General features: G+C 58.7%; 35 protein-coding genes and 3 tRNA genes (1 of these 38 running past the window's edge). 33 read left to right on the top strand and 5 right to left on the bottom strand.

The window, feature by feature from the left end; genetic code table 11:
- The 7 genes from dnaK to PMI27_RS03015 form a co-directional block, all read left to right on the top strand.
- Window positions 1–149, top strand: partial view of a molecular chaperone DnaK gene (gene dnaK / locus PMI27_RS03045; RefSeq protein WP_008149038.1) — the 3' end only. The gene continues 1,768 nt to the left of window position 1, outside the view; only the last 149 of its 1,917 coding nucleotides appear in the window; its start codon lies beyond the left edge, outside the window; its stop codon occupies window positions 147–149.
- A 297-nt stretch (window positions 150–446) separates the two neighbouring features.
- Entirely contained in the window at window positions 447–1,571 is a 1,125-nt protein-coding gene (gene dnaJ, locus PMI27_RS03040; protein ID WP_008149037.1) for a molecular chaperone DnaJ, read from the top strand.
- 9 nt (window positions 1,572–1,580) lie between these two features.
- Window positions 1,581–2,387, top strand: a complete 807-nt coding sequence (gene dapB, locus PMI27_RS03035) for a 4-hydroxy-tetrahydrodipicolinate reductase (protein ID WP_008149036.1) — start codon at window positions 1,581–1,583, stop codon at window positions 2,385–2,387.
- Between the two features lie 259 nt (window positions 2,388–2,646).
- A complete protein-coding gene (carA, locus tag PMI27_RS03030; RefSeq protein WP_008149035.1) occupies window positions 2,647–3,783 on the top strand; it encodes a glutamine-hydrolyzing carbamoyl-phosphate synthase small subunit in 1,137 nt (378 codons plus the stop codon).
- Window positions 3,784–3,901: 118 nt separating this feature from the next.
- Entirely contained in the window at window positions 3,902–7,123 is a 3,222-nt protein-coding gene (gene carB, locus PMI27_RS03025; RefSeq protein WP_008149034.1) for a carbamoyl-phosphate synthase large subunit, read from the top strand.
- Window positions 7,120–7,596: a transcription elongation factor GreA gene (gene greA, locus PMI27_RS03020; protein WP_007933522.1), complete on the top strand. Its 477-nt coding sequence runs from the start codon at window positions 7,120–7,122 to the stop codon at window positions 7,594–7,596. The genes carB and greA overlap by 4 nt, the downstream gene beginning before the upstream one ends.
- Before the next feature lie 28 nt (window positions 7,597–7,624).
- Window positions 7,625–8,029 (top strand): hypothetical protein, encoded by a 405-nt coding sequence (locus tag PMI27_RS03015; RefSeq protein ID WP_008149032.1) that lies wholly within the window; start codon window positions 7,625–7,627, stop codon window positions 8,027–8,029.
- A 9-nt stretch (window positions 8,030–8,038) separates the two neighbouring features.
- Here PMI27_RS03015 and PMI27_RS03010 read toward each other — a convergent pair whose 3' ends face one another.
- A complete protein-coding gene (locus PMI27_RS03010) occupies window positions 8,039–8,347 on the bottom strand; it encodes a YhbY family RNA-binding protein (protein ID WP_008005472.1) in 309 nt (102 codons plus the stop codon).
- 105 nt (window positions 8,348–8,452) lie between these two features.
- Between PMI27_RS03010 and rlmE the strand changes: the two genes are divergently transcribed.
- The 16 genes from rlmE to PMI27_RS0229910 all read left to right on the top strand — a co-directional run bounded on the left by rlmE (window position 8,453) and on the right by PMI27_RS0229910 (window position 23,962).
- Complete coding sequence (gene rlmE, locus PMI27_RS03005; RefSeq protein WP_008149029.1) at window positions 8,453–9,082, top strand: 23S rRNA (uridine(2552)-2'-O)-methyltransferase RlmE; 630 nt, start codon at window positions 8,453–8,455, stop codon at window positions 9,080–9,082.
- A 203-nt stretch (window positions 9,083–9,285) separates the two neighbouring features.
- On the top strand, window positions 9,286–11,196 hold the full coding sequence (gene ftsH, locus PMI27_RS03000) for an ATP-dependent zinc metalloprotease FtsH (RefSeq protein ID WP_033053619.1): 1,911 nt from the start codon (window positions 9,286–9,288) through the stop codon (window positions 11,194–11,196).
- An 8-nt stretch (window positions 11,197–11,204) separates the two neighbouring features.
- Window positions 11,205–12,056, top strand: a complete 852-nt coding sequence (gene folP, locus PMI27_RS02995) for a dihydropteroate synthase (protein WP_008149024.1) — start codon at window positions 11,205–11,207, stop codon at window positions 12,054–12,056.
- A gap of 16 nt (window positions 12,057–12,072) precedes the next feature.
- Window positions 12,073–13,410: a phosphoglucosamine mutase gene (glmM, locus tag PMI27_RS02990; protein ID WP_008149023.1), complete on the top strand. Its 1,338-nt coding sequence runs from the start codon at window positions 12,073–12,075 to the stop codon at window positions 13,408–13,410.
- A gap of 66 nt (window positions 13,411–13,476) precedes the next feature.
- Entirely contained in the window at window positions 13,477–14,232 is a 756-nt protein-coding gene (gene tpiA, locus PMI27_RS02985) for a triose-phosphate isomerase (protein ID WP_008149021.1), read from the top strand.
- 4 nt (window positions 14,233–14,236) lie between these two features.
- Window positions 14,237–14,620, top strand: a complete 384-nt coding sequence (secG, locus tag PMI27_RS0229895) for a preprotein translocase subunit SecG (RefSeq protein ID WP_017336473.1) — start codon at window positions 14,237–14,239, stop codon at window positions 14,618–14,620.
- A 22-nt stretch (window positions 14,621–14,642) separates the two neighbouring features.
- Window positions 14,643–14,728 (top strand) — tRNA-Leu (locus tag PMI27_RS0229900).
- Window positions 14,729–14,824: 96 nt separating this feature from the next.
- Window positions 14,825–14,901, top strand: a tRNA-Met gene (locus PMI27_RS0229905).
- A 138-nt stretch (window positions 14,902–15,039) separates the two neighbouring features.
- Window positions 15,040–15,498, top strand: a complete 459-nt coding sequence (gene rimP / locus PMI27_RS02980; protein ID WP_010463487.1) for a ribosome maturation factor RimP — start codon at window positions 15,040–15,042, stop codon at window positions 15,496–15,498.
- A gap of 47 nt (window positions 15,499–15,545) precedes the next feature.
- Window positions 15,546–17,027, top strand: a complete 1,482-nt coding sequence (nusA, locus tag PMI27_RS02975; protein ID WP_008024459.1) for a transcription termination factor NusA — start codon at window positions 15,546–15,548, stop codon at window positions 17,025–17,027.
- Between the two features lie 27 nt (window positions 17,028–17,054).
- Complete coding sequence (gene infB / locus PMI27_RS02970) at window positions 17,055–19,583, top strand: translation initiation factor IF-2 (protein ID WP_008149017.1); 2,529 nt, start codon at window positions 17,055–17,057, stop codon at window positions 19,581–19,583.
- Between the two features lie 159 nt (window positions 19,584–19,742).
- The gene (rbfA, locus tag PMI27_RS02965) at window positions 19,743–20,144 is read left to right on the top strand and encodes a 30S ribosome-binding factor RbfA (protein ID WP_008149016.1); all 402 of its coding nucleotides are present in this window, start codon (window positions 19,743–19,745) and stop codon (window positions 20,142–20,144) included.
- A gap of 3 nt (window positions 20,145–20,147) precedes the next feature.
- Window positions 20,148–21,065 (top strand): tRNA pseudouridine(55) synthase TruB, encoded by a 918-nt coding sequence (gene truB, locus PMI27_RS02960; RefSeq protein WP_008149014.1) that lies wholly within the window; start codon window positions 20,148–20,150, stop codon window positions 21,063–21,065.
- A gap of 117 nt (window positions 21,066–21,182) precedes the next feature.
- Window positions 21,183–21,452, top strand: a complete 270-nt coding sequence (gene rpsO, locus PMI27_RS02955; RefSeq protein ID WP_003177875.1) for a 30S ribosomal protein S15 — start codon at window positions 21,183–21,185, stop codon at window positions 21,450–21,452.
- A gap of 197 nt (window positions 21,453–21,649) precedes the next feature.
- Window positions 21,650–23,755, top strand: coding sequence for a polyribonucleotide nucleotidyltransferase (gene pnp, locus PMI27_RS02950; protein WP_008149011.1), 2,106 nt, complete (start codon window positions 21,650–21,652; stop codon window positions 23,753–23,755).
- 131 nt (window positions 23,756–23,886) lie between these two features.
- Window positions 23,887–23,962: transfer RNA gene (locus PMI27_RS0229910), tRNA-Thr, on the top strand.
- 8 nt (window positions 23,963–23,970) lie between these two features.
- On the opposite strand, the gene PMI27_RS02945 is transcribed toward PMI27_RS0229910, so the two are convergent.
- On the bottom strand, window positions 23,971–24,762 hold the full coding sequence (locus tag PMI27_RS02945; protein WP_008149009.1) for a hypothetical protein: 792 nt from the start codon (window positions 24,760–24,762) through the stop codon (window positions 23,971–23,973).
- Window positions 24,763–25,078: 316 nt separating this feature from the next.
- Between PMI27_RS02945 and PMI27_RS02940 the strand changes: the two genes are divergently transcribed.
- Window positions 25,079–25,384 (top strand): DUF6388 family protein, encoded by a 306-nt coding sequence (locus PMI27_RS02940; RefSeq protein WP_008149007.1) that lies wholly within the window; start codon window positions 25,079–25,081, stop codon window positions 25,382–25,384.
- A gap of 50 nt (window positions 25,385–25,434) precedes the next feature.
- On the opposite strand, the gene nadC is transcribed toward PMI27_RS02940, so the two are convergent.
- Entirely contained in the window at window positions 25,435–26,283 is an 849-nt protein-coding gene (nadC, locus tag PMI27_RS02935; RefSeq protein WP_008149005.1) for a carboxylating nicotinate-nucleotide diphosphorylase, read from the bottom strand.
- 283 nt (window positions 26,284–26,566) lie between these two features.
- Between nadC and PMI27_RS02930 the strand changes: the two genes are divergently transcribed.
- From PMI27_RS02930 to PMI27_RS02910, 5 genes are all read left to right on the top strand, one after another.
- Window positions 26,567–28,777, top strand: coding sequence for a DUF1631 domain-containing protein (locus tag PMI27_RS02930; protein WP_008149003.1), 2,211 nt, complete (start codon window positions 26,567–26,569; stop codon window positions 28,775–28,777).
- Between the two features lie 64 nt (window positions 28,778–28,841).
- A complete protein-coding gene (gene ampD / locus PMI27_RS02925) occupies window positions 28,842–29,402 on the top strand; it encodes a 1,6-anhydro-N-acetylmuramyl-L-alanine amidase AmpD (RefSeq protein WP_008149001.1) in 561 nt (186 codons plus the stop codon).
- Window positions 29,399–30,235, top strand: coding sequence for a regulatory signaling modulator protein AmpE (gene ampE, locus PMI27_RS02920; RefSeq protein WP_008149000.1), 837 nt, complete (start codon window positions 29,399–29,401; stop codon window positions 30,233–30,235). The genes ampD and ampE overlap by 4 nt, the downstream gene beginning before the upstream one ends.
- Window positions 30,236–30,530: 295 nt before the next feature.
- Complete coding sequence (locus PMI27_RS02915; RefSeq protein WP_008148998.1) at window positions 30,531–32,561, top strand: methyl-accepting chemotaxis protein; 2,031 nt, start codon at window positions 30,531–30,533, stop codon at window positions 32,559–32,561.
- 265 nt (window positions 32,562–32,826) lie between these two features.
- The gene (locus PMI27_RS02910; RefSeq protein ID WP_008148995.1) at window positions 32,827–33,216 is read left to right on the top strand and encodes a hypothetical protein; all 390 of its coding nucleotides are present in this window, start codon (window positions 32,827–32,829) and stop codon (window positions 33,214–33,216) included.
- On the opposite strand, the gene PMI27_RS02905 is transcribed toward PMI27_RS02910, so the two are convergent.
- Complete coding sequence (locus PMI27_RS02905; RefSeq protein WP_008148993.1) at window positions 33,217–33,993, bottom strand: TatD family hydrolase; 777 nt, start codon at window positions 33,991–33,993, stop codon at window positions 33,217–33,219.
- 3 nt (window positions 33,994–33,996) lie between these two features.
- Complete coding sequence (gene cra / locus PMI27_RS02900; RefSeq protein WP_008148991.1) at window positions 33,997–34,992, bottom strand: catabolite repressor/activator; 996 nt, start codon at window positions 34,990–34,992, stop codon at window positions 33,997–33,999.
- A gap of 288 nt (window positions 34,993–35,280) precedes the next feature.
- Between cra and ptsP the strand changes: the two genes are divergently transcribed.
- The 4 genes from ptsP (at window position 35,281) to PMI27_RS02880 (ending at window position 42,561) form a co-directional block, all read left to right on the top strand.
- On the top strand, window positions 35,281–38,142 hold the full coding sequence (gene ptsP, locus PMI27_RS02895) for a phosphoenolpyruvate--protein phosphotransferase (protein ID WP_008148989.1): 2,862 nt from the start codon (window positions 35,281–35,283) through the stop codon (window positions 38,140–38,142).
- Complete coding sequence (gene pfkB, locus PMI27_RS02890) at window positions 38,142–39,083, top strand: 1-phosphofructokinase (RefSeq protein ID WP_008148987.1); 942 nt, start codon at window positions 38,142–38,144, stop codon at window positions 39,081–39,083. Before ptsP ends, pfkB begins: the two co-directional genes overlap by 1 nt.
- 11 nt (window positions 39,084–39,094) lie before the next feature.
- The gene (locus PMI27_RS02885; RefSeq protein ID WP_008148985.1) at window positions 39,095–40,834 is read left to right on the top strand and encodes a PTS fructose-like transporter subunit IIB; all 1,740 of its coding nucleotides are present in this window, start codon (window positions 39,095–39,097) and stop codon (window positions 40,832–40,834) included.
- Window positions 40,835–41,019: 185 nt separating this feature from the next.
- Complete coding sequence (locus PMI27_RS02880) at window positions 41,020–42,561, top strand: alkaline phosphatase D family protein (protein WP_008148983.1); 1,542 nt, start codon at window positions 41,020–41,022, stop codon at window positions 42,559–42,561.
- Window positions 42,562–42,575: the final 14 nt, after the last annotated feature.

Genomic DNA, 42,575 nt, shown 5'->3' on the forward strand with positions numbered 1-42,575 from the left:
AGCTGTCGAAAGTCTCCGCTCCAGTAGCGCAGAAGATGTACGCCGAGCAGGCTCAGCCTGCTGAAGGTGCTGCACCGCAAGGCGAATCGGCTGAGAAGGCTGACGACGTCGTCGACGCTGAGTTCGAAGAAGTCAAAGACCACAAGTAAGTTGTTGGTCGGCCGGTTGACTGCCTTTAGGCAGTGACTGGTAGGATGTCGCCGCGCGGGGGCTTGCTCCCGCGTTGGCGTGTCTGGAGTTAGCGAATTTTTACAGCATGCGACAACGTTCGGGTGCTGGCGGTATGGCCGAAGATGCTCCTGCTTTTCGAGCTGAAAGTACCGCAATGAATTAAAGACCAGGATCGTTGAATTGACGTGAGTTGGGTCCGGGCCTGTATTGGGGCTCAACGAGTTTGGCAAGGCTCAGGAGAGGTTTGCCGAACGTCCTTAAGAGTGCAAAGACTTATGGCAAAGCGTGACTATTACGAAGTGTTGGGTGTTGAGCGTGGCTCAAGCGAAGCAGACCTGAAAAAGGCCTACCGTCGCCTGGCGATGAAGCACCACCCGGACCGTAATCCCGATGACAAAGCGTCGGAAGATATGTTCAAGGAGGCCAACGAGGCCTACGAAGTCCTGTCCGATTCCAGTAAGCGCGCGGCGTACGACCAGTACGGTCATGCCGGTGTCGACCCAAGCATGGGCGGCGGCGGTGCCGGGTTTGGCGGTCAGAACTTCTCCGACATCTTTGGTGATGTCTTCAGTGACTTCTTCGGCGGCGGTCGCGGCGGTTCTCGTGGCGGTGCTCAGCGCGGCAGTGACCTGCGTTACACCCTGGAACTGAATCTGGAAGAAGCGGTGCGCGGTACAACCGTGAATATCCGTGTTCCGACATTGGTCAACTGCAAGCCGTGCGACGGTTCGGGTGCCAAGAAAGGCTCCTCGCCGATCACTTGCCCGACGTGTGGCGGTATCGGTCAAGTTCGTATGCAGCAGGGCTTTTTCTCGGTGCAGCAGACATGCCCGCGCTGCCATGGCCAGGGCAAGATCATTTCCGATCCGTGCGACTCGTGCGACGGCCAGGGTCGTGTCGAAGAGTACAAAACCCTCTCGGTGAAAGTGCCGGCCGGCGTTGATACCGGTGATCGAATTCGTCTGTCCGGCGAAGGCGAGGCGGGGGCTCAGGGTGGTCCGACTGGCGACCTGTACGTGGTGATCAACGTGCGTGAGCACGCGATCTTCCAGCGCGACGGCAAGCACCTGTTCTGCGAAGTGCCAATCAGCTTTGTCGATGCTGCGCTGGGTGGCGAGCTGGAGATTCCGACCCTTGATGGTCGAGTCAAACTGAAAATCCCTGAAGGAACTCAGACCGGCAAGCAGTTCCGTGTTCGCGGCAAGGGCGTTGCGCCAGTACGTGGCGGCGGTGCCGGTGACTTGATGTGTCGTGTGGCGGTCGAAACCCCGGTCAATCTGGGTCGTCGTCAGCGCGAACTGCTGGAAGAGTTCCGTAGCTCGCTGGCGGACGACAACAGCCATTCGCCTAAAACCACGGGTTGGTTCGAAGGCGTGAAGCGCTTCTTCGGCGATTTGTAAGGAGTCGGCATGCGACGTATAGCTGTGATGGGCGCTGCCGGGCGCATGGGCAAGATTCTGGTCGAGGCGGTGCAGCAGCGCGCACCGCTGACCGGTCTGACGGCAGCCATCGTACGCCCCGGCAGTACGCTGATTGGCGTGGACGCTGGTGAGCTGGCCTCGCTGGGACGTATCGGCGTTCCACTGTCCGGCAATCTGGACGCGGTGGCTGATGAGTTCGACGTGCTGATCGACTTCACGCTCCCGGAAGTCATGCTGAAAAACCTGGCGTTCTGCCGTAAAGCGGGCAAGGCCATGGTGATCGGCACGACAGGGCTGGACGTCGCGCAGAAGCAGTTGCTGGCCGAGGCTGGCAAGGATATTCCGATCGTGTTCGCAGCCAATTTCAGTGTCGGTGTAAACCTGTCGCTGAAGCTGCTCGACATGGCTGCTCGTGTGCTGGGTGATGACGCGGATATCGAGATCATCGAGGCTCATCATCGGCACAAGATCGATGCGCCTTCAGGTACGGCTCTGCGCATGGGTGAAGTCATCGCAAGCGCCCTTGATCGTGATCTGCAGAAGGTTGCGGTGTATGGTCGTGAAGGCCATACCGGTGCTCGCGAGCGTGAAACGATCGGCTTTGCCACTGTTCGCGGTGGTGATGTGGTTGGCGATCATACGGTGCTGTTCGCCTGTGAGGGTGAGCGACTGGAGATCACGCATAAAGCGTCCAGTCGCATGACCTTCGCCAAGGGCGCGGTACGTGCCGCGTTGTGGCTGGACGGTCGAGAGCCGGGTCTTTACGACATGCAAGACGTACTCGATCTGCGTTAAGATGCGCCCGAAATCGGGTTCAAACAGTGTGTTTGAGCCCGGTTTTACTCCGCCAAGCGACGTCCTGTCGCATTCCCCGGCCTTTAAGGCTCATTGGCGGTAGACCAAAAATGCCTTTTTCTGTAAGCTACAGCTTTAGTGTGTCCACTAAAAGCGCGCAGAATTATTCGGTGAAGAAGCGGGGTGACGTGTCCATACGTCACTCCGCTTTTTTACAACCTGCGATCGCCCTTTCAGGCTTTATTTACGGGAGGTCTTCTTGACTAAGCCAGCCATACTCGCCCTTGCTGATGGCAGCATTTTTCGTGGCGAAGCCATTGGAGCCGACGGTCAAACCGTTGGTGAGGTGGTGTTCAACACCGCAATGACCGGCTATCAGGAAATCCTTACCGATCCTTCCTACGCCCAACAGATTGTTACCCTGACTTACCCGCACATCGGCAACACCGGCACCACGCCGGAAGACGCCGAGTCCAGCCAAGTCTGGTCCGCTGGCCTGGTCATTCGTGACCTGCCACTGGTTGCGAGCAACTGGCGTAACACGATGTCTCTGTCCGACTACCTGAAAGCCAACAACGTTGTGGCAATCGCCGGTATCGACACTCGCCGCCTGACACGCATCCTGCGTGAAAAAGGCGCGCAGAACGGCTGCATCATGGCCGGTGACAACATTTCCGAAGAAGCCGCCATCGCCGCCGCCCAGGGTTTCCCTGGCCTCAAAGGCATGGACCTGGCGAAAGTCGTCAGCACCAAAGAGAAGTACGAGTGGCGCTCGACTGTCTGGGATTTGAAAACCGACAGCCACGCGACTATCGAAGCCTCCGAGCTGCCGTACCACGTGGTTGCCTACGACTACGGCGTCAAGCTGAACATCCTGCGCATGCTGGTCGAGCGCGGTTGCCGCGTGACGGTAGTGCCGGCGCAGACGCCAGCGGCTGAAGCGCTGGCATTGAAGCCGGACGGCGTGTTCCTGTCCAACGGCCCTGGTGACCCGGAGCCTTGCGACTACGCAATCCAGGCGATCAAAGATGTGCTGGAAACCGACATTCCGGTCTTCGGTATCTGCCTTGGTCACCAACTGCTGGCCCTGGCCTCCGGCGCCAAGACCCTGAAAATGGGTCACGGTCACCACGGTGCCAACCACCCGGTCCAGGATCTGGACACCGGTGTGGTGATGATCACCAGCCAGAACCACGGTTTTGCGGTAGACGAAGCAACCTTGCCAGCCAACGTCCGGGCGATTCACAAATCGCTGTTCGACGGCACCCTGCAAGGTATCGAGCTTACCGACAAGAGTGCCTTCAGCTTCCAGGGTCACCCTGAAGCCAGCCCTGGCCCGAACGACGTAGCACCACTGTTTGATCGCTTCATCAATGAAATGGCCAAGCGACGCTAATCGCTCGCCGTGATGTAGCAAAGCTTGAGGGCGGTCCCGACACCGGTGGCCCCCTCAAGACTTCAAAGATTGAACAAGACGGCTTGCCGACTGACCTGCGGATTTGAGTGACAAACCCATGCCAAAACGTACAGACATTAAAAGCATCCTGATTCTCGGCGCTGGCCCGATCGTGATCGGCCAGGCCTGCGAATTCGACTACTCCGGCGCCCAGGCCTGTAAAGCCCTGCGCGAGGAGGGTTACCGCGTCATCCTGGTGAACTCCAACCCAGCGACCATCATGACCGACCCGGACATGGCCGACGCCACGTACATCGAACCGATCAAGTGGCAGACCGTTGCCAAGATCATCGAGAAAGAACGTCCGGACGCGCTGCTGCCAACCATGGGTGGCCAGACCGCTCTGAACTGCGCACTGGACCTGGAGCGCGAAGGCGTTCTGGAGAAGTTCGGCGTAGAGATGATCGGCGCCAACGCTGACACCATCGACAAGGCTGAAGACCGTTCGCGCTTCGACAAGGCGATGAAATCCATCGGCCTGGACTGCCCGCGTTCGGGTATCGCCCACAGCATGGAAGAGGCCAACGCGGTCCTCGAAAAGCTCGGCTTCCCGTGCATCATCCGTCCGTCCTTCACCATGGGCGGCACCGGTGGCGGTATCGCTTACAACCGTGAAGAGTTCGAAGAAATCTGCGCCCGCGGTCTCGACCTGTCGCCGACAAAAGAGCTGCTGATCGACGAATCCCTGATCGGCTGGAAAGAATATGAGATGGAGGTTGTCCGCGATAAGAAGGACAACTGCATCATCGTCTGCTCGATCGAAAACTTTGACCCGATGGGCGTGCACACCGGTGACTCGATCACCGTTGCTCCGGCACAAACCCTGACGGACAAGGAATACCAGATCATGCGTAACGCCTCGTTGGCGGTACTGCGTGAGATCGGCGTGGAAACCGGCGGCTCCAACGTTCAGTTCGGCATCTGTCCGGACACCGGCCGTATGGTCGTGATCGAGATGAACCCGCGTGTATCCCGCTCTTCGGCACTGGCCTCGAAAGCCACAGGTTTCCCGATTGCGCGTATCGCCGCCAAGCTGGCGATCGGCTACACCCTGGACGAGCTGCAGAACGAAATCACCGGCGGCGCTACTCCGGCATCCTTCGAGCCGTCCATCGACTACGTCGTGACCAAGCTGCCACGTTTCGCCTTCGAAAAATTCCCGAAAGCCGACGCACGCCTGACCACTCAAATGAAGTCGGTCGGTGAAGTCATGGCCATCGGCCGGACCTTCCAGGAATCCCTGCAGAAAGCCCTGCGCGGTCTGGAAGTGGGCGTTTGCGGTCTTGACGAGAAGCTCGACCTGAGCAACCCGGAAAGCATGAGCGTGCTCAAGCGCGAACTGACCGTGCCGGGTGCCGAGCGTATCTGGTACGTGGCTGACGCCTTCCGCGCCGGCCTGTCGGTCGAAGACATCTTCGGCATGAACATGATCGATCCGTGGTTCCTGGTGCAGATCGAAGATCTGATCAAGGAAGAAGAGAAGGTCAAGACCCTGGGTCTGGCCAGCATCGACCGCGACTTGATGTTCCGCCTCAAGCGCAAAGGCTTCTCCGACATGCGTCTGGCCAAGCTGCTGGGCGTGACCGAGAAGGCTCTGCGTCGCCACCGTCACAAGCTTGAGATCTTCCCGGTCTACAAGCGCGTTGATACCTGCGCGGCCGAGTTCGCCACCGACACCGCTTACCTCTACTCGACGTACGAGGAAGAGTGTGAAGCCGCACCGACGGGCCGCGACAAGATCATGATCCTCGGCGGCGGTCCTAACCGCATCGGCCAAGGCATCGAGTTCGACTACTGCTGCGTACACGCGGCACTGGCCCTGCGCGCCGACGGTTACGAGACCATCATGGTCAACTGCAACCCGGAAACCGTTTCCACCGATTACGACACCTCTGATCGCCTGTACTTCGAACCAGTGACCCTGGAAGACGTGCTGGAAATCTGCCGCGTCGAGAAGCCAAAAGGCGTGATCGTCCAGTACGGCGGCCAAACCCCGCTGAAACTGGCTCGTGCCCTGGAAGAAGCCGGCGTGCCGATCATCGGCACCAGCCCTGACGCAATCGACCGTGCCGAAGACCGTGAGCGCTTCCAGCAAATGGTTGAGCGCCTGAATCTGCGTCAGCCGCCAAACGCCACCGTGCGCAGCGAAGACGAAGCGATTCGTGCCGCCGCCAAGATCGGTTACCCGCTGGTGGTGCGTCCGTCCTACGTACTGGGCGGTCGTGCGATGGAAATCGTCTACGAAGAAGAAGAGCTCAAGCGCTACCTGCGCGATGCGGTGAAAGTGTCCAACGACAGCCCGGTGCTGCTCGACCACTTCCTCAACTGCGCCATCGAAATGGACGTGGATGCGGTCTGCGACGGCACCGACGTGGTGATCGGTGCGATCATGCAGCACATCGAGCAGGCTGGCGTTCACTCCGGTGACTCCGCGTGCTCCCTGCCGCCGTACTCGCTGCCTGCACACATCCAGGACGAGATGCGCGAACAGGTCAAGAAAATGGCCCTGGAACTGGGCGTTGTCGGCCTGATGAACGTTCAGTTGGCGCTGCAAGGCGAAGACATCTACGTCATCGAAGTCAACCCGCGCGCTTCCCGTACCGTACCGTTCGTGTCCAAGTGCATCGGTGTTTCCCTGGCGATGATCGCGGCTCGCGTGATGGCCGGTAAAACCCTGAAGGAAATCGGCTTCACCAAGGAAATCATTCCGAACTTCTACAGCGTGAAAGAGGCGGTGTTCCCATTCGCCAAATTCCCTGGCGTGGACCCGATCCTGGGCCCAGAGATGAAGTCCACCGGTGAAGTGATGGGCGTGGGCGACACCTTCGGCGAAGCATTTGCCAAGGCTCAGATGGGCGCCAGCGAAGTGCTGCCGACCGGTGGTACTGCGTTCATCAGCGTGCGTGACGACGACAAGCCACTGGTTGCAGGCGTGGCCCGTGATCTGATCAACTTGGGTTTCGAAGTGGTCGCCACTGCCGGTACTGCCAAGCTGATCGAGGCCGCAGGCCTGAAAGTGCGTCGTGTGAACAAGGTGACCGAAGGTCGTCCGCACGTGGTCGACATGATCAAGAACGACGAAGTCACTCTGATCATCAACACCACCGAAGGCCGTCAGTCGATCGCTGACTCCTATTCCATTCGTCGTAATGCCTTGCAGCACAAGATTTACTGCACCACAACTATTGCTGCTGGCGAAGCTATCTGCGAAGCGCTGAAGTTCGGTCCCGAGAAGACCGTGCGCCGCTTGCAGGATCTACACGCAGGATTGAAGGCATGATCAAGTACCCAATGACCGTCAAGGGCGCGAAGGCCCTGGAAGAAGAACACACTCACCTGACCAAGGTCGTCCGCCCGAAGCTCAGCCAGGACATCGGCACGGCTCGCGAGTTGGGTGACCTGAAGGAAAACGCCGAATACCACGCTGCTCGTGAGCAGCAAGGTATGGTTGAGGCGCGGATTCGTGACATTGAAGGCCGGATTCAGAATCAGGTCATCATTGATGTCACGACCATTCCTCACACCGGTAAAGTGATTTTCGGTACCACCGTTGAAATCGCCAATGTCGAGACTGACGAGCGCGTCACTTACCACATCGTGGGTGAGGATGAGGCTGACTTCAAACTCGGCAAGATTTCGGTCGGCTCGCCACTGGCTCGCGCCTTGATAGCCAAGGAAGAGGGCGATGTGGTTGCCGTGAAAACGCCTGGCGGCGTTATCGAGTACGAGATTGTCGAAGTACGCCACATCTAAACGCAGGCGCCCGCTACATGCGGGCGCCATGCTTTGGCAGCTGACTCAGATGTTGTGGGTCGGCGGCCTGTGGCTGTTGCACATTGGTCTGCTGCCGGTGCTGGGCAAAATTGGCCTGGCACCGCTGCTGATCGACGAAATTGCGGGCATGCTTGATGCGCTGATGGTGGGGTTCGCCGCAGCGTGTGTGATTTTTCAGGCTTTGGTGCTGGTTCAGGCCGAGGGCCTTGCCAGTCTATGGCGCGATATTCGCGGGCAACTGCTGATGATGGCGCTGTATGCGTGTGCGATGTATGTCGCGGTGCGTATCGGCTGGCCGGATGCCGTGCGTTGGCAGGTGTTCAGCTATCTTGTTCTGGGGTTTTCCGGGCTGGTGCTGGTGTTGCAACCGGTGCCTGGGTGGAGTGGCAGGGTGCGCGAAGCACACCCTTGACCCTTGTCATCACTTGAAGCGATGAACGTTCGACAGCTGCTTGTTGACGCTGAAGTTCTTGCGGTAAATCAGTGCCATCTTGCCGATGACCTGAACCAGGTCCGCTTTGCCGACCTTGCACAGTTCTGCAATGTTCGCCAGGCGCGACTCGCGATCGAGGATGTTGAGCTTGATTTTAATCAGCTCGTGATCCGCCAAAGCGCGTTCAAGTTCGGCTAACACACCTTCAGTCAAACCGTTGTCAGCCACAGTCAAAACTGGTTTCAGATGGTGGCCAATGGATTTGTACTGTTTCTTCTGCTCTTGAGTGAGCGGCATAATCTGACCCCTGCGTCTGATCTTGTAAAAAGCGGCGGCCAGTTTACCCGAGCGAGTACGGGACCGCCCAGTTAATCACGACCCGTTTTATTTTCGAGGTGGCCCGTGGCCCGTTCCAAGACAAGCCTTAAGTGGCTGCAAAGACATGTTAATGATCCCTATGTGAAGCAGGCGCAGAAGGATGGTTACCGCTCGCGTGCGAGTTACAAGCTTCTGGAGGTCCAGGAGAAATACAAACTGATCCGTCCAGGTATGAGCGTTGTCGACCTGGGAGCGGCGCCCGGCGGCTGGTCGCAGGTCACCAGTCGGCTGATCGGTGGTCAGGGGCGCCTGATCGCCTCGGACATCCTGGAAATGGACAGCATTCCGGACGTGACTTTCATCCAGGGTGACTTCACCCAGGACGAAGTGCTCGCTCAGATCCTTGAAGCCGTGGGTAATTCGCAGGTGGACCTTGTGATTTCCGATATGGCCCCCAATATGAGTGGTACGCCTGAGGTGGACATGCCAAAAGCCATGTTTCTATGTGAGCTGGCTCTTGATCTGGCGGCTCGGATACTCAAGCCGGGTGGTAATTTCGTGATCAAGGTGTTTCAGGGCGAAGGGTTTGATGCTTACGTGAAGGACGCTCGTCAGAAATTCGACAAGGTCCAGATGATCAAGCCGGACTCTTCCCGTGGCAGTTCCCGCGAGCAATACATGCTGGCTTGGGGCTGCCGCGGTCGTAGTGAGTAAATCGAGGTTTTTTTTGCGGGTCGATAGGATTTTCGTATTTCGTCCCGTGAGCATTAGCGAATATTGTGTAGAAAGTGTTTCACAAAGGGTTACAGACGGCGCCTGCCAGAGTCGTAGGTAATGTAGTAAGTTAGGCCGGTGAATATCATGCGAAGCGCGCGCCATTAGCGGAGCTTGCTTCAGAGGGTAGTTAATTGAACGATATGGCAAAGAATCTGATCCTGTGGTTGATCATCGCGGCTGTCCTGGTGACAGTGATGAACAACTTCTCCAGTCCTAATGAGCCGCAGACCCTCAACTATTCCGACTTCATCCAGCAGGTCAAGGATGGCAAGGTCGAGCGCGTAGCAGTTGACGGCTACGTGATTACCGGCAAACGCAACGATGGCGACAGCTTCAAGACCATTCGTCCGGCAATCCAGGACAACGGTCTGATCGGCGACCTCGTGGACAACCATGTCGTAGTCGAAGGCAAACAGCCTGAACAGCAAAGCATCTGGACTCAGCTCCTGGTCGCAAGCTTCCCGATCCTGGTGATCATCGCCGTATTCATGTTCTTCATGCGGCAGATGCAGGGCGGCGCCGGTGGAAAGGGCGGGCCAATGAGCTTCGGCAAGAGCAAGGCGCGCCTGCTCTCCGAAGATCAGGTGAAAACCACCTTGGGTGACGTTGCCGGTTGCGACGAAGCCAAGGAAGAGGTTGGTGAGCTGGTCGAGTTCCTGCGTGATCCGGGCAAATTCCAGCGTCTGGGCGGTCGCATTCCTCGCGGCGTGCTGATGGTGGGGCCTCCTGGTACCGGTAAAACCTTGCTGGCCAAGGCGATTGCTGGCGAAGCCAAAGTACCGTTCTTCACCATTTCCGGTTCCGACTTCGTCGAAATGTTCGTCGGTGTCGGTGCCAGCCGTGTTCGCGACATGTTTGAACAGGCCAAGAAACACGCTCCATGCATCATCTTCATCGATGAAATCGACGCCGTCGGTCGCCACCGTGGCGCCGGCATGGGTGGCGGTCACGACGAGCGCGAGCAGACTCTCAACCAGTTGCTGGTAGAGATGGACGGCTTTGAAATGAATGACGGCATTATCGTCATCGCTGCAACCAACCGTCCGGACGTACTGGACCCTGCGTTGCTGCGTCCGGGCCGTTTCGACCGTCAGGTTGTCGTCGGTCTGCCGGATATCCGTGGTCGCGAGCAGATTCTCAAGGTTCACATGCGCAAAGTGCCAATGGGTGATGATGTCGCTCCGGCCGTGATCGCTCGTGGTACCCCTGGTTTCTCCGGTGCTGACCTGGCTAACCTGGTGAACGAAGCGTCGTTGTTCGCCGCTCGTGCCGGCAAGCGCATCGTCGAAATGAAAGAGTTCGAATTGGCCAAAGACAAGATCATGATGGGTGCCGAGCGCAAATCCATGGTCATGTCCGAGAAAGAGAAGCAGAACACCGCTTATCACGAAGCAGGTCACGCAATTGTTGGTCGTGTCGTGCCTGAACATGATCCGGTCTACAAGGTGTCTATCATTCCGCGCGGCCGTGCGCTGGGTGTGACCATGTTCCTGCCGGAAGAAGATCGCTACAGCCTGTCCAAGCGTGCGTTGATCAGCCAGATTTGCTCGTTGTACGGCGGCCGTATTGCTGAAGAAATGACCTTGGGCTTCGACGGCGTCACCACCGGTGCGTCAAACGACATCATGCGTGCCAGCCAGATTGCACGGAACATGGTAACCAAGTGGGGCTTGTCGGAAAAACTCGGCCCGTTGATGTACGCAGAAGAAGAGGGTGAAGTGTTCCTCGGTCGCGGCGGTGGTGGTCAGGGTGCAAGCTTCTCCGGTGAGACAGCCAAGTTGATCGACTCCGAAGTGCGCAGCATCATTGATCAGTGCTACGGCACGGCCAAGCAGATCCTCACCGATAACCGTGACAAGCTCGACGCCATGGCTGATGCCTTGATGAAGTACGAAACGATCGACGCTGATCAGATCGACGACATCATGGCGGGTCGTACGCCTCGTGAACCTCGCGACTGGTCAGGCGGCACCGGTACCTCCGGAACGCCTCCGGTGGCACAGGATCCGCGTCCGGAAACACCGATCGGCGGTCCGGCTGCTGACGTTTAAGGTTTGAAATGACTTCTGTTCAGTCCTCGACCCGGTTGCCTTGCGGCAATCGGGTTCTTGATTTAGCCCTGACGCACGTCATGGGTATTCTCAATGTCACTCCCGATTCCTTCTCTGATGGCGGCCAATATAGCCAGCTTGATGCGGCCTTGCGCCACGCCGAAGCTATGGTGGCGGCCGGCGCGACGTTGATTGATGTCGGTGGCGAGTCGACCCGGCCGGGTGCCAGGGTGGTCTCACCGCTGGAAGAGCTTGAGCGCGTAGCTCCGGTCGTCGAGCGAATACACCGCGAGCTGGATGTCATTATCTCGGTCGACACTTCCACCCCAGCTGTCATGCGCGAAGCCGCACGACTTGGCGCGGGGTTGATCAATGACGTGCGCTCGCTGCGGCGCGATGGCGCTCTGGATGCCGCCGCAGCCACTGGTCTGCCGGTCTGTCTGATGCATATGCTCGGTGAGCCGGGCGACATGCAGGATAATCCGCAGTATCAGGACGTCACGAAAGAGGTGGGCGAGTTCCTCGCCGAGCGCATGGCTCAGTGTGCGTCGGTAGGCATTACAGCGGACCGGATCATCCTTGATCCGGGCTTTGGCTTCGCAAAAACCTTGCAGCACAATCTAAGCTTGTTCAAACATATGGAAGCCTTGCATGCCTTGGGGCGGCCCCTGTTGGTCGGGGTTTCGCGAAAGAGCATGATCGGTCAGGCTTTGAATCGCCCGGTTGGCGAGCGTCTGTATGGCGGTCTGGCGCTTGCAGCGCTGGCTTCGGTCAAGGGGGCGCGTATATTGCGCGTCCATGATGTGGCCGAAACCGTCGATGTGGTGCGGATGATCGCTGCAGTGGAATCAGCCGAATAAGAATGATGGAGTACTTATGACTAAGAAATACTTTGGTACCGACGGCATTCGTGGTCGGGTTGGCGAATACCCGATTACTCCTGACTTCATGCTCAAGCTTGGTTGGGCTGCTGGTATGGCGTTCCGCAAAATGGGTGCCTGCAAGGTATTGGTGGGCAAGGACACGCGGATCTCCGGATATATGTTCGAATCTGCGCTCGAGGCCGGACTTACTTCGGCAGGTGCCGATGTCATGCTCCTGGGCCCGATGCCGACACCGGCCATCGCCTACCTGACGCGTACCTTCCAGGCTGAAGCGGGCATCGTGATCAGTGCCTCGCACAACCCTCACGATGACAATGGCATCAAGTTTTTCTCCGGGAAGGGCACCAAGCTTCCTGATGAAGTCGAGCATATGATCGAAGAGTTGCTCGACACCCCGATGACCGTGGTTGAGTCGAGCAAGATCGGCAAGGTATCGCGCATCAACGATGCTTCAGGCCGTTATATCGAATTCTGCAAAAGCAGCGTCCCGACCGGTACCAGCTTCGCGGGCCTGAAGATCGTGATCGACTGCGCCCACGGAGCGACCTACAAGGTGGCGCCTAGTGTATTCCGTGAGCTGGGGGCCGATGTCGTTGTACTTTCTGCTCATCCTAACGGCCTGAACATCAATGAAAATTGCGGTTCGACCCATATGGAGCCACTGCAAGCTGCTGTATTGGCTGAGCATGCTGATTTGGGTATCGCCTTTGACGGTGATGGTGACCGGGTTCAGATGGTTGACCATACCGGTGCTGTCGTCGACGGTGATGAGTTGCTGTTCATCATTGCTCGCGACCTGCATGTGCAGGGCAAGTTGCAGGGCGGCGTGGTCGGTACGCTGATGAGTAACCTGGGGTTGGAATTGGCCCTGGCGGATCTGGCAATTCCTTTTGTGCGGGCCAATGTTGGCGACCGGTATGTAATCTCCGAGTTGCTGGAGCGCAATTGGCAGGTGGGTGGTGAAAATTCGGGGCACATTGTCTGCTTCGACCACACCACCACCGGTGACGCGATCATTGCTGCATTGCAGGTGTTGATGGCGTTGAAGACCCGCTCCGAGGGGCTGGCGCAATCGCGTCAGGCACTGCGCAAGTGCCCTCAGGTGCTGATCAATGTGCGTTTCGGCGGCGGTGTGAGCCCCCTCGATCATCCTGCGGTCAAAGAGGCCAGCGAGCGCGTTACCCAGGCCATGGCTGGTCGTGGGCGTGTGCTGTTGCGCAAGTCCGGGACGGAGCCGCTGGTGCGGGTCATGGTCGAAGGCGAGGACGAAACACAGGTTCGCGGCTACGCGGAAGAGCTGGCAAAACTGGTTACTGAAGTTTCTGCCTGATTTCGGCTTGCCAGCCATGATTGTGTTGGGTAACATCTGCGCCCACTTTGACCGACGAGGTACAGCATGCGTCGCCCTATGGTAGCTGGTAACTGGAAGATGCACGGTACCCGCGCCAGCGTCGCTGAGCTGATCAATGGCCTTCGTCATCTGGCCTTGCCGAGCGATGTTGATGTAGCGGTATTCCCGCCTTGCTTGCATATCAATCAAGTGATTGATGGCCTGGAAGGAAAGTCGATTTCGGTCGGCGCGCAGAATTCTGCGGTGGAATCCATGCAAGGTGCATTGACCGGTGAGATTTCGCCGAGTCAGTTGGTGGATGCAGGTTGTTCCCTGGTGCTTGTCGGGCACTCCGAGCGCCGCCAGATAATGGGCGAGCAGGACGGAGTGCTGATTCGCAAGTTCGCAGCGGCACAGGCATGCGGCTTGATTCCGGTGTTGTGCGTAGGGGAAACCCTTGAAGAGCGCGAAGCTGGAAAAACTCTTGAGGTTGTCGGGCGTCAGCTAGGCAGTATCATAGAGGAGCTCGGTGTTGGTGCTTTTGCAAAGGCAGTAATCGCTTACGAGCCGGTCTGGGCCATTGGTACCGGGCTGACTGCTTCGCCGCAACAGGCGCAGGATGTGCATGCAGCCATTCGCGCTCAGTTGGCGGCAGAGAATTCTGAGGTCGCACAAGGTGTGCGGCTTCTATACGGCGGCAGCGTGAAGGCGGCCAATGCGGTCGAACTGTTCGGCATGCCGGATATCGATGGGGGGCTCATTGGTGGGGCTTCCCTGAATGCAGATGAGTTCGGTGCGATTTGTCGCGCCGCGGGAAACTGAAAAAATGCTGGAAACAGTCGTAGTCGTTTTTCATCTGCTGGGTGCGTTGGGCGTAGTTGCTCTGGTATTGCTGCAGCAGGGTAAAGGTGCGGATGCTGGCGCGTCTTTCGGAGCAGGTGCTTCAAATACTGTGTTCGGAAGCCAAGGTTCCTCTACCTTTCTTAGTAAGTTTACTGCTATACTTGCCGCCGGTTTCTTCATAACCAGCTTAGGGTTAGGTTACTTTGCTAAAGAGAAGGCTCATCAGCTGACTCAAGTAGGTTTGCCAAACCCGGCAGTGTTGGAAGTTCCAAAGCAACAACCGGCTTCTGATGATGTACCGGTGCTTCAAGAGCAAAAGTCGGCTACTCCAGCGACTGACGTGCCTCCAGCTCAAGAGCAAAAGTAAGAAGGGTTTCAAACGTAGTATTGCCGAGGTGGTGGAATTGGTAGACACGCAACCTTGAGGTGGTTGTGCCCATAGGGTGTAGGGGTTCGAGTCCCCTTCTCGGTACCAATTATCAGGAGAGCCCGCTGTTGCGGGCTTTCTTGTAGGTGGAAGGTTACATTGACCCTGTCAGGGATCGGTCGTATACTTCCGCCCCAGCTTTGTCGCGGGGTGGAGCAGTCTGGTAGCTCGTCGGGCTCATAACCCGAAGGTCGTCGGTTCAAATCCGGCCCCCGCAACCAGTTTAAGGAGCCCCTTTTAAGGGGCTTTTTGTTAGCTGGACACTTTCAACGCCGCTGTTCGACGGCGTTTCAAGGATGGGCGTTTCGCCCATTTTTTTATTTTGCACAGCATGCACATACATGCACGAGGGGGTTCAGGTGTCGAGCAAGCTAGAAGAGTTGCAGGCCTTGCTGGCCCCGGTGGTCGTGGCCCTAGGCTATGAATGCTGGGGTATTGAGTTTTCGGCTCAAGGTCGCCACTCAATGTTGCGCGTTTATATCGATAAAGAGGGCGGCGTGCTGGTGGACGATTGTGCCATTGTCAGCCGTCAGATCAGTGGTGTTCTGGATGTTGAAGATCCAATCGCCGTTGAATACACCCTTGAAGTTTCCTCGCCTGGCATGGAACGCCCGCTGTTCACTATTGAGCAGTTTGCAAAATTTGCCGGTGAACAAGTGAAGATCAAGCTGCGCTCGCCTTTTGAAGGCCGACGCAACTTTCAGGGCCTTCTGCGCGGTGTAGAAGAGCAGGACGTCGTGGTGCAGGTAGAAGACCATGAGTTCCTGTTGCCGATCGATATGATCGACAAGGCCAACATTATTCCCAGTTTTGACTGAGACGCGGATCCCGCGGATCCAATGGCTTGCGAAAGGCGAGGCGTACGATGAGCAAAGAAGTACTGCTGGTTGTTGAGTCGGTATCCAATGAAAAGGGCGTACCGGCAAACGTAATTTTTGAAGCGCTGGAGCTGGCTCTGGCCACTGCTACCAAAAAACGTTTCGAGGACGAAGTCGATCTGCGTGTGGAAATCAATCGCCACACCGGTGCTTACGAGACATTCCGTCGCTGGACGGTCGTCGAAGAAGCAGACCTGGACGATCCGGCCATCGAAACCTGGCCGAGCAAGGTTGCAGAAACGCATCCTGGTGCCCAGGTTGGTGATGTAGTCGAAGAAAAGATCGAGTCCATTGAGTTCGGCCGCATCGCTGCACAGACTGCCAAGCAAGTCATCGTGCAGAAAGTTCGCGAAGCCGAGCGCGCTCAAGTCGTTGATGCCTATCGCGAGCGCCTGGGGGAAATCATCTCCGGCACCGTGAAGAAAGTAACCCGCGACAACGTGATCGTCGACCTGGGCAACAACGCCGAAGCGTTGCTGGCTCGTGAAGACATCATTTCTCGCGAAACCTTCCGGGTTGGCGTGCGTTTGCGTGCGCTGCTCAAGGAAATCCGCACCGAGAACCGCGGCCCGCAGCTGATCCTGTCGCGTACTGCGCCGGAAATGCTGATCGAGTTGTTCCGCATCGAAGTGCCGGAAATCGCTGAAGGCCTGATCGAAGTAATGGCTGCGTCCCGTGATCCGGGTTCGCGCGCCAAGATCGCGGTCCGCTCCAAGGACAAACGCATCGACCCGCAAGGCGCTTGCATCGGTATGCGCGGTTCGCGCGTCCAGGCAGTGTCGGGTGAGTTGGGCGGTGAGCGTGTGGACATCGTCCTGTGGGACGACAACCCGGCTCAGTTTGTGATCAATGCAATGTCGCCGGCTGAAGTGGCGGCAATTATCGTTGACGAAGATGCCCATGCAATGGACATCGCCGTTGGCGCAGACAATCTGGCTCAGGCCATTGGTCGGGGTGGTCAGAACGTGCGTCTGGCTAGCCAGTTGACTGGCTGGACCCTGAACGTGATGACCGAATCGGACATCCAGGCTAAGCAGCAAGCAGAAACCGGCGACATCCTGCGCAACTTCATCGACGAGCTGGAAGTCGACGAAGACCTGGCACAGGTGCTGGTAGATGAAGGCTTTACCAGCCTGGAAGAGATTGCCTACGTACCGTTGGAAGAAATGCTCAACATCGACGGCTTTGACGAAGAAACCGTCAACGAGCTTCGCGCTCGCGCCAAGGATCGTTTGTTGACCAAAGCCATCGCTACTGAGGAAAAGCTGGCAGACGCCCATCCGGCCGAAGACCTGCTCTCGCTTGAGGGTATGGACAAGGATTTGGCGATGGAACTGGCGGTGCGCGGCGTAATTACCCGCGAAGACCTGGCCGAGCAGTCTATTGACGACCTGCTCGACATCGACGGCATTGACGATGATCGTGCCGGCAAGTTGATCATGGCCGCCCGAGCCCACTGGTTCGAGTAATTAGGCGCGGCCTGAGGAGAGAAGTGCATGACGCAAGTCACGGTGAAACAACTGGCCGATGAGGTCAAAACACCGGTAGAGCGCCTGTTGCAGCAGATGCGTGAGGCAGGTCTGCCGCACACCGCCGCCGAAGAACATGTGACTGACAGTGAGAAGCAATCTTTGCTGACTCACTTGAAAAGCAGCCACAAGGCGAAAGTGGAAGAACCACGCAAGATCACACTGCAGCGTAAAACCACCAGCACCCTGCGTGTTGCTGGCAGCAAAAGCATCAGTGTTGAAGTACGTAAAAAGAAAGTTTTCGTACAGCGCAGCCCGGAAGAAATCGAAGCCGAGCGCAAACGCGAACTGGAAGAACGTCGCGCAGTAGAAAATGCTGCACGTCAGAAGGCTGAAGAAGAAGCCAAGCGTCGCGCCGAAGAAGAAGCGCGTCGCCAGCCTGCTGCTGCACAATCCGCTACTAACGACGCCGTTGCAGCACCTGCTGCAGTTGCCGAGCCAGTACGTGAAAGCGCGCCAGTTGTGGCTGCTGCACCAGCGCCGTCTGCCGATGTTCGCAACAAGCAGAACGAACAGCGTCGTCCGGACAAACCACGTGCCGACGATAACAGTCGTCGTGGCAGTGGCGATGGTGAGCGCAAAAACGCTCCGCATCGTGCTTCGGTCAAAGAGAAAGCGCCTGCTCCACGCGTTGCCCCACGTACTACCGACGAAGAAAGCGATGGCTTCCGTCGTGGTGGTCGCGGCAAGGCCAAGCTGAAGAAACGCAACGCTCACGGTTTCCAGAGCCCAACCGGCCCTGTAGTGCGCGAAGTGAAGATCGGCGAGACCATCACTGTTGGCGATCTCGCCCAGCAGATGTCGGTCAAGGCTGCTGAAATCATCAAGTTCATGTTCAAACTGGGTACTCCAGCGACCATCAACCAGGTACTGGATCAGGAAACTGCCCAACTGGTTGCTGAAGAGTTGGGCCACAAAGTGACCCTGGTCAGCGACACCGCCCTGGAAGATTCCCTGGCCGAGTCCCTGAAGTTTGAAGGTGAAGCGTTCTCCCGTGCACCAGTTGTGACCGTAATGGGCCACGTTGACCACGGTAAGACCTCGCTGCTCGACTATATCCGTCGTGCCAAGGTAGCTGCTGGCGAAGCCGGCGGTATCACCCAGCACATCGGTGCGTACCACGTTGAAACTGATCGCGGCATGGTCACTTTCCTCGATACCCCGGGTCACGCTGCGTTTACCGCAATGCGTGCTCGTGGTGCCAAGGCGACTGACATCGTGATCCTGGTAGTTGCAGCGGACGACGGCGTGATGCCGCAGACCATTGAAGCTGTCCAGCATGCCAAGGCTGCCGGTGTTCCTCTGGTAGTTGCAGTGAACAAAATCGACAAGCCGGGCGCTGATCTCGATCGCATCCGTAGCGAACTGTCGGTTCACGGCGTGACTTCGGAAGAGTGGGGCGGCGACACCCCGTTCGTATCGGTTTCGGCGAAAGTCGGTACTGGCGTGGACGAGTTGCTCGAAGCTGTTCTGCTGCAAGCTGAAGTTCTGGAACTGAAAGCGACTCCTTCGGCTCCTGGCCGCGGCGTCGTGGTTGAATCGCGTCTCGACAAAGGTCGTGGCCCGGTTGCTACCGTTCTGGTTCAAGACGGTACCCTGCGCCAAGGCGACATGGTGCTGGTCGGTTCGAACTATGGCCGCGTTCGCGCCATGCTCGACGAGAACGGCAAGCCAATCAAAGAAGCCGGTCCTTCCATCCCTGTCGAGATTCTCGGCCTGGACGGTACCCCGGACGCTGGCGACGAGATGAGCGTAGTTGCTGACGAGAAGAAAGCCCGTGAAGTGGCTCTGTTCCGTCAAGGCAAGTTCCGCGAAGTCAAACTGGCCCGTGCTCACGCTGGCAAGCTTGAAAACATCTTCGAGAACATGGGTCAGGAAGAGAAGAAGACGCTCAACATCGTCCTCAAATCCGACGTCCGTGGTTCGCTGGAAGCGTTGAACGGTGCCTTGAACGGCCTGGGTAACGACGAAGTGCAAGTGCGTGTTGTCGGTGGCGGTGTCGGTGGTATCACCGAGTCCGACGCCAACCTTGCACTGGCCTCCAACGCTGTACTGTTCGGCTTCAACGTGCGTGCCGATGCTGGCGCTCGCAAGATCGTCGAGCAGGAAGGTCTGGATATGCGTTACTACAACGTGATCTACGACATCATCGAAGACGTCAAGAAAGCCCTCACCGGTATGCTGGGCAGCGATGTTCGCGAGAACATCCTGGGTACCGCTGAAGTGCGTGATGTGTTCCGTTCGCCGAAGTTTGGCGCGATCGCCGGTTGCATGGTTATCGAAGGTGTTGTTCACCGTAACCGTCCAATCCGTGTACTGCGTGAAGACATCGTTATCTTCGAAGGCGAGCTGGAATCCCTGCGCCGCTTCAAGGATGACGCTTCCGAAGTACGTGCCGGCATGGAATGCGGTATCGGCGTGAAGAGCTACAACGACGTTAAAGTCGGTGACAAGATCGAAGTCTTCGAGAAGGTTCAGGTTGCTCGCAGCCTCTAACTCGCGCACTTCAAGGGCCACGATGAGCCGCCGCATGCAGATGCGCAGCGCAGCGTCAGGACTCTAAACGCAACGCCCGGTCTGGCTTTTGTCAGGCCGGGCGTTTGCCGCTTTCAGACCCCATGGGTTTCACCGTGTGGCAGTAACAGGTAACAAGACATGGCAAAAGAATACAGCCGTACCCAACGTATCGGCGATCAGATGCAGCGTGAGCTGGCACAGCTGATCCGTCGTGAAGTCAAAGACCCGCGCGTCGGCCTGGTCACCATTACCGCTGTTGAAGTCAGCCGTGACGTCGGTCACGCCAAGATCTTCATCACCGTGATGGGGCAAGACAACGCTGAAGACATCGCGCAAAGCATCAAGGTGCTCAACTCCGCTGCCGGTTTCCTGCGCATGCAGTTGGCTCGCGAAATGAAGTTGCGCAGCGTTCCACAGTTGCACTTCCACTACGACGAAAGCGTCGTGCGTGGTGCTCATCTGTCGGCATTGATCGAACGTGCGGTAGCTGAAGACAATCAGCATCCGGTTGCGGCAGAAGCCGAAGACACCAAGGAGTAATCGGTGGCTCAGGTCAAACGTATCCGTCGTAACGTCAGCGGTATCATCCTGCTCGACAAGCCACTGGGGTTCACCTCCAATGCGGCGTTGCAGAAGGTTCGCTGGTTGCTGAACGCCGAGAAGGCCGGGCACACCGGCAGTCTCGATCCGCTGGCCACTGGCGTGTTGCCGTTGTGCTTCGGTGAGGCCACCAAGTTTTCGCAATACCTGCTCGATTCCGACAAGGGTTACGAAACCCTGGCGCAACTGGGCAAGACCACCACCACGGCCGATGCCGAGGGTGATGTGTTGCTGGAGCGCCCGGTGACCGTTGGTCGCGCCGATGTCGAAGCAGTACTGCCGAAATTTCGTGGGCAAATCAGTCAGATACCGCCCATGTACTCGGCGCTCAAACGTGATGGCCAGCCGTTGTACAAGCTGGCGCGGGCAGGTGAAGTAGTGGAGCGCGAACCGCGTTCTGTTACTATTACGCGCTTGGAATTACTGGCCTTTGAAGGTGATACTGCGCGGCTTGCAGTGGATTGCACCAAAGGTACCTATATCCGCACCCTGGTGGAGGATATCGGTGAGCAACTCGGTTGTGGCGCATACGTTGCTGAACTGCGACGTACCCAGGCCGGGCCTTTCACGCTGGCACAGACAGTCACGCTGGAAGAGTTGGAAGCGGTACATGCCGAAGGCGGCAACGAAGCGGTCGACCGCTTTTTGATGCCCTCGGACAGCGGCCTGCTGGATTGGCCGCTGTTGCAGTTCTCGGAGCACAGCTCGTTCTACTGGCTTAACGGCCAACCGGTACGAGCCCCGGATGCACCGAAGTTCGGCATGGTACGGGTACAGGATCACAATGGTCGCTTCATCGGTATCGGTGAAGTGAGCGAAGACGGGCGCATCGCGCCACGTCGACTGATTCGGTCAGAATGACCGGACGAGGGTGGCTGTTAACAGGCACGGTCACTACTCATTTTTAGATACAGGGATTTGTCCCTGGCCTGTTGAAACTGTTTTTTTGAAACAGTTTCCTGATAAAAGGATTGCCTCATGGCTCTCGACGTTCAAGAAAAAGCTCAAATCGTAGCTGACTACCAGCAAGCTGTTGGTGACACTGGTTCGCCAGAAGTGCAAGTTGCACTGCTGACCCACAACATCAACAAGCTGCAAGGTCACTTCAAGGCCAACGGTAAAGATCACCACTCCCGTCGTGGTCTGATCCGCATGGTAAACCAGCGTCGTAAGCTGCTGGACTACCTGAAAGGCAAGGATCTGGGTCGTTACCAGACTCTGATCGGTCGCCTGGGTCTGCGTCGCTAATAAGCGATTGCGCTAGAGGTTGGTTGTCTGTCGTACGTCAGTGGGTTTCCCGCTGGCGCATGGCAGGCTCCCAGCCTCAAGTTTTATCTGGATACCTGCTTTACCTGGACAATGACAGTCGGGCCGATTCCCGGCGTTGCCCAAGAATTTCGCAAGAAGACAAGTTCCCCAAGAGCCACAAAAGAAGGTAGGACACCGTGAACCCGGTAATCAAAAAATTCCAGTTCGGTCAGTCGACCGTTACCCTCGAGACTGGCCGTATCGCCCGTCAGGCCTCCGGCGCAGTATTGGTCACCGTTGACGACGACGTCAGCGTATTGGTGACTGTGGTCGGCGCCAAGCAAGCCGATCCAGGCAAGGGCTTCTTCCCTCTGTCTGTTCACTACCAGGAAAAAACTTACGCTGCCGGTAAGATCCCTGGCGGTTTCTTCAAGCGTGAAGGCCGTCCTTCCGAGAAAGAAACCCTGACTTCCCGACTGATCGACCGTCCGATCCGTCCGCTGTTCCCAGAAGGCTTCATGAACGAAGTGCAGGTTGTCTGCACCGTCGTTTCCACCAGCAAGAAGACCGATCCGGACATCGCTGCGATGATCGGTACCTCGGCTGCGCTGGCCATTTCCGGCATTCCTTTTGATGGCCCGATCGGCGCTGCCCGCGTTGCGTTCCACGAAAGCACCGGCTACCTGCTGAACCCGACTTACGAACAACAGAAAGCTTCGAGCCTGGACATGGTCGTTGCCGGTACTTCGGAAGCCGTGTTGATGGTTGAATCGGAAGCCAAAGAGCTGACCGAAGACCAGATGCTGGGCGCGGTACTGTTTGCTCACGACGAGTTCCAGGTGGTGATCAACGCCGTTAAAGAACTGGCCGCCGAAGCTGCCAAGCCGACCTGGACCTGGGCTCCTGCGCCTGAAGCCACTGCTCTGCTGGGCGCTATCCGTGCCGAGTTCGGCGACGCGATCTCCCAGGCTTACACCATCACCATCAAGGCCGACCGTTACGCTCGTCTGGGCGAACTGAAAGACCAGGTGGTTGCCAAGTTGTCCGGCGAAGAAGGCCAACCGACTTCCGCTGAAGTCAAAGCTGCTTTCGGCGAAATCGAATACCGCACCGTTCGCGAAAACATCGTTAACGGCAAGCCACGTATCGACGGCCGCGACACCAAGACCGTACGTCCGCTGAACATCGAAGTTGGCGTTCTGCCGAAGACTCACGGTTCGGCTCTGTTCACCCGTGGCGAAACCCAGGCCCTGGTTGTTGCAACACTGGGCACCGCCCGTGACGCACAGCTGCTGGACACCCTGGAAGGCGAGAAAAAAGACCCGTTCATGCTGCACTACAACTTCCCTCCGTTCTCGGTAGGTGAGTGTGGTCGCATGGGTGGCGCTGGTCGTCGCGAAATCGGTCACGGCCGTCTGGCCCGTCGTTCGATTGCAGCCATGCTGCCTGCTGCCGACGTGTTCCCGTACACCATCCGTGTTGTGTCGGAAATCACCGAGTCCAACGGTTCGAGCTCCATGGCTTCGGTCTGCGGCGCTTCCCTGGCTCTGATGGATGCCGGCGTTCCGATGAAGGCACCGGTTGCCGGTATCGCCATGGGTCTGGTTAAAGAAGGCGAGAAATTCGCCGTCCTGACCGACATCCTGGGTGACGAAGACCACTTGGGCGACATGGACTTCAAAGTAGCGGGTACCGCCAAAGGTGTGACCGCGCTGCAGATGGACATCAAGATCAAAGGCATCACCGAAGAAATCATGGAGATCGCTCTGGGCCAAGCCCTGGAAGCGCGCCTGAACATCCTCGGTCAGATGAACCAGATCATTGGCCAGTCGCGTACCGAGCTGTCGGAAAACGCTCCGACCATGATCGCGATGAAAATCGACACCGACAAAATCCGTGATGTCATCGGTAAAGGCGGCGCGACCATTCGTGCGATCTGTGAAGAGACCAAGGCTTCGATCGACATCGAAGACGACGGTTCGATCAAGATCTTCGGCGAAACCAAAGAAGCTGCTGAAGCTGCACGTCAGCGCGTTCTGGGCATCACCGCAGAAGCTGAAATCGGCAAGATCTACGTCGGTAAGGTTGAGCGCATCGTCGACTTCGGCGCATTCGTCAACATCCTGCCTGGCAAGGACGGTCTGGTTCACATCTCGATGCTGAGCGACGCTCGCGTAGAGAAAGTGACCGACATCCTGAAAGAAGGCCAGGAAGTGGAAGTACTGGTACTGGACGTGGACAACCGCGGCCGTATCAAGCTGTCCATCAAAGACGTAGCAGCAGCCAAGGCTTCGGGCGTTTAATCACTCCCCACGCCTGACCGCTTCAACGTTATAAAAAATGCCCCGCAGTGAAAGCTGCGGGGCATTTTTTTGTCTGCGAAACAGGGTGTGAAGTTGCTGGTCTTCGAACCCGGTGCTAGGTTTAGCCCACCGCCCGTGTAGCTCAGTTGGTAGAGCAGCGCACTCGTAACGCGAAGGTCGCAGGTTCGACTCCTGTCTCGGGCACCATCCCTCTGTTATTTCACCTTTCTGCTCAGGTCATCCACTGCACGTTTGAGTTGATCCAGCTGATTGTCCTGATTGCTGACTTCACGCTTCAGGCTGGACAGGTCGCTAGAGCTTGAGCTGGAACTCGATCCGGCACTGCGCTTGAGGTCTTCAACCTGGCTGGCGAGCCTTTTCAGGTCACTGTCCTGTGCGCTGACAATACGCTTGAGGTCGCTCACTTCGCTGGAGCTGGAACTTGAACCGGAGTTCGAACTGCTGCTGCGCTTGAGATCGTCCATTTGACTGGCGAGCTTCTTCAGGGCGTTGTCCTGCTCGCTGACGGTGTGCTTGAGGTTGGTGACTTCGCTGGAATTGGCACTGGAACTCGAGCCGGTGTTGCGTTTGAGTTCGTCCACGGCCCTGGCGAGGTTCTTCATCCCGTTTTCCAGATCGCTCACGGTGCGCTTGAGGTTAGCCGTTTCGCTGGCGCTCGAGCTTGAACTGGACCCCGCATTCTTTTTGAGTTCTTCGATGAGTCTGGTTTGTTCCTTGACCGTTTTCTCAAGGGTCGCGATGTCAGTCGAGTTGGTTTTAGCGGTGCTCTGTAGCTGGGTAACCATTTCTATACTGATATCGCTCCTCGTCATCACATCTTTGCCGTACAAATTGTGAAAAGTGAGGAATTTGTCGGTGGAACTGGAACTGTTGGAGCTGAACTCCAAACCGGCCTGGGCGGTACTGGACAGTGCCAGGCTGCCGAGAAGAAGGGCCGCCGTGCTGGTTGCGAGAAGGGCAGATGAACGCTTTGCAAGACTGGACATCACTAGGGTTCCTTGTGAAGTGCCTATATGGCACATCGCTATGACTTTACCGTTTTAGCGTTGTTCCTGCGACGCGAGACAATATTTTCAAAAAAGGCCCCTCCAGATTTTTTTGTAGATTTGATGTAAAAGTCCATATAAATCGCCAACCAAACGTCCTATATTCGACGCTTGCACACGCTCCACCTTGCAGTTTTCAGATGATCCCCGAATGGTTCTGAAGGCCAGACAAACCGGGCTTCACACGGTTTTTTGCGTCAGAGAGATCCTTGATGATCCAGATCCATCTTCCATTCCCCAGATCAGCGAGAACGACATGACCGTTAAAGAATTGACCCAAGAAGCCAGACACGAAGAAGCGCTGAAGAAGTACTTGCTGGATTCGCCCCAGCTCGTCGAAGAGATCAAGGACCTGCCGGCCGACGATCAGAAGGACCAGATTCAATGGGCATTCGAGGATGAGGCAGAGTCCCAGGGCTTGCAGCCGTGGGAACTGACGCTCAAGTACACCTCAACTCCTGAAGAGTTCGAGGCTGCGCGCCTTGTTCTGCACAAGGAGGCTGCCGAGGTGTTGGGCGTCGAGTGGGAAGAGTACTGCGAGATGAATAATCTGGTGGTCTGATAAAAACGCCAGCCTCACGAGGCTGGCGTTTTTCATTCACACAGGCGTTATCAAAGGCTCAGGCGCATCGACAGGTCGACAGCCTTCACATCCTTGGTCATCGCACCAATCGAGATGTAGTCCACCCCGGTTTCTGCGATCGGTAGCAGCGTGCTTTCGTTGATGCCGCCGCTGGCCTCCAGTTTCGCCTGGCCTGCGTTCAGACGCACGGCTTCGCGCATGTCATCCAGACTCAATTCATCGAGCATGATGATGTCGGCACCGGCCGCCAGGGCTTCCTTCAGCTCATCCAGGCTTTCCACTTCGATCTCCACCGGTTTGCCCGGGGCAATCTTGTGCGCGGCGTTGATGGCCTCCGGGATGCCACCGCAGGCGGCAATATGGTTTTCCTTGATCAGGAAGGCGTCGTACAGGCCGATGCGGTGGTTATGGCACCCGCCGCAGGTCACGGCGTACTTCTGCGCCAGACGCAGCCCCGGCAAGGTTTTACGGGTGTCGAGCAACTTCACCTGAGTCTGCGCCACGTAATCCGACAGGTACTGCGCGCGCGTGGCCACGCCAGACAGCAACTGCAGGAAGTTCAGTGCACTGCGTTCGCCCGTCAGTAGCGAGCGCGCCGGGCCTTCGAGGTGGAACAGCACCTGATTGGGTTTCACCTGCTCGCCATCGCGCACCTCCCAGTGCACCGCAACACGTGGGTCCAGCTGCCGAAACACTGCATCAACCCAGGCTGTGCCGCAGATGACGGCAGCGTCGCGGGTGATGATCGTGGCTTTGGCCAGGCGTTCGGCCGGGATCAGCTGTGCGGTGATGTCGCCGCTGCCGATGTCTTCGAGCAACGCACGGCGCACGTTGGCTTCGATTTCGGCGGTCAAATCGGCGAGACGTAGATTCGGCATAACGGACTCCACAAACAAAGTGGCCCGATTATAGGGCCATGGCGCTGGGCAACCCAAGGCATCAGAGGCGTTCCCGTTGCTCTGGAACCTGCATTTGGTCGATTCGCCTGAGCAATCGGCACTCAGTCAGCGTTTGTCATAAGCGTCTATTTCAATGGGAAACGCAGAGTCTGCTGGTAGAGGGGACATCTTTTGCAAGATAATCCGCCTTGCTTTTGACGTCATGGCTTTGACGTGGATTTGGATTGACGACTTCGAAGACTCACCGTTTCAGGAGGCCTGAATGCACAACGACGGGAATGTAGTGCCTTTGCACAAGGTCGCTACCGACCAGGCGACTCACTCGCCGCTCGCCCGCCTGCCTGTGATTCTGCTTCAGGTTCGCGACAAGGCCGCTCAACAGCTCAGGCATGGTTTGCAGGAACTGTTCGATAACGCCGACGACACGCTGTTCGAAATGGCCGACCGGGCCCGCAATGACGTCGAACAGAACCTCTTCTTCGAAGCCATGCGCGACTTGCGCCTCAAGCGTAAAAACATCGAACGCGGCTTTCTCGAACAATTCTTCGAGGCATTTGTCGGCCTCACCCAGTACGACATCACTCAATCTGCCTTGCCCCTGGCGTTGGCCTTCGACGCCTCGGTGGCGCTGCCCGATGACGACATGGAGCGCAGCGTGGCAGTGGAGGCGATGGTCAGCAAAGTGCTGAACCGCGACGGATTCGCCCTGGACCAACTGACTGCCCGACTCAGTGCACTGTTGGGCAGGGAACTGCTCGATCAGCACAATCCCATGGGGCCGGCGATGCTCTGCGAGTACTTTTTGCAGGCCGGGCGCAACCTGGGGGTGGAGATCAAGGTCAAGCTGATCATCCTCAAACTGTTCGAACGCTATGTGCTCAAGGATGCCAATCAGCTCTACGCCGAAGCCAATCAGTTGCTGAGCGCCACCGGTGTTCTGCCCGACCTGAAGCCCGCCCCTTCGCGTCGGGCCACGGATCGTGCAGCGGCCAGCATCGGAGCTGAACCCGCGCCGGCCAACACTCGCGCCGCTGGCCCGCCGACCGACGACAGCGTGCAGGAAGTCTTCGCGGCGTTGCAGGAGTTGCTGCTTCACGTGCGTGGCAGTGTCGCGCCGACCCTTGAAGCCAGTGCCCAGACACAGCCGATTTCCACCCGTGACCTGATGCGCCTGCTCTCGCACTTGCAGCAATATGTGCCGGCGCCGGAAGCCCAGGACGACTTCGATCTGCGAAACCAGCTCGAACAACTGCTGACCCGGGTCAGCGTCAAAAGTGGCAAGTCACGCGTGGTCGGGGTGGCTGACGAAGACGTGATCAACCTGATCGCCATGCTCTTCGAATGCATCCTCGATGACCGTAACCTGCCGGATTCGCTCAAGGCGTTGATCGGCCGTTTGCAGATCCCGATGCTGAAAGTCGCGGTGATCGACAAGAGCTTCTTTAGCCGCAGCAGTCACCCGGCCCGACGCCTGCTCAATGAAATCGCCACCGCCGCCATGGGTTGGGGCGAATGCGATGACCATGAGCGCGACAGCCTGTATCTGCGCATCGAGCAAGTGGTGCAACGGTTGCTGAACGATTTTGTCGATGACCCGGCGGTGTTTTCCGAATTGCTCGCAGATTTTCTCGCCTTCACCAGCGATGAGCGCCGTCGCAGTGAGCTGCTGGAACAACGTACCCGTGACGCCGAAGAAGGCCGCGCCAGGACTGAACTGGCCCGTCAGCGCGTCGAACAGGCGCTGAATCAGGCCTTGTTGGGCAAAGTATTGCCGCAGCGGGTGGTGGTGTTTGTCCAGGAGGCGTGGAGCCAGGTGCTGCTGCTGACCTGTCTCAAGCACGGCGATCAGTCGGCCGAGTGGCATGCCGATGTGCAGTCCATGGAGCAATTGATCTGGAGCGTGCAGCGTCATGATGAATCCGATGCGAGCCTGCGCTTGTTGGCGCTGGTGCCTGGGTTGCTCAAGTCGTTGCGCGACGGGCTGAGCAGTTCGGCCTTCGATCCGTTCGCCACCAGCGAATTTTTCAGTGAGCTGGAAGCCTTGCACGTTCAGCTGTTCGAACGTCCTGGGCAAAAGTTTGAACAGCCTGTCGATACGCCGGTAATGGTCGAAGTGCGGCAGGAAGTCGTCCTGCGAACCGCCGACGAAGGTCCGGTTGATACGGCGTCAGCGCGCTTGCCGGAGGACGATGCCGGTCTGCTTCAGGTCGATCAATTGCGGTTGGGGTGCTGGGTCGAGTTTCAGGAAGACGAGGAAAACACCCTTCGCTGCAAGCTGGCGGCGATCATTGAAGCCACCGGCAAGTACATTTTCGTCAATCGCACCGGGATGAAAGTGCTGGAACGCAGCCGCACCGGTCTGGCGCTGGAATTCCGTCGTGGCGCGGTGCGCGCGCTGGACGACACTTTGCTGTTCGACCGGGCGCTGGAGTCGGTGATCGGCAACCTGCGGCGCCTCAATCACGGCAAGTGATCGCGCCCCGAGGGTCTATCGCGGCATACTGGGCGCCTACACAGTCGTCGTTGAAGGAACCTGTATGCAGTTGGACCCCGCGAGCGGTTGGTGTCAGGGCGTAGATATTTGCCCCTCGCCCAACTTCAATGCGCGCCCCTCGGACGAAATTTCCCTGCTGGTGATCCACAACATCAGTTTGCCGCCTGCGCAATTCGCCACCGGCAAGGTGCAGGAATTTTTCCAGAATCGTCTGGATGTCACGGAGCACCCCTACTTTGAAGGGATCGCCGACCTGCGTGTGTCTGCGCACTTTCTGATCGAACGTGACGGCACCGTCACTCAGTTTGTCTCTTGTCTTGAGCGTGCCTGGCATGCCGGCGTCTCGAGTTTCGAAGGGCGGGAAACCTGTAACGATTTTTCCGTGGGCATTGAACTTGAAGGCACGGATGATCTGCCGTTCACTGACGCTCAATATCAAGCATTGACGACCCTGACCCGGCAGCTGCAAAGCGCGTTCACGGCCATCACCGCACAGCGCATTTGTGGGCATAGCGACATCGCTCCCGGGCGTAAAACCGATCCTGGGCCTGCGTTCGACTGGGCACGCTATCGCGCCGCCCTGGCAAAAGAGGAACAACAATGAGTTTTCTGGTGTTGCTGTTGGCGGTCTGGATCGAGAAGTTCTCGGCCCTGCGTCATCGGATTCAGCGCGATGGTGGATGGGTTCGCGAGCTGAACAAGCTTGAAGTCAGTCCGCGTCTGGCGAAAAGTCCGTGGCTGATCCTGGTGATACTGGTGTTGTTGCCAGTGGCACTCCTGGGTTTGCTGCTATTGGTACTGGACCCGGTGGCTTACGGTCTGCTGGCGTTGCCGGTGCATCTGCTGGTGGTGATTTACAGTCTGGGCCGCGGTGATCTGCTGGCCGGTCTCGGGCCGTTTCGTGATGCCTGGCGCCGGGAAGACCTGCAAGCGGCCGCTCATGTGGCGAACCGCGACCTGGGTATTTGCGCCGATAGCGGCGAACAATTGCTGGAACGGGTCGAAGGGCATCTGCTGTGGGAGGCTTATCAGAGCTTTTTCGCGGTAATTTTCTGGTACTTCCTGCTGGGTCCGGTCGCAGCCCTGAGCTATCGACTGCTGGCCCTGGCCGAAGAACACGGGCAGAACCCGGCCGTGGTCGAGCGCGCCGCAAAACTGCGTCATGCGTTCGACTGGGTTCCGGTGCGTCTGCTGGCGGCGAGTTTTGCGTTGGTCGGCAACTTTGTAGCGGTCAGCCGAGTGATGCTGCACGAGCTGCTGAACTGGAACATCAGCGCCGCCCAGTTGATCGAGAAGGTCGGGCTGGTTGCGGGTGAAATCCCGGCGCCGGTGGTCGGGCCTGACGGCATCAACAGCCTCGACCGGATCTGGGAACTGCTGCTGCGCGCGGCAGTGCTCTGGTACGCCGGTTTCGCGCTGTGGACCGTTCTTCCTTAGCTCTGAAGTGGACTCCATTGTGGTGAGGGGGCTTGCCCCCGTTCGGCTGCGAAGCAGTCGTAAATCCAGAGAACTCGGTCTGTATGAACGAACGCTGGGGGCCGCTTCGCGACCCAACGGGGGCAAGCCCCCTCACCACAGGGATATCAATCGCCCCAAGTGGGCATCTCGCCGTTAACCTTAAGTTACAAAACCTCCCGTCGATTTAGGCTATACAGAGACAGCGCCGAATAGTGGCTATCTGCTCTCGACCTGCGCCTGCCAATAAAAATAAGAAATCGAAGGGAGACTTCCAGTGAAGAGCTTGCTCTATCCCGCCGTCGCGCTGATGAACCGCCTGAGCTTTGGCATGAAGTTCAGCCTGATCAGCGTGCTTTTCCTTGTGCCGATGTTGGTGACCAACTTCTATCTGGTGCGCGATTCTTATCGAGAATTCCAGGGCACCCGGATCGAGCTGCAGAGCCTTGACCTACTGGGCAGCAGCCTGACGTTACGGCGCGATCTGGAAACCCTGAACAACCTGGTGCAGATCAACGTCACCCTCGGTCAGTCCGGCAAGGCCGGCAATGTCGAGTCGCAGATCAGTACCCTGGGGCAAAATGTGCTGACCCGTATGCAAGGGCTGACGGCGATGACCGCAGACCCCGAGCAAATCATGGTTTTCGATGGCAAGCGCGATGAAATGATCGCCGCGTTCAAGGCCCAGCAAGCGGAAAACTCCCTGCAAAGCAAAAGCGCGATGATCGGCAAGTTGCTCGGCAACGCACAAATTTTCAGCCAGATCATCGCCAGTCAGGCCGGCCTCAGCCGCGACACCCAGAGTGACATGCGCCAGCTGAGCGAACTCATTACCAATGTCACCCCGCCCGTGACCCAGCTTCTGGGAGAAGGCCGGGCGATGGGCTCTTTTTCGCTGGGGCAGGGCTTTCTCAACTCGGCATCGAGTACCCGTTTTGATGAGTTGCTGGCGCAGATCGAAAAACTGCAGGCCGAATATGCCCTGAAGTTGCAGGACGCGCTGGGCTCCAGCAAAGCGGCACGGGAAACCCTGGCGGCTCAGGCCGATATCAGCAAGGCATCGTTGAAAAAGGCCAGTGAACTGTTCGAAGAGCAGGTAGTGATGGCCGACACGCTGGATGCGCCGTGGCAGGGCTTTTACGATCAGGTCACGGGCCTGATGGACCAGACCTACCAACTCAATGAAGCCACCCTGAAGTTTCTCGGCACCCAGTTGCAACAGCGACTGGAGCAGAACCGCACCCACATGGTCTTGCAGGCCGTGGCGTTGTCGGTGGTGTTTGTTCTGATTTTTTACCTTTACGGCGGCTTCTACGCCTCGACCCGCACCACCCTCAAGCGTCTCGGCGCGGTGATGGACAAGGTCGCGGCCGGCGACATGACGGTGACCTTCAGCGCCAACAGCCGCGATGAACTGGGCGAGTTGGGCGAGGTGTTCAACGGCACCGTGAAGAAAATCCACGACCTGATCGAGCGGGTCGGCCAGACCGTCAGTGAGGTCGAGCGCCAGGCCGGGCAGGTGGAGAGCGTTTCCGCCCAGAGCAACCAGGCGGTGGCGGGGCAGCGCACGCAGATCGAGCAGGTCGCCACGGCCATGAACCAGATGTCCGCCACGTCCCTTGAGGTTGCACGCAGTGCCGCGGCAGCGGTCAGCAGCGCTCATAGCGTCAACGATGAGACCATCAGCGGTCGCGGGCTGGTGGAGTCCCAGCAGGGCAGCATCGCTGCACTGGCCAGTGAGATCGACCAGTCGGTGCTGGTGATCAATCAACTGGCCAGCGATAGCCAGTCCATCAGCCGTGTGCTGGAGGTGATCAAGAGCATCGCTGAACAGACCAACCTCTTGGCGCTCAACGCGGCCATCGAAGCCGCTCGGGCCGGTGAGCAGGGTCGTGGGTTTGCGGTGGTGGCGGACGAGGTCCGGACCCTGGCCAAGCGCACCCAGCAATCGACCGAGGAAATCGAACAGATGATCGCCAAGCTACACAGCGGTGTCGGCGCTGCGGTGAAGGCGATGGGGACCAGTCATCAGATGGCCAACGGCACGGTGGGGCAGTCGGAAAAGGTTCAGCAAGCGCTGGAAAACATCCTCGGTGCGGTCGGCATGATCGTCGATCAGAACCAGCAAATCGCCGCCGCGGTAGAGCAGCAGACCGCCGTGGCCCACGATATCGACCAGAACATTGTCGAAATCAACCGCGCCGGTGAGCGTACCGCCGAAGGTGCACACCAGACCGAGGATGCCAGTCGCGCATTGTCGGCTCAGGTGGTGGAACTCAAGCAGCTGATCAGCGCGTTCCGGGTCTGAAAAACACCGCAGATCAACTGTAGGAGCTGAGCTTGCTCCGGGCGGCGTTCCGACGATGGCGGTCTAACATTCGACACCTTTGTTGGATGACAGGCCGTCATCGTCGGAACGCCGCCCGGAGCAAGCTCAGCTCCTACAATGTGAACAGTCTGTAGTATTTGTTCCCTTTGTTTGTGGCGTTTTTCCTGTTTTCCTCCATCGTCTGGTTTTTGGTCTTTAATGAAGGAAGATCAATCACTTGGACCTGCCCTGAGGAGGCTCGGTTATGTCTGCTGTAACGATTGGAATCCAGGGGCATTGCGCTCATTGTGCGAGCACACTCCTGCTCAAGCCCTGGCAACTCAACGCCATTGCAATCAACGAAGCGTTCGCGTGTTCCCACTGCCAGAAAGCGTTGCAACTAAACGATCCGAAACAGATCAAGCGCTTCAAGTCCCTCGACTCACTGGCCTTGCTGCGGGCGAGCACGATGGTCATGGTTTGCACCGCGTTGCTGGTGGCGTTGGTGTTGGAGTGGATCGGGATGTTCAGCGTCGTGGAGCAGCTGAATTTTTCGCTGTTGGCGATTTTCGTCTACTTCGCCGTCATGCGGTTTGCCCGGCACCGACAACACATGACGCTGACGCTGGAAGCCGCCAAGGCCCACGCCGACTGATTACCAGTTGAACAGCTCACAAGCGTTGGCCGTGCTGGCGGCGGCCAATTGCTCGGGGCTGATCGCCATGATCCCGGCCAGTGCCGAGCAGATGGCCGGCAGATGCGCCGGGCTGTTGCGTTGGCCGGGGAACATGGCGGGCGCCATGTCCGGGGAATCGGTTTCCAGTACCACCGATTCAAGCGGCAATTCGGCCAGCACACGATGCATGCGTAACGCCTGAGGCCAGGTCGCGGCTCCGCCCAGGCCCAGTTTGAAACCGAGCTTGATGTATTCGCGGGCTTCTTCTTTGCTACCGGCGAAGGCATGAATGATCCCCGCGCGTTTCAAGCGAAACCGTTTAAGCGTGGCAATCACCGCCGCATGGCTGCGTCGGACATGAATCAGCGCCGGAAGATTGAAGTCCGCCGCCAGTTGCAGCTGCGCATCGAACAGTGCCTGTTGGCGTTCACGGTCCAGGGTTTCGATAAAGTAATCCAGACCGATCTCGCCCACCGCGCACAACTGCCGATGACCCGCCAACCGGGTCAGCCAATCACCCAGTTCGTGTAAATCTTCAAGGCGATGATCATCCAGATACACCGGGTGCAAACCGAACGCCGCATACAGGTCGGGATCGCTTTGCACCAGATCCCAGACCCGCTGCCAATTGCCCTGATAAACCCCCAGCACCACCATCCGCCGCACCCCGAGGGCGCGGCTTTCGGCCAACAACGCCGTGCGATCCTCGTCGAAGTCCGGAAAATCCAGATGAGTGTGGCTGTCGATCAGCTCCACGGTTCAGTCCTGGCGAATACGCTGCTTGAAGGTCCGCGCGATGGCCTGCACGCCGGGTCGGTAATCCGATTGCTCGATGGCGGCCAGGGCCAGTTCCAGCGCTTTGTCGGCGATGAGCTGATGCTGTTGGGCCATGGCGTTGACCGGCAGCGGCAGGAAATCCAGCAGCTGCGTGTCGCCGAAGGTGCCGAGGCGCAGCGGGCGGGTTTTGAGCGGGAAGTCGTGCAAGGCATCGAATACGCCCTGAAGCAGCACGTAGGACGTGGTCACCAGCGCATCCGGCAAATGGCCCAGACGCTGTAGCAGTTCTTCCATCAACTGTTTGCCGCACTCACGGCTGAACGACTCGCCGTGCTCGATCAGCACCTCGCCTTTGAACCCGTTCAACGCTTCTTTGAAACCGCCCGCCCGCTCCTGGCTGATGCTCAATTCAGGGCGTGCGCCGATCAGTGCAATCTGTTTGGGCAGCGGGTCCAGTAGACTGCGGGTCAGTTGCAGGCTGGCCTCGCGGTCATCACTGATCACCGAACAGAAATGCTCAGGCTCCATGACCCGGTCGATCGCGATGATCGGAATGCCCTTGGCCTGCAATTGGCGGTAGCTGTCATCGCCGGCCGGCAGGCAACTGGCAACGATCAATGCATCGCAGCGCCGGGCCCGGAACAGTTTCAGCAATTGCCGTTCGCTGTCCGGCGCATCATCGGAACTGGCGATCAGCAGCTGATAGCCGCGAGCGCGGGCACCTTGTTCCAGCAGTTTGGCGATGCGCGCGTAACTGGGGTTTTCCAGGTCCGGCAGAATGAAACCCAAGGTGCGGGTGTGCCGACTGCGCAGCCCGGCAGCTTGGGGATTGGGCGTAAAGCCATGTTGTTCGACGACCGCGCGCACGCGCTCGACGGTGGCACTGCTGATACGTTGTTGTTCTGCCTTGCCATTGATGACGTAGCTGGCGGTGGTAACGGACACACCGGCCAACTGGGCGATATCACTGAGTTTCAACCCGGGTTTTCCTTGTTTTTTCGAGCTTGCCTCGACATTTTCGCCAATCCTACCCGATTAAGGCAGACGACCATCGTCGCGACGCATCCGACAATTGGACTTCAAGGATGAGACATTATCGAGTAACGTGCCAATCATTCTAGATTAAACGTTTCAGCAAGCGTATTTTCTACGTTCTGGGCTCCTTTGCCGGTTCTGCCGCGAAACCGCCAAAAGTGATGACTAAGGGCCTAAGCTGAATCATTCAAAACAATACCTGGCGTCACAAGACGCCAAAAAGGAGAAAGCATGCTCGAGCTCACCATAGAGCAGATATCCATGGGCCAATCGGCTGTGGATAAATCCGCAGCGTTGCACTTGCTGGCGCAGCATCTGGTCACCGATGGCCTGGTGGCCGAGGGTTATCTCGCCGGGTTGCAGGCGCGCGAAGCCCAGGGCTCGACCTTTCTCGGTCAAGGTATTGCCATCCCCCACGGTACCCCGGAAACCCGCGATCTGGTGTTTTCCACCGGCGTGCGGCTGATGCAGTTTCCTGAAGGCGTGGACTGGGGCGACGGTCAGATCGTCTACCTGGCGATCGGTATTGCGGCCAAGTCCGACGAACACCTGCGCCTGTTGCAACTGCTGACCCGTGCCCTCGGCGAAACCGACCTGGGCCAGGCACTGCGCCGCGCCAGTTCCGCCGAAGCCTTGTTGAAACTGCTGCAAGGCGCGCCGCAAGAACTGGCGCTGGATGCACAAATGATTGGCCTCGGTGTGTCCGCCGATGACTTCGAAGAGCTGGTCTGGCGCGGTGCGCGTTTGCTGCGTCAGGCCGATTGTGTGAGCAACGGTTTCTCGGCGGTGTTGCAGCAGGTCGATGCGCTGCCACTGGGCGATGGCTTGTGGTGGTTGCACAGCGAGCAAACGGTCAAGCGTCCGGGCCTGGCCTTCGTCACGCCGGACAAACCCATGCGTTACCTCGGCCAGCCGCTCAGCGGTCTGTTCTGCCTGGCCAGCCTCGGTGAAGCCCATCAGGCCTTGCTCGAACGCCTTTGTGCGTTGCTGATCGAAGGTCGCGGCCACGAATTGGGTCGCGCCACCAGCAGCCGTAAAGTTCTCGAGGTCCTTGGCGGTGAGCTGCCGGCCGATTGGCCCAGCGCTCGTATCGCGCTGGCCAACGCCCACGGCTTGCACGCGCGTCCGGCGAAGATCCTCGCGCAACTGGCGAAAAGTTTTGAAGGTGAAATCCGCGTACGCATCGTCGATGGCCAGGACAGCGCGGTGTCGGTGAAGAGCTTGAGCAAACTGCTCAGCCTCGGCGCCCGTCGTGGTCAGGTGCTGGAATTTGTCGCCGAACCGAGCATCGCCGCCGATGCCTTGCCTGCCTTGCTGGCCGCCATCGAAGAAGGCCTCGGTGAAGAAGTCGAGCCGCTGCCAGCCGTGAGCCAGCAGCGCGAAGTGATCGCCGATGTGGCCGAAGTGGTCCTCGCGCCAGCGTCCGGCAGTCTGGTTCAGGCCATCGCCGCCGCACCGGGTATCGCCATCGGCCCGGCGCACATTCAAGTGCTGCAAACCATCGATTACCCGCTGCGCGGCGAGTCTGCCGCGATTGAGCGCGAGCGTCTCCAACAGGCGCTGGCGGACGTGCGTCGCGACATCGAAGGCCTGATTGAACGCAGCAAGTCCAAGGCCATTCGCGAGATTTTCATCACCCACCAGGAAATGCTCGACGACCCGGAATTGACCGATGAAGTCGACACCCGTCTCAAGCAGGGCGAAAGCGCCGAAGCCGCGTGGATGGCGGTGATTGAAGCGGCGGCCAAACAACAGGAATCGCTGCAGGACGCCTTGCTCGCCGAGCGCGCTGCCGACTTGCGTGATATCGGCCGTCGCGTGCTGGCGCAACTGAGTGGCGTCGAAACCCCGAGCGAGCCGGAGCAACCGTACATTCTGGTGATGGATGAAGTCGGTCCGTCCGATGTCGCCCGTCTTGATCCGGCCCGTGTCGCCGGCATCCTTACCGCCCGCGGTGGCGCCACCGCTCACAGTGCGATTGTCGCCCGAGCCCTCGGTATTCCGGCGCTGGTCGGCGCCGGTCCGGCCGTGTTGCTGCTGGCGCCGGGTACGCCGTTGCTGATTGATGGCCAACGCGGTCGCCTGCACGTGGATGCCGACGCGGCGACCTTGCAGCGCGCCACCGAAGAGCGCGATACCCGCGAGCAGCGTCTGAAAGCAGCCGCCGAACAACGCCATCAACCGGCACTGACCACTGACGGTCATGCAGTCGAAGTATTCGCCAACATCGGCGAAAGCGCGGGCGTGACCAGCGCGGTGGAGCAGGGCGCCGAAGGCATTGGCCTGCTGCGCACCGAACTGATTTTCATGGCCCACTCGCAAGCGCCGGACGAGGCAACCCAGGAAGTCGAATACCGTCGCGTCCTCGATGGTCTGGCCGGTCGGCCGCTGGTGGTGCGCACCCTCGACGTTGGCGGTGACAAACCGCTGCCATATTGGCCGATCGCCAAAGAAGAAAACCCGTTCCTCGGCGTGCGCGGTATTCGCCTGACCCTGCAACGTCCACACATCATGGAAGCGCAATTGCGCGCGTTGCTCCGAGCGGCGGACAACCGTCCGTTGCGGATCATGTTCCCCATGGTCGGCAGCGTCGATGAATGGCGCCAGGCCCGGGACATGACCGAACGTCTGCGTCTGGAAATTCCGGTTGCCGACCTGCAACTGGGGATCATGATTGAAGTGCCGTCGGCTGCATTGCTGGCGCCGGTACTGGCCAAAGAGGTCGACTTCTTCAGCGTCGGCACCAATGACCTGACCCAATACACCCTGGCCATCGACCGTGGTCATCCAACCTTGTCGGCCCAGGCGGATGGTTTACACCCGGCGGTGCTGCAACTGATCGACATCACCGTGCGCGCGGCGCATGCCCACGGCAAGTGGGTCGGCGTGTGCGGCGAGTTGGCGGCCGATCCGCTGGCGGTGCCGGTGCTGGTCGGTCTGGGTGTGGACGAGCTCAGCGTGTCGGGTCGCAGCATTGCCGAGGTCAAGGCGCGTATTCGCGAACTCAGCCTGGCGCAGACCCAAATCCTTGCCCAACAGGCCCTGGCCGTGGGCAGCGCCAATGAAGTGCGCGCACTAGTGGAGGCCCTGTAATGGCCAAGATCCTGACCCTGACCCTCAATCCGGCGCTGGACCTCACGGTCCAGTTGCCGCTGCTTACCCCCGGCCAAGTCAACCGTAGCGACGAGATGCACACGCATGCCGCCGGTAAAGGCGTGAACGTGGCACAAGTGCTGGCGGACCTTGGGCATCAGCTCACGGTCAGCGGTTTCCTCGGGGAGGACAATCTTCAAGCGTTCGAAACCCTGTTCGCCAAACGCGGGTTTGTCGACGCGTTCATCCGTGTTCCGGGGGAGACTCGCAGCAATATCAAACTGGCGGAAAGCGATGGGCGCATCACCGACATCAACGGTCCCGGCCCCTTGGTGAGTGAAGCCGCGCAACAGGCGTTGCTTAATCGACTTGATCAAATAGCGCCCGGTCATGACGCGGTCGTCGTTGCCGGCAGCCTGCCTCAAGGCATCAGTGCGCAGTGGTTGCAGGCGTTGATTGTGCGCTTGAAAAATCTCGGTTTGAACGTGGCGCTGGACACGAGTGGCGAAGCCTTGCGGGCGGCGCTCAAGGCTGGCCCGTGGCTGATCAAGCCCAATACCGAAGAGCTGGCCGACGCGCTGGGCTGTGAGGTGGTTTCGGTGGCTGCGCAAGCGCAAGCCGCGAGCCGCTTGCATGCTCAAGGCATCGAGCACGTGGTGATCTCCGACGGCGCCGATGGCGTGAACTGGTTCAGTGTCGGCTCGGCGATGCATGCCACGCCGCCCAAGGTCAGTGTCGTCAGCACCGTGGGCGCAGGCGATTCGTTACTGGCCGGCATGCTCCACGGTTTGCTCAGCGCCGACACGCCTGAACAGACCTTGCGCACCGCCACGGCGATTGCCGCGATGGCGGTCACCCAGATCGATTTCGGTATTGGCGACGCCACGCAGTTGGCGCGGCTCGAACAGGGTGTGCGCGTGCGCCCCCTGACAGAACAATAAGAGGGTTTGTCATGAAGTTAGCCATTGTTACGGCCTGCCCGAACGGCATGGTCACCAGTGTGCTGTGCGCCCGTTTGCTCGACGCGGCGGCCCAGCGTCAGGGCTGGAGCACCAGTGTCGAAGTCAACGATGCCGCGCACCCTGAACGCCAATTGTCGGCGACCACGATCGAGGCGGCCGAGTGGGTGTTGCTGGTGACCAGCACGCCTGTGGATATGTCGCGATTCGTCGGCAAGCGGGTGTTCCAGAGTACCCCGGCGCAAGCCCTGCAAGATGTTGAAGCGGTGCTGCGTCGCGGTGCTGAAGAGGCTCAGGTTTACGTCGCCCCCGAAGCCGTGGCCGAGCCTGCCGCCCTCGTGAAAAACGCTCCGCGTCTGGTCGCGATTACCGCGTGCCCGACCGGCGTCGCTCACACCTTCATGGCCGCTGAAGCCTTGCAGCAAGCGGCCAAGCGTCTGGGCTACGACCTGCAAGTGGAAACCCAGGGCTCGGTCGGTGCGCGCAATCCGTTGAGTACAACGGCGATCGCCGATGCGGACGTGGTGTTGCTGGCCTGCGATATCGAAGTCGCCACCGATCGTTTCGCCGGCAAGAAGATATACCGTTGCGGCACCGGCATCGCCCTCAAACAAGCCGAAGCGACGCTGAACAAAGCGTTGGCCGAGGGCACGCAGGAAACCGCTTCGAGCGGTGCCAAAGGCCCGGCCAAGCAAGAGAAAACCGGCGTCTACAAACACCTGCTGACCGGCGTGTCGTTCATGCTGCCGATGGTGGTGGCGGGCGGTCTGATGATCGCCTTGTCGTTCGTGTTCGGCATCACTGCGTTCAAGGAACCGGGCACGCTCGCGGCGGCCTTGATGCAGATCGGTGGCGAGACCGCGTTCAAGCTGATGGTGCCGCTGTTGGCGGGTTACATCGCCTACTCGATCGCCGACCGTCCGGGCCTGGCGCCGGGGATGATTGGTGGTCTGCTGGCAAGCACCTTGGGCGCCGGTTTTATCGGCGGGATCATTGCCGGTTTCATCGCCGGGTACGCGGCGCAGGCGATCAACCGTTATGCGCGCTTGCCGCAAAGTCTTGAGGCGCTGAAACCGATCCTGATCATCCCGTTGCTGGCGAGTCTGTTCACCGGTCTGGTGATGATCTACGTGGTCGGCAAACCGGTGGCCGGGATGCTCGAAGCCCTCACGCACTTCCTCGACAGCATGGGCACCACCAACGCGATTCTGCTCGGTGTATTGCTGGGCGGAATGATGTGCGTCGACCTTGGCGGTCCGATCAACAAAGCCGCGTATGCGTTCTCGGTGGGGCTGCTGGCGTCGCAAAGTTATGCACCGATGGCCGCGACCATGGCGGCCGGCATGGTGCCGCCGATTGGCCTGGGCATCGCCACGTTTATTGCGCGCCGCAAGTTTGCTCAGACCGAACGCGAAGCCGGTAAAGCGGCGTTGGTGTTGGGGCTGTGCTTCATCTCCGAAGGCGCGATTCCGTTTGCCGCGAAAGACCCGCTGCGGGTAATCCCGGCGAGCATCGCCGGTGGTGCACTGACCGGTGCGTTGTCGATGTATTTCGGCTGCAAACTGATGGCGCCGCACGGCGGGTTGTTTGTGCTGGCGATCCCGAATGCGATCAACCATGCATTGCTGTATTTGCTGGCGATTGTGGCCGGGAGTTTGCTGACGGCGGTGGTTTATGCGGTGGTCAAGCGACCGGAAGTCGTTGAGCTGGCAATAGAGCCAGTCAGCGCCTGACACCTCTCCTTGTAGGAGCCGAGCTTGCTCGCGATGGCGGTGTATCAGCCACCATTTTCGGTGAATGGTAAACCGCCTTCGCGAGCAAGCCCGCTCCCACAAGGGATTTGCGGTGTTGGCAGATTTTTGTGTCATACCGGCTTCATGCGCACGTGTTTTAGTTTTCCTTTTTCAGGGAGAGCACCATGAGCGAATTCGACCTCGGCCGCCGTCGTGTCATTCAAGCCGTGGGTGTCGGGCTGTTGTTGCCTGGCCTGGCACCGGCGGTGATTGCCTCGGTCAAGGATCGGCCGCAACTCACCGATGGCGTGCAGTCCGGCGACGTGCTGGGCGATCGGGCGATGATCTGGAGCCGATGTGATCGTCCGGCGCGCATGGTGGTGGAATGGGACACCCGCAGCCTGTTCAGCAACCCCCGTCGTTTTGTCTCGCCATTGGCCGTGTCCGATACCGACTTCACTGCCCGGGTCGAACTCACTGGCCTGCCCGCCGACCAGGCGATTTTCTACCGCGTGCACTTCGAAGACGCCCAGAGCGGCGTCGCCAGCGAACCCTGGTTCGGCCACCTGCGCAGCGTGCCGCAAACCCGTCGCGACATCCGTTTCGTCTGGAGCGGCGACACCGCCGGTCAGGGCTTCGGGATCAATCCGGACATCGGCGGCATGCGCATCTACGAAGCCATGCGTTTGCGCCTGCCAGACTTCTTTATCCACAGCGGCGACACCATCTACGCCGACGGTCTCATACCTGCGCAGCTCACCACAGAGAGCGGCCGCGTGTGGCGCAACATCACCACTGAAACCAAGAGCAAAGTCGCCGAAACCCTCGACGACTATCGCGGCAATTACCGCTACAACCTGATGGACGAAAACATCCGCCGCTTCAACGCCGAGGTTCCGCAGATCTGGCAGTGGGACGACCATGAAGTGGTCAACAACTGGTCGTCGGGCAAGCAGTTGGATGATCGCTATAAGAGCAAAGATATCCACAGCCTGGTCGGTCGCGCGCGTCAGGCCTGGCTCGAATACGCACCGATGCGGTTGCAGAGCGCCGATGGCGGCGGGCGGATATATCGCAAGCTCGGTTATGGGCCATTGCTCGATGTGTTCGTGCTCGACATGCGCAGTTATCGCGGGGCCAATGACGGCAACCTCGGCGACGTAAAACCCTTCCTCGGTCGTGAGCAACTGGACTGGTTAAAACGTGAGTTGAAGGCTTCCAATGCCCAGTGGAAAGTCATCGCCGCCGACATGCCCATCGGCCTCGGCGTACCCGACGGTGAAGTCAGCCCCGGCGTGATGCGTTGGGAAGCGGTGGCTAACGGCGACCCGGGACCGGCTCAGGGACGTGAACTGGAAATCGCCGAACTGCTGGGTTTCTTGCGGGCGCAGCAGGTGCGCAATTTTGTCTGGCTGACGGCGGATGTGCATTACTGCGCCGCGCACCATTACCACCCGGACCGTGCGGCATTTCAGGATTTCGAACCGTTCTGGGAGTTTGTCGCCGGGCCTTTGAATGCGGGGAGTTTCGGGCCTGACTCGCTGGATAAGACCTTTGGTCCCGAGGTGGTGTTCGAGAAAGCACCACCGGCACAGAACACCTCGCCGTTTGCCGGGTTTCAGTTTTTTGGTGAGGTGAATATTGATGGGCAGACGGGGGAGATGAGTGTGGTGTTGCGGGATCTGGATGGGGTTGGGGTGTTTGAGCAACGATTGCAACCAGTCTGACAGATCCACCCCTC

It is taken from the genome of Pseudomonas sp. GM41(2012) (genome assembly GCF_000282315.2).
Taxonomy (GTDB): Bacteria; Pseudomonadota; Gammaproteobacteria; order Pseudomonadales; family Pseudomonadaceae; genus Aquipseudomonas.

Coding starts and splice junctions, on each gene's coding strand:
- ftsH (WP_033053619.1), top strand. CDS start 9,286: ATGGCAAAGAATCTGATCCTGTGGTTGATCATCGCGGCTGTCCTGGTG.
- carB (WP_008149034.1), top strand. CDS start 3,902: ATGCCAAAACGTACAGACATTAAAAGCATCCTGATTCTCGGCGCTGGC.
- PMI27_RS02930 (WP_008149003.1), top strand. CDS start 26,567: ATGCACAACGACGGGAATGTAGTGCCTTTGCACAAGGTCGCTACCGAC.
- PMI27_RS02910 (WP_008148995.1), top strand. CDS start 32,827: ATGTCTGCTGTAACGATTGGAATCCAGGGGCATTGCGCTCATTGTGCG.
- pfkB (WP_008148987.1), top strand. CDS start 38,142: ATGGCCAAGATCCTGACCCTGACCCTCAATCCGGCGCTGGACCTCACG.
- folP (WP_008149024.1), top strand. CDS start 11,205: ATGACTTCTGTTCAGTCCTCGACCCGGTTGCCTTGCGGCAATCGGGTT.
- infB (WP_008149017.1), top strand. CDS start 17,055: ATGACGCAAGTCACGGTGAAACAACTGGCCGATGAGGTCAAAACACCG.
- ampE (WP_008149000.1), top strand. CDS start 29,399: ATGAGTTTTCTGGTGTTGCTGTTGGCGGTCTGGATCGAGAAGTTCTCG.
- PMI27_RS03015 (WP_008149032.1), top strand. CDS start 7,625: ATGCTTTGGCAGCTGACTCAGATGTTGTGGGTCGGCGGCCTGTGGCTG.
- ptsP (WP_008148989.1), top strand. CDS start 35,281: ATGCTCGAGCTCACCATAGAGCAGATATCCATGGGCCAATCGGCTGTG.
- dnaJ (WP_008149037.1), top strand. CDS start 447: ATGGCAAAGCGTGACTATTACGAAGTGTTGGGTGTTGAGCGTGGCTCA.
- PMI27_RS02885 (WP_008148985.1), top strand. CDS start 39,095: ATGAAGTTAGCCATTGTTACGGCCTGCCCGAACGGCATGGTCACCAGT.
- dapB (WP_008149036.1), top strand. CDS start 1,581: ATGCGACGTATAGCTGTGATGGGCGCTGCCGGGCGCATGGGCAAGATT.
- nadC (WP_008149005.1), bottom strand. CDS start 26,283: ATGCCGAATCTACGTCTCGCCGATTTGACCGCCGAAATCGAAGCCAAC.
- glmM (WP_008149023.1), top strand. CDS start 12,073: ATGACTAAGAAATACTTTGGTACCGACGGCATTCGTGGTCGGGTTGGC.
- secG (WP_017336473.1), top strand. CDS start 14,237: ATGCTGGAAACAGTCGTAGTCGTTTTTCATCTGCTGGGTGCGTTGGGC.
- PMI27_RS03010 (WP_008005472.1), bottom strand. CDS start 8,347: ATGCCGCTCACTCAAGAGCAGAAGAAACAGTACAAATCCATTGGCCAC.
- PMI27_RS02940 (WP_008149007.1), top strand. CDS start 25,079: ATGACCGTTAAAGAATTGACCCAAGAAGCCAGACACGAAGAAGCGCTG.
- rpsO (WP_003177875.1), top strand. CDS start 21,183: ATGGCTCTCGACGTTCAAGAAAAAGCTCAAATCGTAGCTGACTACCAG.
- PMI27_RS02945 (WP_008149009.1), bottom strand. CDS start 24,762: ATGTCCAGTCTTGCAAAGCGTTCATCTGCCCTTCTCGCAACCAGCACG.
- greA (WP_007933522.1), top strand. CDS start 7,120: ATGATCAAGTACCCAATGACCGTCAAGGGCGCGAAGGCCCTGGAAGAA.
- tpiA (WP_008149021.1), top strand. CDS start 13,477: ATGCGTCGCCCTATGGTAGCTGGTAACTGGAAGATGCACGGTACCCGC.
- PMI27_RS02880 (WP_008148983.1), top strand. CDS start 41,020: ATGAGCGAATTCGACCTCGGCCGCCGTCGTGTCATTCAAGCCGTGGGT.
- nusA (WP_008024459.1), top strand. CDS start 15,546: ATGAGCAAAGAAGTACTGCTGGTTGTTGAGTCGGTATCCAATGAAAAG.
- ampD (WP_008149001.1), top strand. CDS start 28,842: ATGCAGTTGGACCCCGCGAGCGGTTGGTGTCAGGGCGTAGATATTTGC.
- rbfA (WP_008149016.1), top strand. CDS start 19,743: ATGGCAAAAGAATACAGCCGTACCCAACGTATCGGCGATCAGATGCAG.